Here is a 56160-nt window from a genome sequence, read left to right on the forward strand (position 1 = left end):
AACAGTACCTTTTCCGGCAACAGCGCTGCTAAGCAGGGCGGAGGAATGGTTGTCGCTAACAGAGATTCCTTTTCGACTAACATCGTCAATTCGACTTTTGCTAAGAATACCGCTGAATTTTCGGGAGGTATTGCTACTTTTAACGATCCTGTGAAATCGCCAATTACTGTCAAGAATTCGATTTTTGATAGGAATACTGCAAGTAACTCTTTTAAAACTAGGCAGCACACTGGACGGCAGCTAATCGATGGGGGAAACAATCTTCAATTTCCCGCTAAACTGACGACCGGAGATCCTAATGATAGTAATGTTACGGCAAGTATTACGATCGCCGATCCCTTACTCGGCCCGTTGGAAAATATTAACGGCGCTTTCGTGCTGCCACTGCTAGTAGGAAGTCCGGCAATTGATACTGGTACTGGTGCGGGCGCGCCGGCGGCAGATCAGCGCGGTGTGAGTCGCCCTCAAGATGGTGATAATAACGGAAGTGCGATCGTTGATATTGGTGCTTACGAATTTAATCCTACAGTCACGCCCACCCCAACTCCCACACCGACTCCGACGCCAACTCCCACTCCAACTCCCACTCCGACTCCCACACCGGAACCGACTCCGACTCCCACACCCGAACCGACTCCGACTCCCACACCCGAACCAACTCCCACGCCCACACCGGAACCGACACCAACTCCCACGCCAACTCCGGTATTAGATGATTGCCTACTCGATAGCCTCAACCCTCCGCAACTAGATCCGGCCACCATCACCCCCAACCCCGTCCAACAAACTATCAACGGCGGCGACACTACCGACTTCATCATGGGCGGTGTCATCAACGATTCAATTAACGGACTTACCGGCAACGATACTCTCTACGGCATGGGCGGCAATGACAACATTGACGGCGGCGCAGATAACGACTCAATCTTCGGTAATGAAGGCAGCGATTTCATCTCTGGCGACGCTGGCAACGATACCATCTACGCTGGCAAGGATAATGACACTGTTGTCGGTGGTGAGGGCGACGACTTGTTGAGGGGAGATTTAGGAAATGATACAGTTGCCGGCGGCTTTGGCAACGACAGCATTTTCGGCGGCAAAGATGACGATATCTTGCTGGGTGAAGATGGTGACGACTACATTTTAGGCAACTTAGGAAATGACACAATTAATGCCGGAAATGGCAACGATATTGCTTTTGGCAATGAAGGTGGAGACCTGATTTTTGGCAATTTTGGAAATGACACGCTTTACGGCGGCAAAGAAAACGACAGTCTCGATGGCGGTGAGGGCAACGACTTGCTGTTGGGCGGCAATGAAAACGATGTGATCTGTGGCGACATCGGTAACGATACCCTGTACGGGGGCAAAGGTAATGATATTCTCAGTGGTGGCAGCGGTGCAGATTTCCTTTCCGGGGATGTTGGGGACGATACATTGACGGGAGGTTCGGGAAATGATGTGTTTTTCCTCAATCAAAGTTCGGGTAGCGACATAATTAATGATTTCCGCAGGGGAGAGGATTTAATTGGGTTGAATTCTGATTTGAGTTTTAATCAACTCAGTATTACTTCCAGCAACAATCAAACTTTGATTACTGTGACGGATACCAATCAATTGTTGGCGAAGCTTAACAATATTACCCCCGGTATTCTCACCGCTAGCGATTTCATTACTCTGTAATTATTATACTAAATCCGGTTTGTCTATACCCTCGATCATTCTGCGTATCCTTCGGCGGTTAAAACCGCTACTAAACAAACGAAGTCTGAGTCCGCAGAGTGAGATAAAAGGAGTATTTAAGCCGGATTTAGTATTATATCATCTTCCAATAAAAAGTAGCCAAGTATGATAAATATCCTCTAATATTCTGATGCTATAGCCACACATACTAATCTCTTTTTCCTAATAAAGCGGACTTGATATTATTCCATTTTAATACGATCGCACAAATGTCTGTCCTCCTCCTTGACTTCAGCATTGGTTCGCAGATAATCCCCCACGCGATCGCATCCAGAGGCTAGTACCCGATCTAACTCTACACTCTGCTCTAAATTCCAGAGAATTACTGTTTTATCCTCAGAAGCAGAAGCAAGAGTTTTACCATCAGAACTAAAAGCCAAAGACCCAACTCGTGCGTTATGTCCAATTAAAGTGGTAATCTCATTGCCGTCACGTTGCCAAAGTTTAATCATACCGTCACTACCCCCTGTAGCGATCGTTTTATTGTCAGGACTAAAAGCCACACTCCAAATTCCTGAAATATGTCCCTTGAGAGTGTGTAGCAACTTACCATCACGACTCCAAAGTTTAGCCGTTTTGTCATCACTCGCCGAAACAATCACCTCACCATCAGGGCTAAAAGCTACACCAAAAACTAAACTACTGTGACCTTGAAGGGTCTTAATTAACCTACCATCAAGCCGCCAAAGCTTAACTGTCTTATCTCCACTTGTTGAAGCAATAACCTTCCCATCAGGACTAAAAGCTACCCCCCAAACCCCAGCTTTATGTCCTCTGAGGGTAGTCAATTTGGTTCCGTCTAACTGCCAAAGTTTTACTGTTCTATCCCCACTGGAAGAAGCTATAATTTGGCCGTCAGGACTAAAAACAACTCTCCTCATATCAACTCCTCCTAGGAGAGTCTTTAATAAAGTGCCATCAGCACTCCAAAGTTTAACTGATTTGTCTGCACTAGCGACAGCAATAATTTTGCTATCGGGACTGATAGCAACACCACTAAACGCAGAGTTTCGCCCCTCAAATCGCCTCAGCAACTTACCGTTTCTGTGCCAAAGGAAAACCTCGTTTCCACTTGATGAAACAACTAATCCTTGATTTTTGCTTAAAGCTACTCCCCAAACGCCAGCAGTATGTCTCCGTAGAATTGTCAGCAAGGAATTACTGAATTTCCATAGTTTAACAGTGCCATCAAAAGAAGTCGATGCGAGATATTCCCCATTGTGACTAAATGAAAGATCGCTAATTGCGCTGCCATGTGCTTTGATCGTGGTGAGTAATGTGCCGTCAATGTTCCAGAGTTTGAGTATTTGGTTATCAGAACCAGAGGCGATCGTTTCTCCATCGGGGCTAAAGGCTATTGCCTGAACTCCTGCCTCATGGGCGGCAATTGTTCTTAACAAAGTGCCGTCACGGTGCCAGAGTTTAATAGTACCGTCTCCAGTGCCCGCAGCGATCGCCTTACCATCAGGACTAAAGGTAATGGATAAAACAGGAGATTCATTTTGTGAAAGCGTTTTCAGCAAGGTGCCATCACGTCGCCAGATTTTCACAGTGCTATCTTCAGAAGCGGAGGCAATTAACTCTCCATCTGGGCTAAAAACTGCTTTCCTGACTACGCCAAGATGGCCTCTTAATGTCTTGAATAATGTGCCATTGCGCCGCCAAAGTTTCACCGTACTATCTTGGGAAGCTGAGACAATTAATTCTCCATCTTGGCTAAACTTGACGCTGTAAATTGGAGCTTTATGTCCTGTGAGAGTGTGTAAAGGTAGTGCTGCTTTATCTGTGCTACTGTTAAGCTGCCAGAGTTTAATTGTTAAGTCTCCACTCCCAGAAACGATAAGCTGACGATCGGGACTGATGGCAATTCCTAGAACGGGTGCTATATGTGCTTTGAAGGTGCGAATTAATCTGCCATCTTGATGCCAAATTTGCACCTCCCCGTCGCTTGTCCCCACAGCGATCATCTCCTCATCAGGACTAATGGCTAAGGCATTCATCCAACCACTATTGCCTGAAAAACGGTTATATTCAATTGCTCCATAAATTGCTCGACGTAGCGCCGATTCAACCATGTCATTTGTCGGGATATCTGTACCGTTTAATAGTTGTAGTTCTTTTCTGGCTTTGAGGGCTTCTATTAAGGCATCTAACCGCTTATCTAGGGCAAATAGGGCTTCGGAATACCGCGTTATGCTTTGAATTTTACCAATTTTTTCGTTGCGTTGGCTTTGAGTGGCTTGATGATATTGTGAAAAGGCGATCGCTCCCAATCCTAAAGCTAAGATTAATGCCATACTTAGTGTTACTATAAAGTGTTTTTGTCGTTGGGCGTTTTTTTTCTGCTCGAACAGTCGCGCTTCAACTTCTATTAGTCGTGCTGCTTCGAGTGCTTGTTGCACTTCGATTCGGTCTAATTCTTCACTTTGGGATAAAAACTGATAATCTAGGTCACTTAAACTTTTTCCTCGCGCCCAATTTTGAGCGTCTTGCAATGCTTGTCCCCGCAAGAGGCGGGATTTATCTTGTTGTTTTGCCGCCCACCACGCATCTAAGTTTTGCGAGTAAGGACGTAGTGATCCTAATTTTGTTTCGACCCATTCGCTGTCAAAAACTTTTTGATAAATTCGATTCTTTACTTTCAGCAAACCTTGTTTTTTTTCTACCAAGCCACTGAGTAGCAATTCTATTTGTTCTCGACTGTCATCGGTTGGCACTGGCACGCCTTGCCAAATTTTCAGGTAAATTCCCAGCCATCTACCCATGCGTTGCTCGTTTCGCAAGATGCGATCGCGAATTGTCTTTAAATGTTCAGGTTCATCTTGCGATTCCCAGTTATTGATGATGTTTTCTCTCACCACCGATTCCACAAAAAATTCCTCGGTTCCCGGTGGGATTTTTAAATCCCCGCTGTGGGATGCGCCCGCTATTCTTACCACTAATTCACATATTTTTTGAGTTAAAAATGGCTGCCCTCCAGTCCAATCTAAGATTTCTTTGAGAACTGCTTGCGGATGGGCTAGGACATTTTCTAACCCTTTCGCTAATGGTTGCGCTTCTTCTAAGCTAAATCCTGACAAATCGATCGCCACTCCGATATTAAAAGGTGTCCGATTTTTATCAGCGATTAAATCGCTGGGTGTAGCTACTCCGAAAATCGCGAAGGTAATCCGGTTGTATTCTGGATTAATTGCTCGTTGGTTGTAACAATAACGAATCAATGCGAAAAAGTCATCGACGGGAAAATCTAAACTTAAAATACTATCAATCTCATCGACAAATATAAAAATTCGCTCCTCCGGAAACCTCGCTAATAATACCTCTTCAATAAATTGACTCAATCTTTGCAGGAGAGAAACTTCTTCTTGTTCTTGCCACCAAGTTTTTAAATTAACTTTTCCTACCAGATTGAAACTGCGCCACAAATCCCCAACAATTCCTTTATACCACTGTAAAGGAGTAATGTTTTCGCTACCGATACGGGTCATGTCGATCGTGCTGCATTGAAATCCTTCGGCTTGCAGTCGATGGAAGGTGCGAACGAGAAGGGAAGATTTGCCCATTTGTCGCGAATTGAGAATGTAGCAAAACTCGCCTCGTTTTAAGGCTTGATAAAGTTCGATATCTGCTTGTCGTTCGACATAGGTAGGCGCATCAGTGGTGAGACTGCCACCAATGTGGTAAGAGTAATTTTTCATAATTGATAGTTAATTGTTTCGGATAATTTAGCGATCGCCCACTGCATCGCACAAATGTCTGTCCTCCTCTTTCACATCGGCATTTGTTCGCAAATAATCTCGCACCCAATTGCAACCAAACACCAGTGGATCTGTATTGAGAATTCGCTTCACATCCCACAAAATCGCCGTTTGGTCATGGCTGGCGGAGACAAGGAAAGTGCCGTCGGGACTAAAGGAAACTTTTGTCACCAAACCTCTATGTCCCGTGAGCGTCCTCAGCAAGATGCCATTTTTATTCCAGAGTTTCACCGTGTTATCCAGACTTGCCGTAGCGACGATTTCACCATCCGGGCTAAAGGAAACTCCCTGCACTCCCTGTGCGTGACCTTTAAGCGTTCTCCGTAGCTGTGAAGAGTGAGGAACTGAGGTGTCAATAAGAGTCGATAAGGCATCTAATTTCCAGAGTTTGGCGGTGCCATCTGTACTGGCTGAGGCGATCGTCTTGCCATCGGGACTGAAACTGACCCCCATAGTCATAGCCTGATGGGCATCAATCGCCTGCAACAAAGTGCCATCGGGCTTCCAGATCGCGAGAGTACCGCTGCTACCGACGGCGGCTAAAGCTTTTCCATCAGGGCTAAAGGCCACACTCCAGAAGGCGTTGCCATCTAGCTTCAGAGTTCGCACTAACACGCCGTCTGGCTGCCAGAGTTTCACCGTGCCGTCTGAGCTTGCGGAGGCAATAATTTTACCGTCCGGACTCCAAGTAATTCCGTAAACTACACCTTTGTGGGCGTTGATTTCTCTCAGAAATCTGCCATCCTTGTGCCAGAGTTTAACTGTTTTTTCACCCCCTGAAGCAATAAGTTTACCGTCAGGACTGAATGCCACATCCCAAAGCCCCCCTGTACCCTCCTTAAGCGTCTTCAGCAACGTGCCATCGACGCGCCAAAGTTTCACCGTGCCGTCTGTACTGGCAGTGGCGACGATTTTACCGTCAGGAGCGAAAGCAGCTCTATAAACAGCAGCGTCGTGACCTAGCAGGGGCAAGAAAAAAATGTTTTTCGGCTGCCAAAGTTTGACAGCATTTCCTATACCCAGGGAAGCAATGAAACTGCCGTCACGACTGAAAGCGATATTCCATAGCGCACTGCGATGTCCTGCAAAAGTTCTGAGATCTTTGCCGTCTTTGCTCCAAAATTTGATTGTGCGATCGCCGCTGGCTGTGGCGATAATCTCACCGTCAGGACTGAAATCTAGACTCTCAACGCCAGATGCGTGACCTTTAAGGGTTCGCAGGGGCTGTAACTCTTCGTCTGACGGGGCATGGGAGGGCCAAAGTTTAACAGTTTTATCCATGCTCGCGGAGGCAAATATCTCGCCGTCAGGACTGAACTCGACCTCCCAAATTGCAGCGCTATGTGCTTGAAACGTTCGCAGTAACTTTACTGCGTCCCAGAATGGGCCGTCTTTTTTCCACAATCGGATCGTACCCTCCGCACTTGCGCTAACGAGCATTTCCCCGTCGGGGCTAAAGCTCAGGCTCCTCACCGCATCGGTGCGATCGAGAATGGTTAATAAATTGCCGTTTTTGTCCCAGAGTTTAACGGTGTTATTCTCACCGGATGCAGCTAAAGTCTCGCCATCTGGGCTGAACGCCACACCGTTAAACTCCTTACTGTGTCCCTCAAGGGTGTGTAGGAGTTTGGGACCCGGCCAAGATGTTCCCTCTTGCTGCCAAACTTTAACTGTGCCATCTCCACTGGCGCAAGCGAGGAGTTTGCTATCGGGGCTAAAAGCCATCCTCCACACTATACCGTTGTGGGGAAGAGTCGCAATCAGGGTGCCATCTCGCTGCCAGAGTTTGACCTGGTTATCTGTACTTGCAGAGGCAATGGTCTGAGCGTCGGGACTGATTGCTAATCTATACAGTGTCGCCTGATGTCCTGATAAGCGGTTGAACTCGGAAGCTCCATAAACTGCCTGCTCTAGTAATAATTGCACGCGCTTTTCTAGTTCGGGATTTGCTCCACCCAGTTGTTGCAGTTTGCGCTTGGCTTTGATGGCGGCGATGAGGCTGTCTAATTTTTGCTCTAAGGTGAAGAGGGCTTCGGAGGAGGTGGCGATCGCTTCTACCTCACTCAATGTAGCTCGACGATATTGCCAAAAAGCTGCTGTTCCTAAACCGAGGGCGATCGCTAATGCTAAAGAGAGTGCAGCAATAAACCACTTTTGCCGTCTGGCATTTTTTTCGACTTCTTTTAACCTTTCTGCTTCTAAGGTCAGTTGCATTTCTTGTTTGTCGAGTTCGGCGCTAGCTGCTAAAAATTGATAGTCTAAATCGCTCAAACTTTTTCCCTGCATCCAGATTTGAGCATCTTTTAAGGCTTGTCCCCTCAAAAGGCGCGAATCATCTGTTTGTTTGGCAGCGACCCAAACATCGAAAGATTGGGAGTAAGGACGCAGTTGTCCTAATTTTTTTTCTACCCATTCTATATTAAATACTTCTTGATATATTCGGTTTTTTACCTGCAAATAGCCTGCATTCTTTACCACTAAACCCGATAGCAATAGTTCGATTTGTTCTCGGCTGTCATCGGTTGGTACCCCCCCTAGCCGCCCCTTAGTAAGGGGGGGAGCCGAAGGCGGGGGGGTCAGAATTTGCTGGTAAATGCTGAGCAATCTTCCGGCGCGTTGTTCGTTTCTCAGGATGCGATCGCCTATCGTTTTCAGATGCTCCGGTTCGTCTTGCGATTCCCATTTGTCGATGATTTGCGATCGTACCAAACTATCCACCCAAAATGCCTCTGTTCCCGGGGGAATATTTACTAATCCGCCTGCCGTTTCTCGGCTGGCTCTATACGCCAAATAGCAAATTTTATGGGTGAGGAATGGCTGTCCTGAAGTCCAAGCTAATATTTGTTTGAGAACGGCATGAGGATTACTGACGGCACTCTCTAATCCCTTAACTAATAGTTGGGCTTCGTGCAGCTCAAAACCATGCAAATCTATAGCATGACCGATATTAAAAGGAGTTCGCTTTTTGTCGGCAATTAAATCGCTTGGCGTCGCTACTCCAAAAATTGCAAAAGTAATGCGGTTATACTCTGGATTAATCGCTCGCTGATTGTAGCAAAACCGAATTAAGGCAAAAAAATCATCGACAGCGAAATCCAAACTGAGAATGCTATCGATTTCATCGATGAATATAAATATCCGCTCGTGAGGAAAATTGACCAGCACGATATCTTCAATAAAATGACTCAATCTTTGCGAAAATGAGACCTCTTCTTCGTCGCGCCACCAAGTTTTTAAATTAACTTTTCCTAACAAATTGAAGCTGCGCCACAAATCCCCAACGATTCCTTTATACCACTGTAAGGGAGTGATATTTTCGCTACCGATGCGGGTCAGGTCGATCGTGCTGCATTGAAATCCTTCGGCTTGCAGTCGGTGCAGGGTACGGACTAAGAGAGAAGATTTACCCATTTGCCGGGAGTTAAGGACGTAACAAAATTCGCCAGCTTTTAAGGCTTCATAAAGTTCGGAATCTGCTTGCCTCACTACGTATGTAGGCGCATCACTCGCGAGACTGCCCCCAATTTGGTATGTTACCTGGGTCATGCCGTTTATGGGTGGGTTTAAAGGTGAGTATGTAGTAAATTTATTTAGAGGTGAGGATGTGGTGCTGGAGCTTCATTATAATATAAATAATGCCCAATTTTGGTTAATTACCCCTTTTTTTAGTCCGGGTAGGCGGACTTTGTTTGTATAGCAGCGATTTCCAATCGCCAGGAAAAGTGGAGTTTTCAAGGCGGATATTGGATTACGAAAAGAAACTGTAAAGCCGACTCTAAATAAAGTTGTACGAACCAAAATAGAGGCGGTACAACTCGCAGCTTAGCGTACAGCGGTTGTTATCGATATTAATCAGTCCCATACTAAATAATTTAGAAGCCACTATCGGCTCTAATTCCACTCCGTGTTCCGATTTTACCACTTGTTTAAGTGCAACCGCAAGTTCGGGATACTCTTGGAATGTTGCCCAAAAACTCCGCAAGTAATCCTTATAAATTCCCGCTATTGTCGGAGCTTCTTGTAGTAGCTGATCTAGCGTTACACTGTTTTGACACAGGTGGTAAAGAGCTAGCCGCACCAGATAAGGATGTCCCCCCACCATTGCCATTAGTCGATCGCCATTGGGGCCATCTGTCCAATCCAGTCCGTGACGCTGGGCTAAAGCAAGTATCTGCTCTCCTGTAAAATAGGGCAATTGCAGGGGTAAACCGACATTAAAAGGCGATTCAGTGAGCTTTAAAGGAATATAAATTTCTGTGGAGTGAAGAACAATTAACCGCAGTTTTTCCAGGGTTTTAATCCGCTTTGCTTCTTCATGCCAGCTTCGCAGCAGCGGCAAAAATTCTCGGGCAATTTTTGGATACTCAAAAATTCTATTTACTTCATTTAAAGCTAACACAAGAGGGGTACTGATTTCTGCTAATACATATTGTTGCAAATATATGGTGCAGCTTACTTTGCTACCCATGTCTTCATCCCAATAATCATCTAATAGAGGTGGTAATTCTAGGTGACGGCTGATGTTGGCACAAAACCAGCGTAAAAATTTATCGAGGTTGTCTAAAACAGCTTCCTCGGCTTGCTGAAAATCTAAACTTACTGTTCGATAGTCAAGAGAACTTGCACGATCTAAAATCCTTAGCAGAAGGGAACTTTTTCCCATCTTCCTGGGAGCTTTAATCCGCAGCACACTTCCTGGTTTGGTAATCTCTCGATAGGCGAGTTCTTCAATTAGCGGGTGATGGATATAAAATGGCGAACCGAGGGGCACGGGAGAGCCGGGAAATTCTAAAGGTGTTGCGAGGCATTCGCTGCGGGTGAATTCTTCAATTAATTCTCGTTCCTCTGTGGTCAGGGAACGTGATTCTACACAAGAGCGAAAATTTGATTTGCTAATAGATGTCTGCAAGATTTGAGAGAGAGATTGCCACAAGGATGAGGCGATGTTTCTCAGGTAATGCTCTCCGTAATGAGAGGCAGATGCAATACTTGTATAAGTCTTTCCTTCCCAAACTTGGCGGAGTATGATTTCTTGTACTGGATATAAATCTTTTTGTAATCGCACACGAGTTAGCTGTAGTACCTCATCTATCGTCATATCTGGCAATCACCATATAAATGTATCGTTGATATTATCACTTATGATTGACTGTAAAGTTCAGAGCGATCGCCGATTGGATTTCGACACGATCCTGTCGCGACATTTTTCAGGGGGTAATTGGTCAAATCGGTTAAATATGCCCGAAGACTATCACTGTCAATAATCAAGAATTCCCTCGCGGGGTGGGGGCGGGTGTATTTGACCTGTCTGCACTTTTCAAGGGTACAAGAGTGAACGCACCTCTACAGGTTTTTGAGAATGGTTCTCTTCGTTAATTTAAATCCGTGACATCCGTTAAATCTGGTAATTACCCCGTTGCCTGACTGGTCACTCAGTGCTATAACCCAATTTTAATGGGCGCTGGCGCTCTTACTGGAAAAGAATCTGCGCTCAGTTTTTCTTGATCGTTGCCCAAAATGTCATGCCGGTGTCACAGTTGATAGTGAAAGCAGAATTACAAATGTGACAGTTGACCTTGCTAAAGCTTAGTCGATTGATGTTAATTTAATTACAAGTAGTTTCATATCGCTGCATTTACTCATCACAAGTGTTAAGTCCAAAAGCCTAATTTTTATTTTGGGGTCAGCAGTTTTTTAAATTTTCCTGTAACCACCTCTCAAAAAGATTAGCAAATAACCGAGTTAATTTGATGCAAATGGTTCATGAAATGTTTTCAAATTATTTTATTCCTCACGGTCATTGCTACTTGTGGAAGCCTGGATTAGTGGGGCTACACGTTTTGTCCGATGGCTTGATAGCCGTCGCTTATTTTTTGATACCGATCACGCTGATTTATATTGTCAAAAAGCGGCAGGACGTGCCTTTTGACTGGGTTTTCATGCTGTTTGGCTCTTTTATTATCTGCTGCGGGATTACCCATATTATGGAAATATGGACGCTGTGGCATCCTAATTATTGGTTCTCTGGTTTTCTTAAAGGGATTACCGCGCTGATTTCGCTATCTACAGCAGCGGTGCTGGTGGAACTAATCCCAAAAATCTTGGCTATCCCCAGTCCCGATCAATTGGCGGCGGCAAATGTAGCTTTACAAAATGAGATTGGCGATCGCAAACAAGCTCAAGAAGCACTCTCGGAATTAATGCTAGAATTGGAAAAACGGGTGATGGAGAGGACGATCGCTTTAGAAGTGGCTAATGAACTTTTGCAACAGGAAAATCGCGATCGCTCTTTGGCTGAAAATTCATTGCGGCACTCGGAAGCTAAACTGCGAGAACAAACTCAACAGTTAGAGAACGCTCTGCAACAACTTAAAGGCGCTCAAACTCAACTCGTGCAAACAGAAAAAATGTCGTCTTTGGGGCAAATGGTAGCTGGGGTTGCCCACGAAATAAATAACCCTGTTAACTTCATTTATGGCAATCTGATTCCGGCTGAGGAATACATTAAAGAGCTTTTGGAATTGATTAAGGCTTATCAAGTTTATTACCCCACTCCTGCACCGGAAATTGTAGACAAGATTAACAGAATTGATCTAGGTTTTATTTTAGAAGACCTGCAAAAAATTTTTCGTTCGATCAAAATTGGAGCAGAGCGAATTAGGGAAATTGTTAAATCTTTACGCACTTTCTCCCGCTTAGACGAAGCCGACATGAAAAAGGTAAATATCCATGAAGGAATCGATAGCACTTTAATGATTTTGCAGCACCGCTTGAAAGAACAACCAAACCGTCCGCCGATTCAAGTGATTAAAGAGTATGGAGATTTGCCACTATTGGAATGCTACGCGGGACAGCTTAATCAAGTATTTATGAACATTGTTTCTAATGCTATTGATGCTTTAGAACAGAGTGTAGCGCAGGGTGATTTCCCCAACGGCTATTGGGAAAATAATTTTTATGACAACTTACAAAACACCTATTGCCCACTCCTAAAAATTCGCATCCGCACGCTTTTAGTTGATGGCAAGTGGGTGCAGATTCACATTGCTGATAATGGCACTGGCATAGATTATGATGCGATCGCTAAAATTTACGATCCATTTTATACAACGAAACCTATTGGTGCTGGTACCGGGCTGGGTTTGGCGATTTCTTATCAGATTATTCAAGCCCATGAAGGTTATTTGCGCTGCACTTCCGAGGTTGGGAGAGGGACTGAGTTTATCATTGAAATTCCTTTGCGATCGCAATTGGGCGATCGCCACCTACTGCAGAAGCAAGCTGTTATGAACAAGCTGGCTTGAGGCGTTAATAAATAATGCTGAATCCAGCTACAATTTTCGGTTTCGTTTGTTGTTTTGCCTAACTGAGGCATCATCAAATCCATATTATCTGCAAATAACAAGTATTATGTGGGAAGCACTCAAAAATATCTTTTCCCCAACTCAGTATATGCCTCACGGTCATTGCTATCTTTGGCAAACGCCTTTAGTGTGGCTGCACGTAACTGGGGACTTTTTAATCGCGATCGCCTACTATTCAATTCCGGCGATGCTAATTTATTTTATCTTCAAGCGGCGCGATGTTCCTTTTTTAGGAATATTTGCTCTATTTGGTGCATTTATTATTCTCTGCGGCACGGGTCACTTGCTCGACATTTGGACGTTGTGGCATTCCGCTTATTGGCTGTCGGGGATTGAAAAAGGAATTACTGCACTGGTTTCCTGCTACACCGCCGCCTCGATGGTAACACTATTGCCCCAGTTTTTGTCTTTAAAAACCCCCCAAGAATTAGAAGCCATAAATCGCAAGTTGCAGAGTGAGATTGCGGTGCGTGAAGATGCAGAATTAGCGTTGCGCCACGCTTATGATGACTTAGAAATAAAAGTTCAAGAGCGCACCACCGAGTTGAGAGAAATTAATGGTTATTTAGAAGCAGAAATAAGAGAAAGAATAGCCGCTGAATCCGCTTTACGGGAACGAGAAACTAGGTTAACAGAACAACAAAATGGTTTGCTAGAATTAGCCAAAAATTCGAGTATTTACGAGGGAAATATCGGCGAGGCGTTGAGAGAGATTACACAAATGGCAACCCGTACTCTGAATGTCGATCGGGCAAGTATTTGGTTTTATCAGGAAGATAAATCCGCACTGTGCTGTGCGGATCTTTACGAACTGACTCCCAATCAACACAGCGCGGGTGCACCACTGAAAGTTGCTGACTATCCTAGCTATTTCCAAGCTTTGAATACAGAACAGGTACTCGCAGCGGTTGATGCCAAAACCGATCCGCGCACCCGAGAATTTAGCGAATCTTATTTGACGCCTTTAAACATTTCGTCGATGCTAGATGTTCCTATTACCCATCAAGGACAAATTGCGGGTGTAATTTGTTTAGAACATCAAGGAACGACGAGGCATTGGACGCTCGACGAACAAAGCTTCGCTAGCTATGTGGCGCAGATCGCAGCTTTAGCAATGGAAGCTCGCGATCGCAAGCAAGCCGAGTTAAACTTGCGTTCTGTCACCGAACGCTTGCAATATTTGCTGGCGACTACTCCGGCGGTGATTTTTAGCTGCAAATTAGGGGGAAATTATGACGTAACATTTGTTAGCGAGAACATTGTTTCAATGATTGGTTATGAAGCGCGAGAATTTCTTGATGGTTCCCTTGATTGGCATAGCCTGATTCACCCAGAAGATCAAGAACTTGTTGCTACTTCCTTCGCTCAGATATTGGAAAAAGAAGCGATTTCCTACGAATACCGCGAACGGCACAAAGACGGTAGTTATCGCTGGATATACGATGAGGTTAAGTTGGTCAAAAATGCTGCTGGCATACCTGTGGAGTGCGTTGGTTATGGAGTAGATATTACGGCTCGCAAACAGGCGGAAGCAGCTTTGCAGCAACAAGTAAAAAGGGAGCGGCTCGTGAATTCCATTCAAGAGCGAATTCGTTCCTCTCTTAACTTAGAAGAAGTGCTGACAATGGCTGTGGAAGAAATCCGGCAGTTTTTGTCAACTGATAGAACAGTTATTTACCGCTTTAACCCAGATTGGAGTGGATTTATAGCCGTCGAGTCTGTAGCCGTGGGTACGATGCCAATTTTGGGAATTGACATTAATGACCCTTGTTTTCGAGAACGCTACGTCTCTGTTTATGAGCAGGGACACCTGCGCGCGATCGACAATATTTATACGGCAGGTATTTCAGAGTGCCACGTTAATTTACTGAGCCAGTTTGAAATTAAAGCTAACCTCGTGGTTCCCATTTTGCAAGGTAAAAAACTATGGGGGCTACTCATTGCTCATCACTGCAGCAGTCAAAGACATTGGACTTCTTCGGAGATAGAATCTCTCCAGCAAATTTCCGTGCAGCTAGCAATTGCCATCCAGCAATCCACCCTTTTTGAACAAGCAAAAACAGAAATTGCCGATCGCAAATTAGCAGAAACAGCATTACAAAAAGCTGTTGTAGCTGCTGATACAGCTAACCGCGCCAAGAGCGAATTCCTTTCTTCTATGAGCCATGAATTGCGGACTCCCCTGAATGCCATTCTCGGATTTAGTCAGGTGATGGTGCGCGATTCATCTCTCAACAATCAACACCAACAGCACCTAGAAATTATTAATCGCGCCGGTGAACACTTGCTTGCCCTAATTAATGACATTTTGGAAATGTCCAAAATAGAAGCCGGCAGAAGTCAGCTTAATGAAAGCAGTTTTAATTTAATGCGCTTGCTAAAAACCTTAGAAGAAATGTTCCGATTAAAAGCTAAATCTAAGAAATTGCAGCTAAATTTGGAAGTGGGTGACGGCGTACCACACTTTGTTACGGGAGATGAAGGTAAATTGCGGCAAATTTTGATTAATCTTGTAGGAAATGCGATCAAGTTTACAGAGAGGGGTAGCGTTACTTTGCGAGTGAAAAAGAAGGTACAAGAAAGTTTGGGGGCTGAAACCGCAGAGTTTTCGGACACACAAACAAAACTTGTCGGCGCGGGTTCTGAACATTCCGAAAGCTTAGCGGTTGAAACCACAGCTATACAAAGGAAACCCGGATGGTGCACTGGTTTTAATGAGTCCGAAAGCTTGGCACACTGTGATTGTGTAGACGCGAATCACCTTTACCCGGAATTGTTACGCCTTCAGTTTGAAATTGAAGATACTGGCCTTGGCATTGCCACAGAAGAAATGAATAAGTTATTTGAACCATTTGAGCAAACAAAAACAGGTCAAAAGTCTCAACAGGGGACTGGATTAGGTTTACCAATTAGCCGCAAATTTGTACAAATGATGGGAGGAGATATTACAGTCAGCAGTACACCTCAGTTGGGAAGTAAGTTTGCATTTGATATTCAAATCAACCATGCCACTCCCACTGAAATTAAAATTCTTAAACCGCAGAAAAAAGTAATGGGTTTAGCACCGAATCAACCAGAATACCGGATTTTGGTTGTTGACGATCGCGCCGATAACTGCCTAGTCATAGAGAGATTATTGTCACCATTAGGCATCCTCGTCCGGGAAGCTAGAGATGGTCAAGAAGCTATTGCGGTATGGGAGGATTGGCAACCGCACCTGATCTGGATGGATATGCAGATGCCTGTCATGGATGGCTATGAAGCCACCAGAAAAATTAAAGCTCATCCTCTCGGAAAACAAACTGTAATAGTTGCTCTTACTGCGAGCGCTTTTGAAGAGGAACGACAAACTATTTTAGGAGCAGGATGCGATGATTTCATGCGTAAACCCTTCGAGGCAAAGATACTATTTGCGAAAATGGAAGAACTTTTAGGAGTACGTTACATTTACGAGGAATCTGTTGATGCACCACTAGAAAATGAAAACGAAATTAGCGGAGTGACTAGCAATCAATCTGTCGAGTCACAACTCGGTCAAATGCCTCTTGAGTGGGTAGAAAAGATATCTCATGCTGCTCATGAATGTTGCGACGATAAAATTGTTAAGTTGATTGAGGAAATGCCGAGCGAGTTTGCTTTTGCTGCAGAATACTTAACTACTTTGGTGCAGGATTTCCTATTTGACGATATTATAGAGATAGCGCAGTCAGCAGTTGCAACGAGGTAAAAATAACAGTTTTCAACTAATCTCAACTTGGGAGGCTATTTTATTTAAAAAAGACCTAAGATTACGCCCCAATACCGTCTCCTAGCCATCTATTTTTAGCAAGGTAAATCGGATTTTCTACCGTTGCGTTTTTTTGAGGTAAACTTCTTAAGTCTTAATATCTTTTATCTTGACCAACTACCGTGAGCGATCGCATGGACAGCCATCATTATCCTACAATTCAAGCCAACATTTTAGTAGTTGATGATAAGCCCGATAATGTGCGGCTTTTATCTACAATCTTGACCGAACAAGGGTATCAGGTTCGTAAAGCGCTGAACGGGCAAAGGGCGATCGCTACAGTGCAAGAGTTTCCGCCCACTCTAATTTTGCTGGACGTGATGATGCCAGATATGAATGGATATGAGGTATGTGCAAAGTTGAAAGCTTCACCAAAAACCAGTTCCATTCCCGTGATTTTCTTAAGCGCCTTAGATGATGTTTTAGATAAAGTGAAAGCTTTTGATGTGGGAGCAGTTGACTATATTACTAAACCTTTTCATGGTAAAGAAGTATTGGCACGAGTGGCAAATCAGTTAACTATTCAAAGTCAACAACAGTTACTTCAAGAGCAAACGAAGCAATTCAAAGAACTTGTCGAACGTTTGCAAAACGAAATTAAAGAGCGGCAGGGGGTGGAGGTAGCTTTACGGCTTGCTCAAACAAAGTCCGATCATTTATTGCTGAATATTTTACCAGCAGCGATTGTTGAAAATTTGAAAAAGGGCGAGGGTTCTCCTGCCCAGAGGTTTGATTCAGCAACAGTTCTTTTTGCCGATATTGTCGATTTTACGTCTATTGCTGCTAGAATGTTACCTCTAGAATTGGTAAATGTATTGAACCAAATTTTTTCAAGGTTTGACCAATTAACTGAAAAACACGGTTTGGAAAAAATTAAAACAATTGGAGATGCTTATATGGTAGCGGGGGGGTTGCCGGTGCCGAGGGCAGATCATGTAGAAGCGATCGCGAATATGGCCTTGGATATGCAGGAAGCGATCGCTGATTTTCAAACTGACAGAGGCGAACCATTTCAAATTCGGATTGGCATTCATACAGGACCAGTAGTTGCTGGCGTAATTGGCACTAAAAAATTTATCTATGACTTGTGGGGAGATACTGTTAATGTGGCTTCTCGGATGGAATGTCAAGGATTACCGGGATATATTCAAGTTACTACGGCTATTTACGAACTGTTAAAAGATGGGTATTTATTGGAGGAGAGAGGTGCGATCACGATTAAAGGAAAAGGAGAGATGAGCGTCTATTGGCTAAAAGGTAAAAAAGGTAATTCAGCGGTAGAAACCGCTTCTCGTCAAACGAATTCCTCTCCTAGCGAAGTAATAGAGTACCCAAATACCCCACTTCTTTAAGAAGTCGGGCATCTAACCTAAAAGCTACGGATGAACGTTGAACTAATCCTTAAAAAATGAAAATAATTTGCAATTGCAAATTAGTATTTTCCCGGAAGATTTCAATGCGATCGATAAATTCTCGAAAGTAAAACCTGCGTTCTGATTCTGATAAATCGAGCCAAAATTGCGGCAGGGAAACTGTTTGGGCAATTTCTCGCAAATTTACTGGGGGTAGTTGCGCTAATTTGCTTTGCAGTTCGGCAATTTCGGTGCGGATTTTGTAGGCTCTAAACTCGGCCGTTTCCGTGTCTAAAATGCCGCTTTCAATCAGGGCCGCAAGTTGCTCTATGATTTCTTGTTTCGATGCGATCGCCCTGACAATTCCTGCTTTAATTCCATTCATATTCGGCATTTGCAACCCAGCAACAGCATCGGGTAAATCCCGACAAATACCGGCGATGGTTAATTGCAATACTTCATCGTAGGAAAGGCCGCTACATTTAGGCTGTTTTGGACAGTTAATCGGTCGCAAATAAAGGTATTCTTTTTCTTGGCGGTAGGAGGTGACTTTGGCAACTGTCATGGGGGATTTGCATTCTGCACAAATTGCTAAACCTGCGAGGGAACGTGGGGCGCTAGCGCTGCGAGGAGAAAGGCAGCGGTTGCGGCGCAGTAACCTGTCTATTTGGGCGGCTTCTTCTCTGGAAATAATCGGGACGTGGGTGTTAGAAATTACTTGACCGTTTTGATATTCCAAATCACCTCGGTAGGCTGGATTTGTCAGCCAGCGGCGGCCGGTGCTTACAGAGATTTTTTTGTTGTATTTCTTGGCTAAATACCGCACGGAACCTCGCAAGGAACCGTAAATTAAAAAGTGTTCAAAAAAGTCTTTGACGGTGGGGGCGGTGGTTTTATCGATCGTATAACAATCTTTGCCCCGCCGGTAGCCGTAGGGAGCCTTACCCGGTGGAATCCGGGATTTGATGCGGTTGCGGGCGTGTCCTTTGCGAATACTCCGGCTGTGTTGGCTGCGCTGGATTTCTGCGAGGATTTGCAGCAAGTTTTGGCGGTTTCGCGGTTCTGTTTCTGCTTGTACGATGATTTCGACGCCGAGGTTTTCGAGTTGGGCGAGGTGCGAACACACTTGCTGTACGGTGTCGCCGAGTTCTTCAAACCGCTGAATTAATAAGTATTTGACTGGTTCTGTTTGGCAGTCTTTGAGGAGTTGTTGCAGTTGCTGCCGCCCTCCTAAGTCTTGATAGGTGCGATCGACTTCTTGGCCCCAAATTTCCGGTGCGGGTGCTGCTTCGAGTAGCGGTTCGGTGTAAGAATAAGCGATGATTTTCATCTGTTACTCGCTGAGTTCGATGATGTTGCCGTCGGGATCTTGGGTAAATAATGCCGATCGACCTGACGCGCTCATTTGAAACGGGCAATTGTGAGCGATTAACTGCTGTTTGGCTGCCTCTAAGTTGGCCACAGAAAATGCTAGATGTCGGTTGCGTCCCCATTTGGCATGGTCTACGGCATCTGGGATAATTGTTGCACCTAAAATTAGGTGGAGCTGGAAGTCGCCGATTTGATACCAGATTCCGGGAAATTTTAAGTCGCGATCGATTTTTTGCAGTCTTAGTACGGTGCTGTAAAAGTGTTGGGATTTTTCCAGGTTGGAGATGAGTAGGGCGGAGTGGAGGGATTGAGTAATTTGCATTGTTTGTTGGAATTTATTGTTTTATTTTAACCGCTGATGCAGGCAGATGAGCGCTAATGAACGCAGATTTTTTGATGTTGGTTGAGTTTTTGATATGATAACATTGTCCGTCGCTCTTAATATATCTATTATCAAGTCTTGTAACAAAAAACTGCCCCCTGGGAGTGTTTTTAACAATGGTTTCTCAAAAAAGTGCGATCGTCTCCAAAGCGGGCAAATTCCCTCTCCGCAATGTCTTGGTAGTTCCCTTTGTTCTCCAAATTTTGGCTGCTGTTGGCTGCGTTGGCTATCTCTCTTACAGAAACGGAGAGCAGATAGTCAACGATATTGTTAGTCAGTTGCGGCAGGAAGTGAGTGCGAGAGTTTACGAACGTGTTCAAACCTATCTGGAAGCTCCGCCACTGGTGAATCAGATTAATCAGGATGCTGTACCTTTGGGGGTGTTGAACTTTGACGATTTGGAGCAAGCTCGACCCTATTTTTGGAAACAAGTTCTGCAATTTAAGTCGATCGGTCACGCGGGAATTGCCAACGAAAAAGGTCAGTACCTGCGTGTGGGTTGGGTAAATCGGCTGGTTGGACTTGAACAACCTCAGCTTGCCCAGCAACTGATTCCGGGGGGCGGCGACTTGATATATTACAACCTTGACGATAATGGAAACCCGACAACAATCGACAAAAACACGCCCAATTATGACGTTCGCACGCGCCCTTTTTACAGAGTAGCTGTTGAGAAGAAACAGGCAGCTTGGAGTGAAGTTTATATTAATTTTGGCTACGGTACGCTGCAAATTAATGCGAGTGTACCCTATTACGATGCCGAAGGGAAACTAATTGGGGTGCTGACTTGCCAGATGGGACTAGATCAAATTCGCCACTTCCTGCAAACCTTAAGGGTGGGTAATTCCGGTCAAGTATTTATCATTGAACCCCAGGGTGAGTTAATAGCCACCTCGCTTAAAGAACAGCCTCTTTCGGTGGGAACAGGCAAAGATACAACGCGGCTAAAAGCACAAGAAAGCAGCAACCCGCTGATGCGTCAGAGTGTGGTTTATCTGCTCGAACGCTTCAAGCATTTGGAAGATATCGAGCAAACTGTTCAACTTGACTTTAAGCTGAACGGTGAGCGGCAATTTATCCAAGTTTCTCCGCTAACTGACAAGTACGGTCTCAATTGGCTGAGTGTAGTAGTAGTTCCTGAAGCGGACTTTATGGCGCAGATTTATGCTAACACTCGCTACACCATTTTACTGTGTATAGTGGCTCTCATTGTCTCTGTTGGAGTGGGTATTTTCACCGCTAGCTGGATTACTCGCCCCCTAAACCAAATTGCTCAAGCTTCAGAATATCTAGCAGGTGGTGCTCTTAACCAGAAAGTTGCTTCCAGTCAAATCTGGGAAATTGAAACCTTAAGAAATTCCTTTAACAGCATGGCGATACAACTGCAAGAATCCTTTGAAACACTAGAAGATAAAGTCAAAGAACGTACCTCTGAACTCGCCACAGCCACCAAACAAATTGCCACTCTCAACCAGCTCCTGAAAGCGGAAAACCTTCGCATGAGCTCCGAACTCGATATGCTCAAACAAATGCAGCAGTTGATTCTGCCAAAACCTGCTGAACTCGCAGCCATTCAAGATTTAGATATTGCCGGATTTATGGAGCCAGCCTCGGAATTAGGTGGTGATTACTACGACGTACTTTGTACTAACGGGGTTGTCACGATTTGCATTGGTGATGTCACCGGACACGGATTAGAAAGCGGCATTTTGATGGTGATGACTCAAGCTGCTGTCCGCACTCTTCAAGAAATGCAAGAATCCAACCCGGTGCGTTTTTTAGATACCCTCAACCGCACTATTTATAAAAATGTCCAGCGCATGAACTCCGACAAAAATATGACACTAGCTTTGCTAAACTATGCGGATCGCACAATTAGTATCAGCGGTCAACATGAGGAAACTCTTGTGGTCAGGAAAGGTGGTAAAATCCAGCGGATAGACACCATGAATTTAGGATTTCCGCTCGCCTTAGATGAGGATATTTCCGATTGGATTAGCCATGTTTTAGTAGACTTAGAGCCGGGGGACGGGGTGGTGCTTTACACTGACGGCATTCCCGAAGCTAGAAATATGCACAAAAAATTCTATGGTATTGAAAGACTCTGTGAAGTTGTTTCTCAAAACTGGCACTTGAGCGCCGAACAAATCAAGGAAGCCACCATCGCTGATTTGCGAAATTTTATTGGAAAACAAAAGGTTTTTGATGACATTACTTTGCTAGTATTGAAGCAACAGGGAAATATTGTGCATAATTTATGATTTACCGTCGTCAACCCGGTTTCTACCAGCGGTCTTGGATTTAGTGGTCAAGCATCGAAGCAGAAACAGGATTTCGAGTTCTGCGCCTGTAAGTTATAATAATTTACAGCGAGGAAGTCAAACAACTTTGCGCTTCCAGATTCGGAAGTATAAATTATGAAACCACAAATAAATTTAGCACCATCTAAATCTCCAGAAGAACTCCATAACCAGCTACAGGAGTTGAGCCAAAAACTTGAGGAAGTCGAGGATGAAAAAAACAGCTATGAAACTTTAGTAGAAATTGTTACACAACACTCCACAGATCTGGAAAACCAGATCCGTAATAAAAACCGAGAGATGCAGACTTACATCGAGCAGGTAAAAAAGGTTATAGATGCAGCTATTGCTGTAAAAAACAATAGCTTTCAACCCCAGATATTGTCAGATGTGGCAGCGCGCAGTGATGCACTGGGAGAACTGGCACAGGTATTCTCGCATATGGTCCAAACGGTGAAAGCGCGGGAACAAGAATTAGAGAAACTTTTGCAGGCTTACGGACGTTTTGTTCCCGATGAATTTCTCCAATTTCTCGGCAAGCAAAGCATGGTTGATTTCCAGCTTGGAGATCACGTGAGCAAAGAGATGGCAATTATGTTTTCCGATATGCGTTCCTTCACCACGATGGCGGAGCAAATGACTCCTCAAGAAAACTTTGACTTCATCAATAACTATTTACAGCAAATTAGTCCCGAAATTCGTAAGCACAATGGTTTTATTGTCAAGTATATTGGAGATGGAGTCATGGCAGTTTTTCCTGATGGCGTGGATGATGCTATTCAGGCAGGAATTGTGAAGTTGGAGCAGTTGCAGAAATACAATCAAAGCCGTAAAATAAATGGGGATATACCGCTGAAGATTGGCATTGGTATCCATGTGGGTGATACGATGGTTGGGATTATTGGAGATGCAAATCGGATGCAAGCAGATGCGATCTCAGATCATGTCAATCTCACAGCTCGTCTGGAAGGTTTGACTAAGTATTATGGCGTATCTTTATTAATTTCTGGAGATGTGGTACAACGTTTGAGTCAACGCGAAAAGTATCATATCCGTTTTTTGGATCGGGCTATTGTCAAAGGTAGACAAGAAGCCATTTCAGTTTGTGAGGTGTTAGATGTTGAAGTAGAACCAGTGCGATCGCTCAAAATTCAAACTTTGCCTATATTTGAGGAGGGACTCCAAGAATATTGTCAGGGAAATTTTGCTAAGGCCATAGTTTGTTTTGAACAGATAGTGGCGCTAAATCCAGATGACAAGCCCAGTCAACTTTACCTAAAACGCCTCCAATCGCTGTTAGAAAAGAGTCTTCCTGCTAACTGGAATGGCGTGTGGAAATTTACCCAGAAGTGACATTGATACATCAATTGGAGGCAGAAAAATCATGACATCTGGAAGCTTAAAAACAATGACACAAATCTTTGGAGAATTCATTGAAGAATTTCCTCCTGAACACGACTCCCTAGAACTTACATTTACCCCCAGTTCTCGCCCCATCAAACAGCGCTGGCGCAATAACAGGCTTTCAGCTCATTTTGTAGCCGATTATTTGTCTAGCTTTCTACCGGTGGATGAGGAGGATGCTAGCAGCGAGAAACGGATAAAAGAAAGCAAGGGAGCTGTGAGCTATGTGGCAAACGAACTCTTAGAAAATGCGATAAAATTTAATAACGATGATACCAATTACAAGGTCAGATTTGGTATACATTTTATTGGTGAAACAGAGGTGACGGCGATAATTTTTGCCAGTAATAGTGTCAAGCCAGAAAGGGCAAATAAATTGAAGGAGTTTATTGAAGAAATTCTGGCTTCCGATCCCAATGAACTTTATTTGCAGCAGCTTGAAAAGAATGCGGAATCGGAAAGTGACACATCGGGATTGGGATTGCTGACGATGATTAATGACTATTCAGCTAAGATAGGTTGGAAATTCGAGCGTAGACCAGAGAGTGATACCATCATTGTTACGACTGTGGTTCAAATTAGGGTCTAGTTGCTAGCATTTCAATATTTACTCTCTTGTGCGATCGCACTATTTTAGTCAGGAAACAAAATTACAATGGGTATTCAAGAAATTCAAGGTGAAGATTACAGCATTCAGTACGATCCAGAATCAGTCACAGTCACTTTCCAAGGCGAACTGAGCCTGAGCGGCCCCGCAGAGTATGCGCCAATAGTCGAATTGTTAGATGAGGTCGCCAATCCCGAACCGCCTACTATTACCTTGAACCTAAAAAATTTGGAATTTGTTAACAGTTCTGGTATCAGTATGCTGTCGAAGTTTGTCATTGCCGTTCGGAAAAAGAAAACGATTCAACTTTTGGTATTGGGTTCAAATGATGTTCCCTGGCAACAGAAATCTCTCAGAAATTTAGAAAAGCTGTTGCCAACTTTGAAGCTCGAATTAGCGTAGGATATGTGTAAATTTTAACTACAGTTAATACAGGCGGGACGCCCGTTCCACACACAGTTAACATAGGCGTGACGCCCGTGCCACACACAGTTAAAATACATAAATTTGGATGATTAGTAAATTGCTTAAGTTTGCTGGATCGGCAGTTCAATGATAAACTCGGTTCCCTTGCAGGGTTCAGACTCGCACCGAAGCGATCCTCGGTGATTTTCTACTAAGATTTTGTAGACAATAGACAATCCTAAACCGGTACCTTTACCAATTTCCTTGGTGGTGAAAAACTGCTCGAACATTCGCTCTTTTATCTCTGGTGTCATTCCGGTTCCCGTGTCAGCAATCCGCACTCTCACCCGATCGGGGCCAGCTAATTCTGTGCTGATCAAAATTTTTAGCGCAGCATGGGGCTGATTTTGTGATGCATCGTCCAAAGCATCGATCGCGTTGGTAATTAGATTCATAAATACTTGATTTAGCTGTCCTGAATAACACTCTACAGGAGGCAATTTTCCATAATTTTTAACTACTTGAATGTCGCGACGGTCTATTTGAGAATTGAGACGGTTTCGCAAAATTAACACGGTGCTGTCAATGCTGTCGTGCAAATCGCACATGGTCATGTTACTGTTATCGGTTCGCGAAAAGTTGCCCATAGATTTGACAATTTCGCGAATGCGATTGGAACCCATTTGCATGGAAGAGATAACTTTAGGCAAGTCTTCAACTAGAAAATCAAGATCTATCTCTTCGATTTTAGCTGTGATTTCGGGACAGGGATTGGGATAGCATTCTTGATAGAGACACAGCAGGTGCAACAAATCTTGAGTATAAATTGCGGCATGGCTCAAGTTGCCGTAAATAAAACTAACTGGGTTATTAATTTCGTGGACGATACTAGCCATTAGCGCCCCCAGCGAAGACATTTTTTCGCTGTGGAGGAGTTGAGCTTGAGTTTGTTTTAGTTCGCAAAGTGCGCGATCGAGCTGGGCGGCTTGAGCTTCCGCTTTCGAGGTAGCAGCACAACTTTCTTGATAAAGTTCAACCTGTTTAAGGTCGATTTCAAATTGTTCGATTTCGCTTTCTTGCTGGTATTGACTCACCACGGCATCGAAAGCTTCTAGCAAGTCGCCGCCCGCTGCTTCGACAATGTACAGCAGGTGGGGGTTTTCCAGCATGAGTTCGGCATCAGGAACTTGCACCAGTGCTTTTATTCGATCGATATATGCGCGCACTTGTTTGTCTAAATACAGTGGCGGCTCAAAATACATTGCCTTGAGGGCGGGTGAAGGGGGACTCACTAAGTTGACGCTGCTGCCAAGATTAATTAAGTCGCGGTGCGATTTTTCCATAAGCTCGATCGCCTCTAACAAATCCCGGCGCAGTTTTGCTCTTTCTACCCCATTCTGAGAGGAAACTAACCTCATGCAAAAAAAAGCCGTTCGTTGGGACAGCATTCGCTGGCGGCCGCTGATGTTAATTACCGCAGCACTAATTTTTCTGGCTGTCGTAATTTCTTCCAGATTAAAGTAGTTGCTCAGTGCTGCCATTGGTAATACCCCCGACTCCACTAAATGTCTGTAGCTCCTGCTGACACAAGATTTAAGAGCCATAAAAAAAATTGTACAAGACACTAATCAATATATTCTGTATTTCCTAATAAAGTAGTATACTAAAACACAATTATTTTCAATTGGTGGCTTATCACAATTTTTATAATTCGGCTTCTTGCACAGTTTTTCTTAATGATTCAAAAATTCACAAGTCAACTTCGCCATAATTTGAGCTTGAGTTTGCGGCAACCCGTGAGTAGCATTGGGAATAATTACTAACTCGGCCCCCGGTATCTCGTTAGCGTAGGTTTCACAGTGCCATAGAGGAATTGTTTCGTCGCTATCTGCTGCGATAACTAAGGTAGGAATTTGCAATTTGTGAATTTCTTTTTCTACTGTATCAACTGCGTCTTCCGGCCGCATCCGACTCATTAAAAATGACCTTGCTACTGGTTGAGACATTAACTCCCTGCGCCACCCGGAAATTTGCTGCAATTTCTCACTTTTTCCCGCTAAACTAGCAAAAGGTTTTGCCAACTGCAAAGCCCAATCAACGGCTGGGGTTTCCCACAACAGCGGCCGCAAAGCATCATATTGACCGCAAAAACTATCGTCCCGAATTCCCGCTGGGGCTGCTAATACTAAACTGCTGACAGAATTAGGATATTTTAGGGAATATGCAGATGCTACCCAACCGCCAAAAGAATGTCCGATGATGCAGCAGGGTTCGATATTTAGTTGTTCTACAACTTGCCGCACAAAAGCAACTTCTACAGCTACGTCGTAGCGGATTTCTGGTTTGCTGGATTCTCCAAAACCCAACATATCTAAACTGATGCACCGAAACTGAGATTGCAATAACTCAATGAACGGCAGCCAGCAAGTCTTTTCTCCTAAGAAACCGTGCAGCATCAATAAGGGTCTGCCGCACCCGATGTCGAGGTAGGCGGCTGTTTGGGTGGTGCTATTGACAAATGTAGTTAATGTGTGCGTTTGTCCTCGAAGTGCTTGAGACTGCATGGGTGATCGACTCCTAATAGGTAAGATACATTTGTAAAGGATTGTAACAAAAAAGCAGTTCAAACGTTAAACTTCATTACGGAGTACACAGTTAGAAATAGACCATGATATTGTCTATGATTATTAGAAAACACTACAAACCCAAAGCAGGAGAACACTTTGAACTCTACTTTAAAACAGTACCCGGCTTGCTCTCTTCGCGAAGATGTCAGTGAGTACGTAGCACACCTACAGCTTCACATGACGTTACAAGCTCGCAACTTGCTCCCTACCATTACCACCGCTAAGGATAGTCGCGAACAACTGTTGCAGCAGACTCAGGCTCATTTTGAGAAACGTGTTTCTCGACAAACTATTTAAACAAATTTAACGATCGCCCGCGGTCGATCGAACTTTCCCACATTTCAGCATCCCAGAAACCCGGTAGCCTCAACAATACCGGGTTTCTTTTCGGCTAATTATGCAGGGGCCCGGTTTTGGGTAATATGCGTTCGGTGTGTTTTAAATTTAATGTCTATGCGAATTCCGATTATTGCATTTTTGACTTTGGCTGCGCTGGCTGGCGGCGAATTGACGGCGCAGGCGATTGATCCGAGTGCCGCACCGACTGAGGCGGAGTTTAGAGAGGGAACCGCAGAGGCGCAGAGGGCGCAGAGGGAGGAGGATGAGGTCATCGGTGACAACTTAACGTCAAACCGACCATCTCTGTTGTTTGTAGCGAAGTCTAGATCCCCCCTAGCCAAGGGCGGGCACGGAGGCACCGCCCCTACTAAGGGGGGGACAAGAAATATGCTCAAAGTCCCTCTTATTAAGGGAGATTTAGGGGGATCTAGACTAGATGACAAGCGACATTTGTTATCGGTTCCAGTCTTAAATAGTCACCAATCGGATGAGGTGAACCCAACTGTGCGGGATTTGCCGGCATCCGATGAGCTCGCAGCTTCTGGAGAAGTACGCGCGGCGCAGCTATCCCCTAGGGAATCTCTCTCATATCGTTTCCGGTTGCATCAAAATAATAAAATCGAGTCAACAGTTAACACTCAACCATTCAGTTTTTCCACCCCGAGTCAACAGTCAACAGCCAACAGTCAACAGTCAACAATCATTCCGGTGCAACCGGAATTGATATCACTCAAGTCCAGCCACAATAAAGATTTTACATCTCTGTTAAAAACTCCGGCGACGATCGCGACACAAGCCGAAATCCCCGAAGCAGTAAACAGCAACGCCCGACAGCTAGGCGGTACTCTACAAATCAGTCAAGCGGGCAATGCTGAGGGCGTTTACGTTGCAGAGGTAAAAATTCGCTTTGTCAATTCCCGAGGTGAAGCTGTTGATAAAAAAGGGAATCCCATTGAGGGCAGAATTTCGGAAGATTTTATCCGAGGTGAGATCAAACTCAAGGCGGGGGATAACTACAGCCGGGAAGTTGTACGATCGGATTTACAGCAGTTGCAGCAATTGGGATTGTTTGACAAAGTGACGGTTTCGATTGAAGAAGTTGGCACGGATGTTAATGTAATCTACAACGTTCAAGAGCGATCGGCTCGTTCTTTTAGCGTGAGTGCCACTCTGAGTGATGATGTGGGCGTTGCTGTTCCTCTTTCGTATACCGATCGAACTTTCGGCACCAACCCCCAGCGGCTAGCGGTGGAACTTGAACCCAGCCTCCGAGGTATCCAGTACGATGTCGAGTTTGTCAGCCCTTACGTTGCCGCCGAAGACCGTTTGGGATACAGTGTGAGAGCTTTTGGCGATCGCAGAATATCGGAAATTTTCAACAAAGATATTGATTTGCCCAACGGGAACCGAGTTCGGGAAATTCGGGTGGGGGGAAATCTCAGGTTTACCAGACCTTTGGGCGATTGGCAATCGACTTTGGGACTGAATTATACAAACATCAGTACGCGCGATCGCAACTTAAATATCGCCCGCCGCGACGAACTCGGCAATCCTCTCACATTCAGCGGCAGCGGCGTTGACGAGTTATACACTGTTTCTTTCGGTGCGATGCTTGATCGGCGGGACAATCCCTTCAACCCCACCAGTGGCTCAATTCTCAGCCTCAGCACCGAGCAGTCGATACCTCTGGGGCGAGGTAACATTGTGAGTAATCGGCTGTTAGCAAATTATATACAGTATGTACCAGTAACTTTGCTCGGCATCAGCGAGTCCGAAGCCTTGCCCGAAATGCTGGCTTTTAACTTGCAAGCGGGGACGGTAATCGGGGATTTGCCACCAACGGAAGCTTTTCGCCTCGGCGGCCGCAATTCCGTGCGGGGTTACGACGGCGGGGATATTGGCAGCGGCCGGAGTTATTTTTTGGCTTCGGGTGAATATCGGTTTCCTGTGGGTCAAGATGTTGGCGGCGTGATATTTGTTGATTTTGCGTCGGATTTGGGAACGGGAGATAGTGTACTCGGAAAACCGGCTGTAGTTAGGGACAAACCGGGGACTGGGGCGGGTGTTGGGGTGGGTGTGAGGGTGCGATCGTCCTTTGGATTAATTCGCTTAGATATGGCTGTTAGCGACTCCGGCGACCTCAAATTTATACTCGGTACAAAGCAACGGTTTTAACAATAGTGCAACAGATCATATCAATTCCGGTTGCACTCCTTCGGAATTGTTGACTGTTGACTGTTAACGGGCGGGTCGAAAAACTGAATGGTTGAGTGTTAACTGTTGACTCGATTTTATTATTCCGATGCAACGGGAAACGATATTAGTTAACCCACAGTGTGAAACAGATTTTGGGCGACTCAATTGCCGCCAAAGCCTTTGGTCGGACATCATCAAACCTATCGGCCTCGGCTGGCGGGGTGTCGGTAATTTCTGCGAAGGATAGGGTAAATTGTCGATCGAATAATTGAGTTTGATTTCTTTCCTCAGCCCAACCTCCAAAGTTTGTAGTAGTAATCGAAATTGAGTGAAATACAGCACCTCGGTAAGGACACAACAATGTTGTATCCCTACTGTGTCGTAGGCAATTGACAATTGCTATATAGCAGTTCTCAATCTTGGTGAGGTATGCCCTATGCCCTATGCCCCATGCCCTATGCCCCATGCCCTATGCCCGCTTATCAAGCGTGCACCTCATGTTACTGAGAAAGGCTATATTTATTTATGCTCGTAAATGCTTAACGCTTTGGTTTCTTCACATCAACAGTTTTCGGCTTAGCCGCCGGAGTGCGCGGATAAAACTTAAACTTATTGAGCGCAGCACTTGCCGATTTAGCCACACCGCTATCTATATCTCGCAAAGCTTTTTGTAGCAGCGGAATCACTTTTTCAGACTTAATCATTGCTAGTGCTTCCACAGCAGCTTCGCGCACCTCCGGGTGAAGATCTTGAGCTAATTTTCCCAAGGTTTCTATTGCTCGCTGACCTTCGGATCTCAGAGCATTAGCAGCAGCCATTTTACCTAAAGCAGACGCTGCAAACTTGCGGGTTTCTTTGTCCTGACTTTGAACACATCCCATCAACTGCGGTAGGGAATAGCTTGGTGCTTGTCTGGTAATTGGAAGCTGTTGTTCGACTGCTGGTTGATGTAAATCAATTGGTTGGGGTTCCGAAAAATCTGTGTAATTTAACTCTTCTTCAACTTCTGTTTGATTTAACTCACTTGACAGTTCCTGCCAAACTTCTTCTTGTGATAAACCTTCGGAAAATTCTGTTGAATTTAACTGACTGAACTGCTGCTCCGGGACTTCTTGTTGTACATTACTCTCGTACTGCTCTTGCAAAGACCTGATAGTAGCTTGCATCTGAGCTTCGTGCTCTCTCAACTGCTCGTGAGCCGCTTGCAACTGACTCTCGTATTGCTCTTGCAAAGCCTCCATATTTAACTGCAGCTCAACCTCGCGGTTCTCATATTCCTCGGCAATTTGCCTCAAGCGAATTTCGTGTTCATTTTGCAAGTTTTGCAAATGTTGCTCCATCTGAGCTTGATAATTTATATGCAATTCGTCAGCAACTCTAAGTAAATGATGTTCGTGTTCTGCTTGCAAAGATTGGATATTTTGCTGCATCCTAGCATTGTTAGCGGCTTCTAATTCCTCGCTGATTTGTCGTCGCAGCTCGTACTCGTCTACGCTGGCAAATGGTTGGGGCTGACTGTCGCGTTCTGCCAAAACTTGTTGGAGCTGACTGTCGCGTTCTGCCCGAACTTGTTGGAGCTGATTTTCATATTGAGCCGCAACTTGTTTGAGCTGGTTTTCGTATTGGGTAGTAACTTGTCTGAGTAAATTTTCGTGTTCGATAGTAGCTTTTCTAAGCTGATTTTCCCGTTCTCCTTGCTGAGATTCGACAGCTTGTTGCACCCGAGACATCTGAGCTAATTCTATTTCCTCAGTAATTCTGCGAGTTTGCTGCAAGTATTCTTGCTTTTGCTTCTTTAAGCGCTTTTCCACTAACCAGTAAGCAACTGCTACCCCTGCCAAAAAACCTACGATCGCTCCTATGATACCCACAACTGAGATCCTCCCGACAAAATAGTGATGCTGGACTTTTTACATTTAACCATAGAGCCTCCTGTAACCGCCCAGTAGCAACAGCCAGGCTGTCACTGCCAGCCAGTGAACTGCCACCGCAGGCCAGATAGAACCGCTTTGCAGGTAGGCGATGGAGCACGCAACTCCCAAAATTGCCGCCAGTAGCAAAAATACTGGATTCATAAAGGTCGATCGACCAACCGGGTAAAAAGTCAGCGCGTTCAGCGGGTGGTACACTACAAAAACCGCCAAACTCGCGCATCCCCAAAACCACAGCATTAAGCCAGAAGCCTTCTCGAACGGGTGTGGCAGCATTAACACCCGGAACAATAATTCCTCGGTGATGCCGGGACTTAAGAAACAGCCAAGAAGCACTCCCACAATTGTACGCCGAGAGGTTTGCACGTCTACTTTTAGAAATCCTGACCAAAAACCAATGGAAAGAGCGATCGAAGTGTAAACCAGCGCGAGCATAGCTGCAACCAGCCAATCAGTGAAATCGGGAATAGTTGAAAAAGCTAGGGTGACGCGGCGTAGCAGCAATCCCAGCAGCGCCATCGCACTAAAATTTAACATAATCAAACTGATCCTTAAAATTTTCAAACAGATGTTAGCAGTAAGTTGAGCCGTTTATTATGCAAAACCAATCATTGCTACCCGTCAGAGTCCACGTTTTTGTTTCGGGATTAGTTCAAGGAGTAGGATACCGATATTCAACGAGGAATCAAGCAAAGTATTTCGGCCTGGGCGGCTGGGTAAGAAATCTCCCCGATGGGCGCGTCGAGGCTGTCTTTGAAGGCTCCAAAAAAGCTGTGGAAGGAATGATTAGTTGGTGCCGCCGCGGCCCCAGCGGTGCTACGGTTAGTGAGTTGATTTTGGAATACGAAGACCCGGAGGGCGATTCCCTTGGCGATAGCTCCGCTTCACGCACTTTTGAGATCCGCCGATAAAACAATAAAGGAAATAAACTGCGGTTGAAACCGCTACTATACAAACGAAGTCTGCCTAGTCTACGGCAGGCTTCGCCCAAACAGACTAAAGAATAAATTCGATAAAAAGCGCGAATTTGGTATTGCCAATTTATCAATGATGAGCAAGTTGAGTTAAATTAGCAAACAACTGAGCAACTTTGGTCAAATCTTTATCTCCTGGCGCTATTTCTACGCCGCTCGAAAGGTCAACACCGCTGAAGTTATTGCCGATCGCGCTATCAATTGCATTTAAAATATTATCGGGTGTTAAACCGCCCGCCAGCAGCCAACGACACTGCGGTCTAAACTCTGATAACATCATCCAGTCGATCGTTTTACCAGTACCGCCCAATTGCCCTGGATGGTAAGCATCCAGCAGTAAAGTATCGACACGAACAGCATAAACAGCAGCGGTGGCTAAAGTTTCAGGAGTCTTAACTCTCAGGGCTTTGATAATTTCAATTCCCGGCAAAAACTCCCGCAGTCGCTCGCAATATTCCGCTGTTTCATCTCCATGCAACTGCACCCCGCTTAAATTTGACTCTGCCGCTACTTGACAGATATTTTCTATTGTGGTGTTGGCAAAAACGCCGATGCGATCGACATTTTCCGGCAACTGCTCGACAATCAGGCGAATTGTTGCTGGGCTGACATAGCGCGGGGAAGCCGGCACGCAGATAAACCCCAAAGCTTGGGCTCCCAAGCGGGCGATCGCAATTCCTTGGTCTAATTTAGTGATTCCGCAAATTTTAACCCGCACTCTTCCTCCTCGGTTCCGCAGTTGTATCAAAATATCAACGAATTGTTAACTATTAAAACAAATCTTAGTTTAATGCAAACCGCTTTTTATAATCTTGGAAATCAATTTATCTGTGAAATCAGGAAATAAGAACATGATCACCTCATCTTTGCTGTTAGCCGTACAATCTACCGCTCCCTCAACACCGGAGTGGTCGCCACTGGTAGGACTGACAATGATTTTATGCAATTTGCTGGCGATCACGATCGGCTACTACGGCATCTCCAAGCAAAACCGAGGCAAGGGCCCAGCTTTACCCGTTGCACTCCCTGGAATGTTCAAAGGCTTCGGCGTACCAGAATTGCTGGCAACAGCCAGCTTCGGTCACTTGCTCGGAGCCGGAGTAATCTTGGGCTTGGGTAACGCCGGAGTTCTGTAAAAATCAGGGGAAAGGCAAAGGCAAGGGGTAGAAAAGATATAATAGAAACTCTTTCTTGCTCTCCTTTCCCAGGAAATTTCATGCAGACAGGTTGGCGAATCGGCTCTTTATTTGGCATCCCCCTAGTTATAGATTATTCGTGGTTTATAATTTTAGCCTTAGCAACCCGCGAATACGCCAGCAGTTACCGCCTGTGGGGGCCTGCGCTCTCCTGGAGTGCGGGGTTAGCAATAGCTCTGCTACTGTTTGCTTCCGTGCTCTTGCACGAACTCGGACACAGCTTGGCGGCGATATCGCAAGGCATTAAAGTTAATTCTATTACCTTATTCTTATTTGGCGGAGTAGCTTCGATCGACTCGGAATCAAAAACTCCCGGTCAAGCTTTTCAAGTAGCTATTGCCGGCCCTCTCGTCAGCTTTGCGTTGTTTTTAATCCTCGGTTTGGGTTCTCAAGTTCTTCCCCCGAAAAGTTTGTTAGCAATTGTCACCGAAAGGGTAGCACTAATCAATCTCGTTTTGGGATTATTTAACTTAATTCCCGGTCTACCTTTGGATGGAGGACAAGTTTTAAAAGCAGCAATTTGGAAAATCACTGGCTCTCGATTTGCCGGCGTTCGCTGGGCGGCAAAAACCGGACAAGTTTTAGGTTGGCTGGCTGTTGCTTTGGGTCTGAGTTTATGCTTTTTAGCGCGCGAGTACGGCGGCTTGTGGATTGCGCTGATCGGCTGGTTTGGCATTCGCAATGCCACGGCTTATAGCCAAGTTACTTCGCTGCAAGAAGCCCTACTCAAAATTAAAGCCAGCGATGCGATGAGCCGCGAGTTTCGAGTTGTAGATGCAGATTTGACTCTGCGAGAATTTGCCGATCGATATTTGTTAGAAGTCAATCCGTTTCCATTTTACATTGCTGCGACCAATGGCCGGGATTTGGGCTTAGTGTCGATCGACGATATCCGCTTCACAGAACGCAGTCAATGGCCAATTCAGACTTTGCACAACATTTTGAAACCCCTGGGAAAAACCCCCACAGTCTCGGAAAAAGCATCCCTCGCAGAAGTAATTAACAGCATGGAAGCCCGTCAACTCCCCCGAATCATCGTCCTCTCGCCGATTGGTTCAGTAGCGGGGACGATCGATCGGGGCGACGTGGTTAAAGTTTTGGCAAAATACCTCAAGCCCCAGATTTCAATGGCCGACATCAAGCGCAGCAAAGAAGAAAACAGCTATCCCCAAGGATTGCAGTTAAGTGCGATCGCCAAAACCGCACAAGAAAACTAAAATTTTGGCATCAGTAAGGGGCATTTACGAGCACGCCAATGTTAGATTGTTGAAACCAACAATTATTAATATGCCCAAATTCTTTCATCAATTTCATCGTCAGTTGAAGGAGAGAGAGTGGAGTTGGAAAAACTTAACTTATTCCTTCCCCTTCGCTGACTTGCAACCTCTTGCTATTATCTGGATTCTCGTGACCGGAACTCTATTGGGGGTGAGGCATTTAGGTGGGTTGCAGCCACTAGAATTAAATGCTTACGACCTCATGGTGCAGTTGCGACCAGATCTAGGCCCTGACCCCAGGTTGCTGATAGTTGAAGTCACAGAGCAGGATATTAATACTATTGAAAAATGGCCAATTTCCGATCGCACTTTAGCAAAAGCGATCGCAGAAATAGCACGTCTTGAACCCACAGCTATTGGCATCGATATAATTCGCGACATTCCCTACGAGCCGGGGAATGCAGAATTAGCAACTCAATTGAAAAATCCCAAAGTATTTCCGATTACCTTCCTTGGCCAATCAAAGTACCAGCAAGTGCCACCCAATCCTAACATACCAGAAAAGCGGGTAGGATTTAACGATTTAGTCTTCGATCCAGACGGTATAGTGCGTCGCAATTTGATGTTTGCCAAGAATGGTAAAACAACAATGACTTCATTATCAATGCGGCTAGCTTTTGCTTATTTAGATAGCAAAAAAATAGATTCTAAATTGACAGAAAAACAAGAAATTCAGGCAAATAAAATAGTATTTTCAAAATTGCGATCGGACTCAGGAGGTTATCAAAACATTAATGCCCAAGGCTATCAAGTTCTACTCAATTACCGCTCTGCTGAAAAAATAGCAAACAGCGTGACACTAACTCAAGTTTTGGAGCGAAAACTTGAGCCTAAATTGGTGAAGGGTAAAATAGTCTTAATGGGCGTTACCGCCCCAACTGTAAAAGATATTTTTTCTACCCCTTACAGCGCTACTAAAAATGGTAATATCCCGACGCCTGGGGTATTAATTCATGCAACTGCCACCAGCCAAATTCTCAGTGCAGTTTTAGACGGCCAAGGGCTATTTTGGTATTGGGACGAATGGCAAGAAATTCTCTGGATCGCTGTTTGGGGCGCCGTCGGCGGCTGTTTAGCTTGGCGGCTAGAAAAATCCCTAAATTTGATGGGAAGTGCGATCGTAGCTTGCGGCTCATTATTCGGATTCACCTTTTTCCTCTTCATGCAACAGGGGTGGATACCTCTAATTTCCCCTGCTATGGCCCTTTTAATCACCGCAGGAGTCGCAGTTACCTATAAATACGAGCAGTCGAGGCAACAGCAAGGGATTGTGATGAAGTTATTAGGACAACAAACATCACCTGCGATCGCAAATGCCTTGTGGAAAGAGCGCGTCCATCTGCTCGAATCAGGGTTATTGCCAGGGCAAAAAGTTACTGCTACCATCATTCTCACCGACGTGCAGGGTTTTAGTACAATCTCCGAAAAACTACCGCCAGAAGTAGTCATGAGTTGGTTAAATGAGTATTTATCAGCAATGGCCCAAGAAGTTCAAGAGCATCAAGGCGTGATTAATAAATTTACCGGAGATGGAATGCTGGCAGTATTTGGCGTACCCATTCCCCGCACCACTCCAGAAGAAATTGCCGAAGATGCTCGCCTCGCCGTATCTTGCGCTCTAGCCATCAGTTCCCGCTTGCCAGAAATGAATCAAAATTGGCTCACACGCGGTTTACCGACTGTAAAAATGCGAGTAGGCATCTTTACAGGGCCTGTGATGGTGGGTAGTCTGGGAGGCGCAACCCGTTTAGAATATGGAGTGATCGGCGACAGCGTAAATATTGCCTCTCGCCTGGAAAGCTGCGAAAAGGATCGGCAAGAGGACACTTGCCGGATATTGATTGCAGAAGAAACCTTTCTGTATCTGGCGGACAAATTTGAGGTAGAATCTTGGGGACCTTTACCGTTAAGAGGCAGGGAACAAAAAGTTAATGTCTACCGGATTTTGGGAAGGAAAAAGAAATAAAAAGAGAGAATCTATCCCTAAAAATTCATGGAGTTAATATGAAAACAATTACTAAGTTTCTCATCAATCTGATATCAGTTGGCTCAATAGTATTGATAGCCACACTTAACATTTCTCAATTTGCAGTTGTGGGACAGCCGACTCCAGAAGTAGATGGCAAGCCACCCACTGTACCGGGAGGGCCGCGCTTCATTCAGCCTACTGAAGATATAGATAATTGGCCCCCCACTCAACCGAGACGCCCTGTGCGCGGTGGCTGCGCGAGCATTAGTCAGCTAGGTCTCACAGCTTTAATGCCTAAAAATAAGATCGGACGGACTGTTTCCGACTATCCAACGTTCTTTTTCTACTTGCCTCAAACAGAGGCGCAATCAGCCGAATTTATCCTACAAGATCAAAGCGGCAACCAGATTTATAAACAGGATGTCACAATTAGCAATTTATCAGGGGTGATCGGCGTTAGTATCCCTGCTGACAAAAATGTGCCACCCTTGGAAGTAGGCAAAAGTTACACTTGGAATTTGACAGTGATTTGCGACTCTCAAGACCGATCGGCAGATCAGATCGAAATCGGTACTGTACGGCGAGTTGAACTCAGTGAAGATATCCGCCGTCAATTAGATCAGGCTGATCCGCGCCAGAAAACCGTTATTTATGCTGAAAATGGGATTTGGCAAGATGCCCTCAGCACCCTAGCTGCCGCTCGCCGTGATCAGCCTAATGATACAACGTTCAAGGCTGACTGGGAAAGCTTGCTGGATTCTGTGAAATTGGGCGAAATTGCCCAAGAGCCGATCGTTCAAATTCCGCCACAGCCATAAGCTCTACTGCATTTTAATTTAACTTTTTTGGTGGCGTTAGAGCAACGGGCCAGAAAACTTTTAATAAAAAGAAGTGTACAAGTTTTTCACTTGTATCAGTAATAGCCAAGATGGCTGTTATACAATAAAATTTCTTTGTTGTGGAACGGCCATCTTTGCTGTTCCCAAAAGGCGGTATACCCCACAATAATTATCCCAGAAATATGTGGAACGGCCATCTTGGCTGTTCCCAAAAGGTGGCAGGAAAGCCCGCCCCCAAATATGCAGGTTAAAAAATGTGAAACAGCTTATTACTTGTTAATTCCCCAATATCCTGCCATTCCTGATCCGAAAGCGGCTGCACCTCCAAATCAATTTCAAAACAGCGACAAGCCACCGCACTCAAAACATCAATTACAGTGGCTATCAAATCATCTCCCCCTTCAGATAGAGGTAATTGCACAGGAATTAATTCCTCCCCAAACACTTGAGAAAACAATTTAACATCCGGCTGCAAACGCATCGAACCGTGCTGCAAAATAGCATCACCCCGTCGCAATTGTGCGCTACCAATTAACTTGCAACCATCAGCGGTAACTAAATCCGCACCCGTCGCAGTACCAAAACAATTCGGATTGTGAATATAACCCCTTCCCGCTTCCCCGTATTGCAAATCCAAACCCATCGCCCTCCAACCCTCAATCAAAAACTCGCAAATAGTCTGATAAGCTTTCATACGGCTGCTTCCAAATCCCGACGCCACAACTGCATAAGTTAAATCCCCTTGGTGCAGCACTGCGCGCCCGCCGCTGGGCCTCCTCACCAACTCCACAGGCATTCCCTGCCAAGACAACTGCTGCCAAAACTCCGGCCATCGGCGCTGGTGGTAGCCCAAGGAAATCGCCGCCGGTTGCCAAGTGTAAAATCGCAGAGTTGGCGGATGTTTGCCCGCTAGATGCTGTTCCAGTAGCCATTGGTCGATCGCCATCTGCACGCTACCAGACGCCGACAACAGTGGAATTAAACGCCATACAGAATTAGCCATCCGTCCCCAGTCCTGAGTTTGCACTCAATAATTCACAGAATGTTTTAAAATTAGTAACAGTTTTTTGGGCCTGTCTTCTAAGTTGATGCAAGTTTCACGCCCGCCGGTGCTTTAGAAATAAATAGAAAAAATAATCGCAGAACCATGAGCAACAGTGTAATTGTCATTAACGACGAAAAATTTGAAACAGAAGTCCTGAAAGCTGAGCAACCAGTGCTTGCCTATTTTTGGGCTACTTGGTGCGGGCCTTGCAAACTGATCGCGCCTTCGATAGACTGGGTGGCGGCCAACTACAGCGATCGGCTGAAAGTGGTTAAAATGGAAATTGACCCCAATCCTAATACTGTCAAGCAGTATAAAGTAGAAGGAGTCCCAGCTCTCAGGCTGTTTAAAAATGCCGAAGTAGTGCTTTCTCACGAGGGAGCCATTACTAAACAAACTTTGGTCGGTTTGCTGGACGCTCACTTATAAAGTTTGGAAATGATTCGGGAGTTTCCAACTCCCAACTCACAACTATAGCAATCGAAAAGATTTTTTAATATCTCTCTTTTCTCCTCGATATTCCTCTCTGAATCTGCGCCCTCTGCGCTCTCTGGGGTTATAAAAAAAATTTACAAAGCAGCACATAAAAATGAAAAAAAAATAATTCAGCCATGTAAGAAATATTAATATGCCCCAAAAGTTAGAAAAAATATGCAATTTGCTAAACGTTTAGAGCCACTGCAATTTAATGTATTTGCCGATATGGATCGGGCAAAAGCTCAAGCTAGAGCAGCGGGACAAAATGTGATTGACTTGTCTCTGGGTTCTTCGGATTTGCCGGCGGCGGCTCATATTACAGATGCGATCGCACATTCTCTGTCAGACACCAGCACCCACGGCTATTTGCTATTTAACGGCACAAGAGATTTTCGGGAAGCAGCAGCTATTTGGTACGAGCAAAAATTTGGAATTGCAGTCAATCCAGAAACAGAAGTGCTGCCGTTAATTGGTTCCCAAGAAGGCACGGCGCATATGCCTTTAGCTGTACTCAACCCTGGAGATTTTGCTTTGTTGCTCGATCCCGGCTATCCTTCCCACGCGGGCGGTGTGCATTTAGCAGGCGGTCAAATTTATCCGATGCCCATATTAGCAGAAAATGCGTTTTTGCCGATATTTGAAGATATTCCGACAGCAGTGCTGGCTGAGTCGAAGATGATGGTTTTGAGCTATCCTCACAATCCTACAACTGCGATCGCCCCGGTTGCTTTTTTTGAGAAAGCTGTGGCTTTTTGTCGGCAACATCAACTTGTTTTAGTTCACGATTTCCCTTATGTGGATTTGGTGTTTGACGATTCTGTAGGGGCGGTGCCCCCGTGCCCGCCCTCTGGTAACGAGGAAGAATATCGAAAATTGATGGCGCCGTCAATCTTTCAGGCGGATCGAGATAAGAGTGTGGCGATCGAGTTTTTTACACTATCCAAATCCTACAGTATGGGAGGTTTTCGAGTCGGATATGCGATCGGCAATTCCGAACTAATTGCAGCGCTGCGACAGGTAAAAGCCGCAGTGGACTTCAACCAATATCGAGGGATTTTAAACGGAGCGATCTCCGCATTAACAGGCCCTCAAGATACCGTCAGAAGCAGCGTAGAAACCTTCAGAAAACGGCGGGATGCCTTTGTAAACGCGCTACAGGGCATCGGCTGGCAAGTACCCGTACCCCCTGCCACCATGTACGTTTGGGCGAAACTGCCGGAACCTTGGGCCAACGATTCCGTGAAATTTTGCACTCAGCTAGTACAGAGTACAGGAGTCGCAGCTTCCCCCGGTGCCGGTTTCGGGAAATCAGGAGAAGGCTACGTGCGATTTGCCTTAGTCGAGTCGCCAGCAATTTTGGAAACAGCAGTTAGAAAAATTGCTGAGTTTCTAAATTGAGCGATGTAATCTGTCTCAACTTAACCCGAAACACCCTCGTGATATCGTTTCCGGTTGCATCGGAATAATAAAATCTAGTCAACAGTTAACACTCAACCATTCAGTTTTTCGACCCGCCCGTCAACAGTCAACAGTCAACAATAATTCCGGTGCAACCGGAATTGATATGAGACTTAAGCCCACCCGACGTGAGCTTTTAGGCAGGGGTTAAAACCCCTGCCGGACTGGGTTTTGACGTTTTTGGACACAGGAAGAAGGGCACGGCGTCTAAGTGCTTACCCGCAGCTCAAGATGGATGCAATTGCTAAAATAGTGTGATTTATACCTAAAGGAATAGATATTTGCACGCAGTATCTGTCACAATTTTTTTTAAGAAATGTTAACGTGAGACATCTTGGGAATTACCAGTTCCGCTCACCCACTCTAAAAATCCTTGCAGTGAATTCTGTCGGAGTAGCGATTGTTCCGTAGCGGCGAGCGCACACCCGAAAAAGACCACACTGCCCAAAATTGCAATCAGCGGCAAAGGCTTGCCCAGCCCAAAGTCCCGCTGAAGGCGAGCTAACGGTCTGCTCTCGCGCCTGAGCATCTTTCCCACCGTCAGTTGTTTGAGACTAAAAGGATCGCGCACAAAATGACCGCTCCAGCTAATTACCATATGAGAATGACAGTGGGGACAAGTGAATAGTCCACTGACCATCCCGACTGGGCCTACGACGCTGGAACGGTTGCAGATCGGGCAAGTGACAGAATGAGTGTTATAGGTAGGAGCGTTCATAACTGTTTTTCTTGAGTAAAAAAAACTAACAAGTAATTGGGAGCCTGTGTTAACGCCAAAGGTATAGACCTTGAGAGGCACTTTTCCTTAATTCCTAGTTTACCGCTCCGATCGGGTCGATCGGAGCTCACTGCTTGGGAAAACCTTCAACTTGCCAATCCCGCAACGAGTGCAAGTCTGGAGCACAGGTGAGATTATATTGCAAAGGAGTTACGGTTATTCTGTTGTCGCGAATAGCTTGTACGTCTGTAGGAATATCATGCGGCACCGCCGAATCGGCGATTTCTTCTACATCTTCTAACAATTCCCCAGCCAGCCAATAATAAGTTTTGCCGCGCGGATCGGTGCGCTTTTGAAATATGTCGAAATAGCGGCGAATGCCTTGACGGGCGATCGCAACTCCGGTAATTTCTGCTTGTGTGACTGCTGGTATGTTGACATTCAACAGCATCGGTTTCGCCATTGGCTGTTTTTCCAACTGTGCCAGCAAGCTGACAGCGAAATCCACCGCCGGCCCAAATTCCTGCGAAGTAAAGCTGGCGAGGCTGAAAGCAATGCTGGGAATCCCTTCCATAATTCCTTCCATTGCGGCCGAAACCGTACCCGAACAGATGATATCCGTGCCTAAATTGGGCCCGTGGTTGATACCGGAAAGAACAAAATCCGGCGGTTTGTCAAGTAAAGCCCACAAAGCAAGTTTCACGCAGTCGGCGGGAGTGCCCGAACAGGCCCAAGCTTGGACTGCGGGATCAAAAATAGATTCGACAATTTCGGCGCGGATGGGTTGGTGCAGAGTAAGGCCGTGGCCGGTAGCAGAACGCTCTCTGTCGGGACAAACTACGCTCACGTCGTGGCCAGCGTCGGCGAGAGCGTTGGCGAGGCTGCGGATGCCTTGTGCAAAGATGCCGTCGTCGTTGCTAATTAAAAGTTTCATTGAAATTTTTATAAGCCTTATAACAATACTAAACTAGATTCAACTAGCGCGATCGCTCTAACATCGAATTCCCTATTACAAATTATCCGTAACTGCCGAAAATCTAAAATCTAAAATCTAAAATCTAAAATCAACAAGCTGTAGAGCCAAAATTGCGCTAAACTCAACTTGGTCCAAAACTGCCATCAATCTAAAATCTAAAATCTAAAATCTAAAATCAAAATGACTGTCCAGCTTAGCGACATTGAAACTCAACTAGAAACCCTCGGCCAAGAGTCCAAAAGTGCGATCGCCACTGCCAATACCCTCGAACAACTCGAACAGTTGCGCGTCGGCTACCTCGGCAAAAAAGGCCAACTCTCTCAAATTTTAGGCATGATGGGCAAACTGTCGCCAGACCAACGGCCCAAAGTAGGTGCGATCGCCAATACAGTCAAAGAAGCCCTGCAAGCCGATTTAGAAGACAAGCGCGCCGCCCTCCAAACCGCCCAAATCCAAGCAAAATTAGCCTCAGAAACCATCGATGTCACCATGCCGGGGATTTTTCGCCCCCACGGCCGCGTGCACCCATTAAACGCAGTCATAGACCGCGCTCTCGATATCTTTGTCGGCCTCGGCTACACCGTCGCCAACGGGCCCGAAATGGAAACAGATTATTACAACTTCGAGGCGCTGAACACACCGCCAGACCACCCAGCGCGGGATATGCAAGATACATTTTACCTACCAGGCGGCAACTTGCTGCGGACTCAGACATCATCAGTGCAAATTCGCTACATGGAACAGCACAAACCGCCGATTCGGATTGTCTCTCCCGGCCGCGTTTACCGCCGCGATACTGTTGATGCTACTCACGCCGCAGTTTTCCACCAAATTGAACTTTTAGCAATTGATGAAGGTCTGACATTTACTGACTTGAAAGGCACAATTAAAGAGTTTTTGCGACAAATGTTCGGGCAAGATTTGCCGATTCGTTTCCGCACGAGTTACTTTCCGTTTACCGAACCTTCCGCCGAAGTTGATTTGCAGTGGAACGGCAAATGGCTGGAAGTTTTGGGGTGCGGAACAGTCGATCCTAACGTTCTTAAAGGAGTCGGTTTAGACCCAGAAAAATATACTGGGTTTGCGGCCGGTTTTGGAGTCGAGCGGTTCGCAATGGTACTTTATGAAATCGACGACATTCGCCGGGTTTATGGTAGCGATTTGCGTTTTTTGCGGCAATTTTAAAGCATGGTTTGGGGTCGGTTCTACAAACCCTCTAGAGATTTTGCTTAAGCTACATCAATTTTTCAGTTTCAAGTAAGTAAGTACAAATAAACATTACTGGGGGAGAGGGCGGGTTCTGCAACGAGGACTCGCCCTTACTGTAGATAAGCGCTAAAGCTGCGCCTACAAGCCCCCGCAATATATTATTGTTTTTTTGCGCTTACCTACTTATTTATTGTCTACTTCCCAAAAACACCCTTGATGCTGTCAACAGCGCTCTCGACAGCATTCTTGGTATTATCTACTGCTTTCTGAGTCCGAGCTGAATCTTCCGATGCTCTTTTCTCAATTGTGGCCGCATCTTTCTTAGCTTTGCGCTCTACTACACTACCATCCTCCGATGATCGATCGACTTTAGCAGCATTTGTCTTGGCAGTTTCCTTAACTTTATCTTCTGTATCTCGGATGAAGTTCTTGGCTCGTCCAGCATCTTTGCTGGCTTTTTCTTGAACCGCATCGCCCGCATCTGCTGCTGCGATCAAGTTTACAGCAGGAGAGGCCATTGCTGCGGTGTTGGAGAAGAACGCACCAGACCAGACGAAAGCCATCGCTGACACGCAAAGCACAGTTGCAGCGATCGAGCGCCCTAAAGTCGAAAGCCGTTTCGTAAAATAATTCAGTTTCATAGAATACAAAGCAAGATATGACATTCTATTTTTACTCGATTTTAGCGATCGGCGTAACCGTTCTCTAGATAGAGGTTATCCGTCGGCCATCGGTTAAAAAAGTTCAGTCTTTTGATAGATTCAACCAAGGAATGTCACTCACTTTTAGATTTTAGATTTTAGATTTTAGAGTTGACTCCCCAGCCGCCATTTGGAAGCTTGAACTTTGGTGAGTCGATTAAAGATTAAAGATTAAACAATTGACTCCACAGCCGGAGCGCTGATCCGCGCGCTTAAGTAGGTAGGCGGAAAAAATTATGTTTATGTAAAGAAACATTAACTAGCGTAATTCAAGTTAAATTTAACACATTGTTTACGGTCAGTAAGTAGGTGCACATAAACTTTAGTATGTCACCGACTATCAAGCTATCATCAATCGGGCGATTGTTTTCATAAAATATCGCTGCTAAGGAGCGTTTCACCGAGTGACTATCGCTTTGGACTACATAGATATTTTGCCGCTCATCTACTTATTTAGGAATAGGTTGTTCCCGAAATTGTGCGTGGGATATCAACATATAATACTTATAATGACTAATCACAATTTAGTAAAAAAGTCAATACCGTTTCATCAATTCCCTTTAGTTTCAAAGGCTTATATTTAACAATGCGATTTTCCTCAACATAATCTGCCACCGCCGCCGAAATTAGCACCGTGTTTGGTTCCGTCACCTCTTGCAAGCGGGCGGCAATATTCACGCTCGGCCCGATCGCAGTATAATCCGATCGATCAGGACCGCCAAACATCCCCACCACCGCAGTACCCTGGTGAATTCCGCAGCGAAACCGCACCGGAGGCACGCCATTTTCCCCAACAATTCCCTGCTCCAACCAGCCCTTGTTAAGCTCCTTCAGAGCTCGCAGCATTTGGTCAGCAGCAGCCACAGCGCGGCGTACTTGCTCATTAGGCGTTAGTTCCTCCGGCGCGCCAAAGAAAGCCATTACCGCATCTCCAACAAACTTGTCCACCGTACCGCCACTGTCAAAAATAGCCTTAGTCATTGCCGCCAAATATTCATTCAACAGCTCAGCTACCCGGCGCGAGCGCAGCGTATTTGCCATTTGAGTAAAACCGACAATATCGCTAAACAAAATAGTAATCAATCGCGGTTCCGGGCGCAAATCCAAGGCCAAATCTCCAGCCGCTGCAGCCTTCACCATCGCCGGCGGCAAAAATCGGCGCAGCACCGACTCAGTTAAATAACTGTTCAACTGCTGCACTCGGCGCTCGTTTTGTTTGAGGGCGATCAAATTCCGCACTTCCGCCAACAATTCTCGATCGTTAAAAGGCTTGGACAAATAAGCATCCGCACCCCGTTCTACTCCTTCAATTCGAGTATCTTCATCGGCTTTAGCAGTCAGTAAAATTGCCGGAGTTCCCTGCAATTCCTCATCCTCTCGAATCATCTTAATCAAATCCAAGCCCGAAATCAAAGGCATCATCAAATCAGTTATAATTAAATTAGGGCGACGTTTTTTAGCCACGGCAAATCCTTCTTCTCCGTTGCGGGCGAGCAAAACTGCAAAGCCGGAATCTCGCAGAATTGCCGACACATAAAAGCGCAAATCAGGATTGTCGTCAACCACCAAAACCGTTCCCACTGCTGTTTCTGATTTGATCGGTTGGAGCGCATCAAAGTTATGATTTTCTGCCTCATTTTCCGATAAATCCGCTTCCACATCAGCCAGTTCCACCGCTGCTTTGGATGAGTGAAACTCCGCAGGTATTTCTAGTACCTGTTCCGGGGGCAAGTGAGTCGAACCGAAGTGCAGCCAAACGGTAAAAGTAGTACCTTCGCCGTAAACTGATTCAACAGAAATTTGACCGCCGTGGAGTTCGACTAATTCTTTGACAAGTGCCAAACCTAATCCGCTGCCTTCGTAGGAACGGCTAGCTGAGCCTTCGGCTTGGTGAAACCGCTCGAATAAATAGGGAATTTGTTCGGTGCGAATGCCGATACCGGTGTCTTTTACTTGCAACAAGCAGTGAGCGCCGGCCGATTCAACTTTCAGGGTGATAGTTCCGCCTTCTGGGGTGAATTTAACAGCATTTGATAGCAGGTTGTAAATAACTTTGTCAAATCTTTCCAAGTCCAAATAAAGTAAAGGACATTCTTGCAGTTGGGTAATTAAGTGCAGTCCTTTTTTCTCGCAGTAGGCGCGGAACGACTCTGCGGTAGAGTAACAGAAACCGACTAAATCGCAGGGGCGAAAACTTGGCTGCATCCTTCCAGCATCGAGTCGCTGCAAGTCCAGCAGTTGATTTACCAAGCGCAGGAGGCGGCGGGAATTACGCAAAGCGATTACGGCTTGTTCGTAGGGTAAGTCTTCTTTGCGCCTACAAGCTGACTCTAGAGGGCCGATAGTTAGAGTTAGAGGTGTGCGGAACTCGTGGGAGATATTTTGGAAAAATTCGGTTTTGAGCCGATCGGCTTCCAGAAGCCGTTCTGCCTGCTGTCTGGTAGTCTGGTAGAGGCGCGACTGCTGCACGGCCAGAGCAGCTTGAGTTGCGACTATTTGAGCCAGGTCAATGTCTGAGATGTTCCAGCGGCGGATGCTGTGATTTTGGCGCAGGGAAATGCTGCCGATGATTTTGCCTTCTGAGAGTAAGGGAACGACTAACAGGGCGCGGGCTGGCGATCGAACTTGCAGTTCTGTAACATTTAACTCGGGGTGTTCGTCGAGATCTTCGATCGCCACCGGCTCTTTTGATACCATAACTTGCAACAACAGCGGATTGCCTCGAATCGGCACCAAAGACTGTGGCAAAGAAGGATGGGCAAAAACCCAGGCGCGAGTGTTCTCAGCAGCATCGCCAGAAGCCGTCTCGTAGCCCAGAGAGTTCACAACTACTTCTGGATTGTCAATAAAACCCTGTTCTACAGCCACGGTATCCCTATCTGTGTCGTATAGCCCCACGCATTGGACGTATTCATCATCTTCAGTCCACAGAGATAGGGCGCAGCCGTCAACTTGCAAAGCTTGGCCGAGTTGTTGAGTAATGGCTGCAAAAATATTTTGGGGATCGAGACTCGATCGAATTGCCGTAGTAATAGTATTGACTAAGGCCTCGCGCTTGGCCAGCGCCCGCACCTGTTCGTAAGCCCGGGCTTGAGAAAGCGCCAAAGCCGCTTGGTCTGCCACCGTAATTACCAACTGTACCTCGTGGTCTTGCCACTGGCGCGGTTCCTCAAACTGGTGCAGCGCCAAGACTGCCATCAGTTCGATTTTGTAAAACAGCGGTACAATCAAGCTCGATCGAATATTCGCAGCTTCGTAAGCCTGTTGTCGTTGCGGATTATCCCAGTTTAAAACTCGATCGTCAGTTTGGGCATCTTGAATCACCTCCACATCCAGAGTTTCCCAAACCAAATCCGGCAGCAAATCGGGCGAGAGTTCGGCAGCAGAAGCATCACCGGGCATTGCTTCCTCATCGCCCCGCAACCCTTTAGTTTCTGCCTTTTGGTAAACGAACCACTCATCGGCCACCCGGCCGTCTTGGAACGGCCGCAGCAGACAGCAACTCACCTCAAACATCTGCCCGACAGTTTCCACAATTCTTTGCAGCATTTGCTGGTAATTGGGAGCCGATCGGATAGTATTGGTAACGGCATAAAGCAGCGATTCTTGGCTCAAAGCACGGCGCAGTTCATTGGTGCGCGTTTTCAGAAGATTGTGAGTCTCAACAGCTTGACTGACAAGATTGATCAGCTCTTGAGCATCCCAAGGCTTGGTAACGTATTTAAATACTTTGCCAGCGTTAATAGCTTCAACTAAATCTTCAACATCCGTATAGCCAGTTAAAATAATTCGGATCACGTCGGGGTACTGAGCCGCCGTCAGGCTGAGAAACTCCGTACCGCTCATTTTTGGCATTCGCTGGTCGGAGATAATCACCGCAACTTCTCCCTCTTTGGCCAAAATTTCGAGCGCAGCGGGGCCTGATTCGGCTCTGAGCACTTTGTAGTCTCGATGAAAGGTGCGGTAAAGCAAGTCGAGGTTATCCGGTTCGTCATCGACGATCAGAATTTTTAGCTTAGGATTTTCTTGGGAATTCATGCACCGTTCTCCTGTGCCCCGGGGCTGTTCGATTTAATAAGTCTGATTAAAGGAAGAATTCGCCGATTTAAATTGCTGAAGTCATACCATTTTCGATTTTCGATTTTCGATTTTCGATTGCGAATGACTGATGACATAAGGGTTGGGATTTTGCCTAGAGTGCCATTATTTTGGGAAAAAGGTATCACAATAATTCGTCTATATGAAGTTGTTGTGAGTGTGCGAGGCAAGCATCAACCTTGATTTTTGATGTCTGGGTTTTCAATTCGGAATTCTTCTGAGCCACAGTTATCTGTCGTGCACCCCAATTTTATTATTTAATGATATTCACATAAACTCGTCTCCCGATAATTTTCCTTCACCCCTTACCTTTATGCAGCCGGAGAGCAAACACAAATCTGGCTATTTTAACTGCCGTCTGGATTTCTCAGAATACATAGGAATAACCGTCCTGATTGTGAGTTGATTTGCCAAATTTATGTTTGCTCCTGGCTCCTGGGACTATTTTATTTGGTATGTGAAAGCTGCCCGCAGCAAGATAGAATAGACAACCAACATCTTCGCCTGTGTTTTTTCCCACAAGTAATAGCAACTTTAACAGTCAGCCAAGGATACCGACCACAATCCGGCGCCGAGCCCCTGACTGATATTCGGGGGTGGCTGACAGACCACAGAGGTGTCTGTGGGAGTGACGCAATTGCTGTACCATTTTAGTTAGACTTGCATTTTTTTCCCCGATCTCGGCATTTTTTGTGCGTCCTGCAGATTAACGCCCAAGCCAATTACTGCGGCGAAACACCGCAAGCTAGAGCATCCATCTGTTAATCTTAGCTAGGGATGTACTCTGTGGAAACCGATCAGTCGATTTTAGATTTTAGGTTTTAGATTTTAGATTTACTCCACAGATGAATCGGGGAGCTTGAACTAGGGTCTAAAATTTTGATCAGTCCCCGACGAGTGTCGGTGGCTTGTATCGGTTTTTGGGCAGGGTCAATCAGCTCGATCGAGGTTTTTAAGGTCTCATCGCGCGCAGCAGAGTATCGAACCGACGGGGAAAACCCCTGCTGACTGTTTCCAGGCATCCAAATTTAAATTGGAAGTTGGGAAAGTACCCCCTAGCTCAACAGGTAAGGCCGGTTCCATGGGGGACGGGCGATGGATAGCCCAGAACTGCTGAAAACTAGGGTGCCAAGCCGGGGGGGCGGCGGCGAACATCCGACGCGCGATCGTACCCGGTGTTAGTATGGTAAGTCGTGGAGTTTTTCTACTACCGCTGGACGGATAAATTATATTCGATCGGGTATTTCCGTAAGCAGAGATCGGTAGGATTCCGGGAACCTGACGTTAAAACCTTTGTGATTGTTTTTAATACCTTGCCCGCTAAGCTGTCGCGCATTTAATTTGTAAGCTACTGTTTACTTAAACTCTTCTGATGCCGGCCGAAAGCCAGGGATCAAGCTTCAATTTAAAGGCAAAATAGCTTATCCACAAATCTAGTATTAGGGGATGAGTTTTATTTTTTCATAACTAGAGTATTAAATGCTAAAAATTTTCCATTTACCTCAAATGGTACTTAAAGTCAAGCACCAAAAAATATAATTTAATCTGGCTAATAAACTATGCCTATAAGTTACGTTATAAGATCAGTATAACATCAGTGAATTTTCTAAGAGGGTAGCTTAGAAACCCGCGTAAAAAAAATTAATATAGTGGCCTGGCATTGTGAATCCTTCATTTTTTTCCTCACCATCTCACCAACAACAAACTCCCGGACTTTCTGGTTTTTCGATCCGGGTCGCTGTGCCCAACGACTTAACGCAGCTAGCTGATATTTTAGCCATGAGCTTTCACTCCCGCGAGGGGTTGGTAGAATGGGTGTATCCAGTGTTGCGTTTGGGCATTTACGAAGATTTAAAAAATCGACTGCGTTCTAAGGCAGAACATTACATTTGTCTGGTTGCTGAGCTAGTCTCGCGCGAGGAGGGAACACAGAATTATCGATCGCACCGAGCTCAGCGTATGGCAGGAACAGTAGAAATGGCTTTGCGTTCTCGCTTTCCTTGGCAAATCCCTAGTTCTGACTATCCTTATTTGTCGAATTTAGCCGTTCACCCGGATTATCGGCGCCAGGGAGTTGCTCAACAATTGCTCAGCAACTGCGAGGAGACCGCCAAAGAATGGGGATTTTCTGAGATTTACCTCCACGTTCTGGAAAATAATCACCCGGCGCGACAGTTGTACTATCAGGCCGGCTATCGCTTGCAACAGGTGGATTGGAATTGGACTGGTTGGCTGTTCGGCCAGCCGCGCCGCCTGTTTTTACGCAAGCAGATTTCGCTATCCTAAGCTAACTATTTGAATTGATCATGGGGAATTGGGGCTTCGCCAAGAAAAAGGAAAAAATAGCTATCCGTGTATCTTTTACTTCCGAATTGTGAATCAATGGAATGGGAATGGGGAATTAGTGATAAATTTTAGTTTGCTCTTAAGCCCGAGCGCACAACACACTACAATTAGTTGGTAGTAAACACTTGAGCTACCAAGCCTTGTGTACCTTGGAACGCCTGAAAAACCCCATACAAAGTTATATCAACTCCCGTATCCTCGTCAGACGTAAAAACCCGTCAAAAATCACGGAAGTTGCAACAGTAATCAATATAATTAATCTGTGTTTATCTGCCTGTATCTGCGGTTAAAAAAAGATAATTCCTTAACCGTAGATGACAAGGAATTGACGCTAATTCAAGCCTATCAAGATAATAGATTCATGAATAATCCCGCTGCTAAAAAAAATGATATTATACCAAATCCGGGTTGAACACACCTTTATTTTTTAGCATTTTAGAGAGGGACAAAAGGCAACTGTAAGAGCGATGTCAAGGGCCGAGTGCAACACAGTTTCTAACCCGGATTGAGTAGGGTGAGGAACGCCACAGAAGTTCTGATCTGCTGTGGCGTTTTGTTCGTCGGAACAGGAGACTTTCGCCGCCAATTCTAGAGTTCAGAGAGATTTGGTAGGAAATCCGAGGAGCCGATCGCCCCGTTAACCCCAACCAGATTCGCTAAAACCCGATCGGTTCCTGCTACTCGCAGCAACGTACCGTTCGGAGTGGCGCTAAATTGCAACTGCTGGAAACTCAGCCCGTCGGTCAAAACAAACTTATCGACGCCTACCTCGAAGTTAATGACAGTATCAGTGCCGCCCTCACCATTCAACACAAATTGATCGCTCCCAATACCTCCAATTAAAGTATCTTCGCCCAAGTCGCCAAACAGCCAGTCATCTCCAGCGCCCCCATTGAGAAGGTCGTTATCTTTACCACCAATCAAGGTATCGCTGCCAGCATCTCCGTTGATAGTATCTTGGCCTTCGTTGCCGTAAAGCAAGTCATCGCCCTCACCGCCATTGATGCAGTCTTGCTGGTCGTTTGCTGCCACCGAGACACCCCGGTTATCAGCACGATCGCCATAGATGGTATCGTTGCCCTCGTCACCGCAGATCTCATCGCTGCCGTCACCGCCGTAAATCAATTCTTCGCCCTGATCTCCGTGTATGAGGTCGTTAGCTTTGCCGCCGTAAATCAAGTCGTTGTCTTGACCGCCACTGATGGTATCGTCACCCTCATCGCCGAACAGCACATCAGCACCGATGCCACCAAAGAGCAAGTCCTGGCCACCAACATCTTGAACTCGACTTCGAGCACCGCCGTACATGGTGTCGTCGCCGCTGTCGCCGACAAGGGTATCAGAGCCAATTTCGCCCCAAATCAGGTCATGATCTTTGCCACCCCAAACACAATCATTGCCTTTACCTGCTTGCACGGTATCATTACCGTGGCCGCCGCCGATGATGTCGTTGCCACCGTCGGCAAAGATTAAGTCTTGTTCCCCGATATCCCCGATTGACTGGGAACTGCCACTGTCGCCGAGCAGAGTATCGGCTCCTTGGCCGCCGTAGAGGGTATCAGAGCCTAATTGACCGTAGATGATGTCATTGCCTTTACCTCCGTAAGCGCGATCGTTATCTTTGCCTGCAACGATGGTATCGTTGCCTTGTTGGCCGTGGAGGAAGTCGTTACCGAAGCCTCCGTACAGCAAGTCGCGTCCCTGGGAGTCGCTGGCTCTTTGGTCGCGGATGCCCCCAAACAAGCTGTCAGAGCCGATGCCACCAAACAAGGTATCAGAGCCGAGTTCGCCCCAAATTAAGTCATTTTCTTTACCTCCAAGGGCAATATCGTCACCTTTGCCGGTATGGATGGTATCCTCGCCCTCGTTGCCGTTAATCAGGTCTGCACCGTTGCCTCCGAAGATCAAATCGCCATTGTTCTGAGCACTGCTGGAGTTATCGTTGCCGTTGTCTCCCAAAATCGTATCGGCACCTAGATCTCCAAACAGGCTGTCAGAGCCTAAGTCGCCGGCAATCCAGTCGTTCTGTTTGCCTGCAAATACGATATCGTTGCCCTCGTCTCCGTAAACAATATCGGTGTCAATGCCCCCAAAAATCGTGTCATTGTCTTCGTTTCCGTAAATTTCGTCCGCACCGTCTTCACCTAAAAGCAGATCGTTGCCTTCAAAACCGACGATTTTTTGGTTGCCTTTGGTGTCTACGATCAAGTCATCGCCGTCGGTTCCTTTGGTGGTTTGTCCCTCTGAAAATTGTGAAATCGGCCCGACAAATCCAACTGCGGGTGGTTGCTGCGGAGGCGCAAAGTTAATTCCCGGTTTTTCAATAATGGGCGAACATTGACAGTCGGTATCTGTTTCGGCGATCGGATTTGAGACGATCGGCGATGCCGGCGTTGGTGTGGGTGTAGGTATGAGTGGGGGAACAGTTCCAACTGGCCTCAAGATAGCAGCAACAGTAGCGCTAGCGGGGCTGACTTTGCCGAGGTTGTCCGTGGCGGTGTAGCTGAAAGTTGCTCCGTTAAAGTCAACTGTGGCTACGAAAAATAGTTGTCCTATTTGTGCCGGAGTCAAAACTTGACCGACTGTCACGGGTATGTCGCCGTTGACTGAATCTGATAGGAACAGGACTCCTTGGTTGGCTGGGGGGACTCTGGTGATGGTGTAAGAGACGATCGACCCATCGGGGTCACTTCCTCCCAATCCCAACACCTGCACGATGCCGTTAGTCGGAACCGTGAAGTTAACATTGTTAATCGATGGCGGTTGGTTGGAAGTCGGGGAGATAGCGGCAACTGTAGCAGTGGCGGGACTGGTAGCGCCGCTGTTATCTGTGGCGCTGTAGCTGAAATTGGCACCAGTAAAGTCGCCGGTGGATTGGAAAAATAGTTGTCCTATTTGTTCCGGTGTCAAAACTTGACCTGGTGTCACGGCTACTCCGCCGTTGGCTGGATCTCCTAAAAACAGGATTCCTTGGGCCGCTGGCGGCAGGGTGTTGATGGTGTAAGAGGCGATCGACCCATCGGGGTCACTTCCTCCCAATCCCGGCACCCGCGCGCTGCTGTTGGGGTCTACCGTGAAATTAGCATTGTTGGTTACTGGCGGTAAGTTTAGGGGATTTGGTGTGGGAGTTGCTCCTGTGGAACCGAGAGTAGCGGTAGCCAGGGAACTGGTAGCGCCGTTGCTATCTGTGGCGCTGTAGCTGAAAGTTGCTCCGGTAAAGCTACCTGTGGATTGGAAAAATAGTTGTCCTAGCTGTTCCGGTGTCAGGATTTGACCTGGTGTCACGGGTACGCCGCCGTTGGCTGGATCTCCTAAAAACAGGACTCCTTGGGCCGCTGGGGGCAGGGTGTTGATGGTGTAAGAGGTGATCGACCCGTCGGGGTCGGGGTCGCTTCCTCCCAATCCTGTCACTAACTGGCTGCTGTTGGGCCCGAGGCTGGAGTTAGCATTGTTGGCAACTGGCGGTTGGTTGTCAGTTGTGCTGGGAGTTGGTGTGGGTCCTATCAGTCCCGCCACACTAGCGGTAGCGACTGGACTGATAGCACCGCTGTTGTCTGTAGCGGTGTAGGTGAAATTGGCTCCTGTAAAGTTGCCCGTCGTGAAGAAATATAGTTGCTGCAACTGTTCAGGAGTCAGGACTTGACCTTGTGTCACTGGTACACCGCCGTTGGCTGGATCTCCTAAAAACAGGACGGCTTGGTCTGGTGAGGGCAGGGTGTTGATGGTGTAAGAGACGATCGACCCGTCGGGGTCGCGATCCCTTCCTCCCAATCCCGTGACTAACCTGCTGCTGTTGGGTCCGAGGCGGGAGTTGGCATTGTTGGCTAATGGCGGCTGGTTGTCAGTTGGAGTTGGAGTTGGTGTGGGAATTGGCGAAACAGGCCGCAAGATAGCCGCCACAGTAGCGACAGCGGGACTGGAGGCGCCGCTGTTGTCTGTGGCGCTGTAGGTGAAATTGGCTCCTGTAAAGTTGCCCGTCGTTTGGAAAAATAGTTGCTGTAACTGTTGAGGCGTCAGGACTTGACCTGCTGTGACTGGTTGGCCGCCGTTGGCTGGATCTCCTAAAAACAGGACTGCTTGGTCTGGTGAGGGCAGGGTGTTGATCGTGTAAGAGGCGATCGACCCGTCGGGGTCGCTTCCTCCCAATCCTGTCACTAACTGGCTGCTGTTGGGTCCGAGGCTGGAGTTGGCATTGTTGGCTAATGGCGGTTGGTTGTTAGTTGGAAGTATGGCCGCGACAGTAGCGGTAGCGGGACTGGTGGCGCCGCTGTTGTCTGTGGCGCTGTAGGTGAAATTTGCTCCTGTAAAGTTGCCCGTCGTTTGGAAAAATAGTTGCTGCAACTGTGCTGGAGTCAAGACTTGGCCTGCTGTGACTGGTTGGCCGCCGTTGGCTGGATCTCCTAAAAACAGGACTGCTTGGTCTGGTGAGGGCAGGGTGTTGATCGTGTAAGAGGCGATCGACCCGTCGGGGTCGCTTCCTCCCAATCCTGTCACTAACTGGCTGCTGTTGGGTCCGAGGCTGGAGTTGGCATTGTTGGCTAATGGCGGTTGGTTGTTAGTTGGAGTTGGTGTTGGTGTGGGAGTTGGCGCCACTGGGCGCAAGATAGCCGCCACAGTAGCGACAGCGGGACTGGAGGCGCCGCTGTTGTCTGTGGCGCTGTAGGTGAAATTGGCTCCTGTAAAGTTGCCCTTCGTTTGGAAAAATAGTTGCTGTAACTGTTGAGGCGTCAGGACTTGACCTGCTGTGACTGGTTGGCCGCCGTTGGCTGGATCTCCTAAAAACAGGACTGCTTGGTCTGGTGAGGGCAGGGTGTTGATCGTGTAAGAGGCGATCGACCCGTCGGGGTCGCTTCCTCCCAATCCTGTCACTAACTGGCTGCTGTTGGGCCCGAGGCTGGAGTTGGCATTGTTGGCAACTGGCGGTTGGTTGTTAGTTGGAAGTATGGCCGCGACAGTAGCGGTAGCGGGACTGGTGGCGCCGCTGTTGTCTGTGGCGCTGTAGGTGAAATTTGCTCCTGTAAAGTTGCCCGTCGTTTGGAAAAATAGTTGCTGCAACTGTGCTGGAGTCAAGACTTGGCCTGCTGTGACTGGTTGGCCGCCGTTGGCTGGATCTCCTAAAAACAGGACTGCTTGGTCTGGTGAGGGCAGGGTGTTGATCGTGTAAGAGGCGATCGGCCCGTCGGGGTCGCTTCCTCCCAATCCTGTCACTAACTGGCTGCTGTTGGGCGCGAGGCTGGAGTTGGCATTCTTGGCAACTGGCGGTTGGTTGTCAGTTGGAGTTGTGGGAGTTGGTGTGGGAGTTGGTGTTGTG

Annotated in this window: 36 protein-coding genes; 19 read left to right on the forward strand and 17 right to left on the reverse strand. The window is 46.2% G+C overall.

The window, feature by feature from the left end; genetic code table 11:
* A partial coding sequence (locus QUA07_RS06400) for a calcium-binding protein (RefSeq protein WP_333323484.1) occupies positions 1-1683 on the forward strand: 1683 nt, incomplete at its 5' end.
* A 242-nt stretch (positions 1684-1925) separates the two neighbouring features.
* Here the strand turns inward: QUA07_RS06400 and QUA07_RS06405 are convergent.
* The 3 genes from QUA07_RS06405 to QUA07_RS06415 form a co-directional block, all read right to left on the reverse strand.
* The gene (locus QUA07_RS06405) at positions 1926-5441 is read right to left on the reverse strand and encodes a WD40 domain-containing protein (RefSeq protein WP_333323486.1); all 3516 of its coding nucleotides are present in this window, start codon (positions 5439-5441) and stop codon (positions 1926-1928) included.
* A 27-nt stretch (positions 5442-5468) separates the two neighbouring features.
* Entirely contained in the window at positions 5469-9047 is a 3579-nt protein-coding gene (locus QUA07_RS06410; protein WP_333323488.1) for an AAA-like domain-containing protein, read from the reverse strand.
* Positions 9048-9276: 229 nt separating this feature from the next.
* Positions 9277-10599: an AAA-like domain-containing protein gene (locus tag QUA07_RS06415; RefSeq protein ID WP_333323490.1), complete on the reverse strand. Its 1323-nt coding sequence runs from the start codon at positions 10597-10599 to the stop codon at positions 9277-9279.
* A gap of 652 nt (positions 10600-11251) precedes the next feature.
* On the opposite strand from QUA07_RS06415, the gene QUA07_RS06420 reads away from it, so the two are divergent.
* The 3 genes from QUA07_RS06420 (at position 11252) to QUA07_RS06430 (ending at position 18004) form a co-directional block, all read left to right on the forward strand.
* Positions 11252-12805, forward strand: a complete 1554-nt coding sequence (locus QUA07_RS06420) for an ATP-binding protein (RefSeq protein ID WP_333323492.1) — start codon at positions 11252-11254, stop codon at positions 12803-12805.
* A gap of 106 nt (positions 12806-12911) precedes the next feature.
* Positions 12912-16592: a GAF domain-containing protein gene (locus QUA07_RS06425; protein ID WP_333323494.1), complete on the forward strand. Its 3681-nt coding sequence runs from the start codon at positions 12912-12914 to the stop codon at positions 16590-16592.
* 194 nt (positions 16593-16786) lie between these two features.
* Complete coding sequence (locus QUA07_RS06430) at positions 16787-18004, forward strand: adenylate/guanylate cyclase domain-containing protein (protein WP_333323646.1); 1218 nt, start codon at positions 16787-16789, stop codon at positions 18002-18004.
* 49 nt (positions 18005-18053) lie between these two features.
* Here QUA07_RS06430 and QUA07_RS06435 read toward each other — a convergent pair whose 3' ends face one another.
* On the reverse strand, positions 18054-19334 hold the full coding sequence (locus QUA07_RS06435; protein ID WP_333323496.1) for a recombinase family protein: 1281 nt from the start codon (positions 19332-19334) through the stop codon (positions 18054-18056).
* Between the two features lie 3 nt (positions 19335-19337).
* Complete coding sequence (locus tag QUA07_RS06440; RefSeq protein ID WP_190663367.1) at positions 19338-19697, reverse strand: VOC family protein; 360 nt, start codon at positions 19695-19697, stop codon at positions 19338-19340.
* 176 nt (positions 19698-19873) lie between these two features.
* Between QUA07_RS06440 and QUA07_RS06445 the strand changes: the two genes are divergently transcribed.
* The 4 genes from QUA07_RS06445 (at position 19874) to QUA07_RS06460 (ending at position 24470) form a co-directional block, all read left to right on the forward strand.
* A complete protein-coding gene (locus QUA07_RS06445) occupies positions 19874-22018 on the forward strand; it encodes a SpoIIE family protein phosphatase (RefSeq protein WP_333323499.1) in 2145 nt (714 codons plus the stop codon).
* Positions 22019-22174: 156 nt separating this feature from the next.
* On the forward strand, positions 22175-23410 hold the full coding sequence (locus QUA07_RS06450) for an adenylate/guanylate cyclase domain-containing protein (protein WP_333323501.1): 1236 nt from the start codon (positions 22175-22177) through the stop codon (positions 23408-23410).
* A 31-nt stretch (positions 23411-23441) separates the two neighbouring features.
* Positions 23442-24050: a DUF6272 family protein gene (locus QUA07_RS06455; protein ID WP_333323503.1), complete on the forward strand. Its 609-nt coding sequence runs from the start codon at positions 23442-23444 to the stop codon at positions 24048-24050.
* A 66-nt stretch (positions 24051-24116) separates the two neighbouring features.
* On the forward strand, positions 24117-24470 hold the full coding sequence (locus QUA07_RS06460; RefSeq protein ID WP_333081064.1) for a slr1659 superfamily regulator: 354 nt from the start codon (positions 24117-24119) through the stop codon (positions 24468-24470).
* 125 nt (positions 24471-24595) lie between these two features.
* Here the strand turns inward: QUA07_RS06460 and QUA07_RS06465 are convergent, their stop codons facing one another.
* Positions 24596-26077, reverse strand: a complete 1482-nt coding sequence (locus tag QUA07_RS06465; protein WP_333323504.1) for an ATP-binding protein — start codon at positions 26075-26077, stop codon at positions 24596-24598.
* 129 nt (positions 26078-26206) lie between these two features.
* Positions 26207-27037 carry an alpha/beta hydrolase gene (locus QUA07_RS06470; RefSeq protein ID WP_333323505.1) on the reverse strand — a complete coding sequence of 277 codons (831 nt, stop codon included), beginning with the start codon at positions 27035-27037 and terminating at the stop codon, positions 26207-26209.
* Between the two features lie 159 nt (positions 27038-27196).
* On the opposite strand from QUA07_RS06470, the gene QUA07_RS06475 reads away from it, so the two are divergent.
* The gene (locus QUA07_RS06475) at positions 27197-27397 is read left to right on the forward strand and encodes a hypothetical protein (protein WP_333081061.1); all 201 of its coding nucleotides are present in this window, start codon (positions 27197-27199) and stop codon (positions 27395-27397) included.
* Between the two features lie 150 nt (positions 27398-27547).
* Complete coding sequence (locus QUA07_RS06480) at positions 27548-29614, forward strand: BamA/TamA family outer membrane protein (protein WP_333323507.1); 2067 nt, start codon at positions 27548-27550, stop codon at positions 29612-29614.
* A 145-nt stretch (positions 29615-29759) separates the two neighbouring features.
* Here QUA07_RS06480 and QUA07_RS06485 read toward each other — a convergent pair whose 3' ends face one another.
* From QUA07_RS06485 to QUA07_RS06495, 3 genes are all read right to left on the reverse strand, one after another.
* A complete protein-coding gene (locus QUA07_RS06485) occupies positions 29760-29996 on the reverse strand; it encodes a hypothetical protein (protein WP_333323509.1) in 237 nt (78 codons plus the stop codon).
* A 178-nt stretch (positions 29997-30174) separates the two neighbouring features.
* Positions 30175-31506 carry a HEAT repeat domain-containing protein gene (locus QUA07_RS06490; RefSeq protein ID WP_333323511.1) on the reverse strand — a complete coding sequence of 444 codons (1332 nt, stop codon included), beginning with the start codon at positions 31504-31506 and terminating at the stop codon, positions 30175-30177.
* A gap of 45 nt (positions 31507-31551) precedes the next feature.
* Positions 31552-32103: a CPBP family glutamic-type intramembrane protease gene (locus QUA07_RS06495; protein WP_333323513.1), complete on the reverse strand. Its 552-nt coding sequence runs from the start codon at positions 32101-32103 to the stop codon at positions 31552-31554.
* Between the two features lie 59 nt (positions 32104-32162).
* On the opposite strand from QUA07_RS06495, the gene QUA07_RS06500 reads away from it, so the two are divergent.
* Positions 32163-32477: an acylphosphatase gene (locus QUA07_RS06500; RefSeq protein ID WP_333323515.1), complete on the forward strand. Its 315-nt coding sequence runs from the start codon at positions 32163-32165 to the stop codon at positions 32475-32477.
* Positions 32478-32610: 133 nt separating this feature from the next.
* On the opposite strand, the gene QUA07_RS06505 is transcribed toward QUA07_RS06500, so the two are convergent.
* Complete coding sequence (locus QUA07_RS06505) at positions 32611-33258, reverse strand: phosphoribosylanthranilate isomerase (protein ID WP_333323647.1); 648 nt, start codon at positions 33256-33258, stop codon at positions 32611-32613.
* Between the two features lie 133 nt (positions 33259-33391).
* Here QUA07_RS06505 and psaK point away from each other — a divergent pair, with 133 nt between their 5' ends.
* From psaK to QUA07_RS06525, 4 genes are all read left to right on the forward strand, one after another.
* Positions 33392-33676: a photosystem I reaction center subunit PsaK gene (gene psaK / locus QUA07_RS06510; RefSeq protein ID WP_333040629.1), complete on the forward strand. Its 285-nt coding sequence runs from the start codon at positions 33392-33394 to the stop codon at positions 33674-33676.
* A gap of 80 nt (positions 33677-33756) precedes the next feature.
* A complete protein-coding gene (locus QUA07_RS06515) occupies positions 33757-34953 on the forward strand; it encodes a site-2 protease family protein (protein WP_333323516.1) in 1197 nt (398 codons plus the stop codon).
* Between the two features lie 70 nt (positions 34954-35023).
* Positions 35024-36979, forward strand: coding sequence for an adenylate/guanylate cyclase domain-containing protein (locus QUA07_RS06520; RefSeq protein ID WP_333323518.1), 1956 nt, complete (start codon positions 35024-35026; stop codon positions 36977-36979).
* Positions 36980-37017: 38 nt separating this feature from the next.
* Positions 37018-37800: a DUF928 domain-containing protein gene (locus QUA07_RS06525; RefSeq protein WP_333323519.1), complete on the forward strand. Its 783-nt coding sequence runs from the start codon at positions 37018-37020 to the stop codon at positions 37798-37800.
* Between the two features lie 268 nt (positions 37801-38068).
* On the opposite strand, the gene QUA07_RS06530 is transcribed toward QUA07_RS06525, so the two are convergent.
* The gene (locus QUA07_RS06530) at positions 38069-38824 is read right to left on the reverse strand and encodes a biotin/lipoate A/B protein ligase family protein (RefSeq protein WP_333323521.1); all 756 of its coding nucleotides are present in this window, start codon (positions 38822-38824) and stop codon (positions 38069-38071) included.
* A gap of 144 nt (positions 38825-38968) precedes the next feature.
* Here QUA07_RS06530 and QUA07_RS06535 point away from each other — a divergent pair, with 144 nt between their 5' ends.
* Complete coding sequence (locus QUA07_RS06535; protein ID WP_190740071.1) at positions 38969-39295, forward strand: thioredoxin domain-containing protein; 327 nt, start codon at positions 38969-38971, stop codon at positions 39293-39295.
* 222 nt (positions 39296-39517) lie between these two features.
* Positions 39518-40741 carry an LL-diaminopimelate aminotransferase gene (locus QUA07_RS06540; protein ID WP_333323522.1) on the forward strand — a complete coding sequence of 408 codons (1224 nt, stop codon included), beginning with the start codon at positions 39518-39520 and terminating at the stop codon, positions 40739-40741.
* A gap of 379 nt (positions 40742-41120) precedes the next feature.
* On the opposite strand, the gene QUA07_RS06545 is transcribed toward QUA07_RS06540, so the two are convergent.
* A complete protein-coding gene (locus tag QUA07_RS06545; protein ID WP_333215869.1) occupies positions 41121-41519 on the reverse strand; it encodes a hypothetical protein in 399 nt (132 codons plus the stop codon).
* Between the two features lie 127 nt (positions 41520-41646).
* The gene (surE, locus tag QUA07_RS06550) at positions 41647-42453 is read right to left on the reverse strand and encodes a 5'/3'-nucleotidase SurE (protein ID WP_333323524.1); all 807 of its coding nucleotides are present in this window, start codon (positions 42451-42453) and stop codon (positions 41647-41649) included.
* A 222-nt stretch (positions 42454-42675) separates the two neighbouring features.
* Between surE and pheS the strand changes: the two genes are divergently transcribed.
* A complete protein-coding gene (gene pheS / locus QUA07_RS06555) occupies positions 42676-43680 on the forward strand; it encodes a phenylalanine--tRNA ligase subunit alpha (RefSeq protein WP_333323526.1) in 1005 nt (334 codons plus the stop codon).
* Positions 43681-43898: 218 nt separating this feature from the next.
* Here pheS and QUA07_RS06560 read toward each other — a convergent pair whose 3' ends face one another.
* Together QUA07_RS06560 and QUA07_RS06565 are read right to left on the reverse strand one after the other, a co-directional pair.
* A complete protein-coding gene (locus QUA07_RS06560; RefSeq protein WP_333323528.1) occupies positions 43899-44345 on the reverse strand; it encodes a hypothetical protein in 447 nt (148 codons plus the stop codon).
* 573 nt (positions 44346-44918) lie between these two features.
* Positions 44919-48443 carry a response regulator gene (locus QUA07_RS06565; RefSeq protein WP_333323530.1) on the reverse strand — a complete coding sequence of 1175 codons (3525 nt, stop codon included), beginning with the start codon at positions 48441-48443 and terminating at the stop codon, positions 44919-44921.
* A gap of 1722 nt (positions 48444-50165) precedes the next feature.
* Between QUA07_RS06565 and QUA07_RS06570 the strand changes: the two genes are divergently transcribed.
* Complete coding sequence (locus QUA07_RS06570; RefSeq protein ID WP_333085179.1) at positions 50166-50789, forward strand: GNAT family N-acetyltransferase; 624 nt, start codon at positions 50166-50168, stop codon at positions 50787-50789.
* A 648-nt stretch (positions 50790-51437) separates the two neighbouring features.
* Here the strand turns inward: QUA07_RS06570 and QUA07_RS06575 are convergent.
* Positions 51438-56160 (reverse strand): Ig-like domain-containing protein (locus QUA07_RS06575; RefSeq protein ID WP_445305872.1); only part of this gene is annotated, 4723 nt, incomplete at its 5' end.

It is taken from the genome of Microcoleus sp. T3_A4 (assembly GCF_036700465.1).
Lineage (GTDB): Bacteria > Cyanobacteriota > Cyanobacteriia > Cyanobacteriales > Microcoleaceae > Microcoleus.

Coding starts and splice junctions, on each gene's coding strand:
- surE (WP_333323524.1), bottom strand. CDS start 42,453: ATGAAACTTTTAATTAGCAACGACGACGGCATCTTTGCACAAGGCATC.
- QUA07_RS06455 (WP_333323503.1), top strand. CDS start 23,442: ATGACATCTGGAAGCTTAAAAACAATGACACAAATCTTTGGAGAATTC.
- QUA07_RS06430 (WP_333323646.1), top strand. CDS start 16,787: ATGGACAGCCATCATTATCCTACAATTCAAGCCAACATTTTAGTAGTT.
- QUA07_RS06540 (WP_333323522.1), top strand. CDS start 39,518: ATGCAATTTGCTAAACGTTTAGAGCCACTGCAATTTAATGTATTTGCC.
- QUA07_RS06495 (WP_333323513.1), bottom strand. CDS start 32,103: ATGTTAAATTTTAGTGCGATGGCGCTGCTGGGATTGCTGCTACGCCGC.
- QUA07_RS06520 (WP_333323518.1), top strand. CDS start 35,024: ATGCCCAAATTCTTTCATCAATTTCATCGTCAGTTGAAGGAGAGAGAG.
- QUA07_RS06535 (WP_190740071.1), top strand. CDS start 38,969: ATGAGCAACAGTGTAATTGTCATTAACGACGAAAAATTTGAAACAGAA.
- QUA07_RS06525 (WP_333323519.1), top strand. CDS start 37,018: ATGAAAACAATTACTAAGTTTCTCATCAATCTGATATCAGTTGGCTCA.
- QUA07_RS06415 (WP_333323490.1), bottom strand. CDS start 10,599: ATGACGATAGATGAGGTACTACAGCTAACTCGTGTGCGATTACAAAAA.
- pheS (WP_333323526.1), top strand. CDS start 42,676: ATGACTGTCCAGCTTAGCGACATTGAAACTCAACTAGAAACCCTCGGC.
- QUA07_RS06450 (WP_333323501.1), top strand. CDS start 22,175: ATGAAACCACAAATAAATTTAGCACCATCTAAATCTCCAGAAGAACTC.
- QUA07_RS06410 (WP_333323488.1), bottom strand. CDS start 9,047: ATGACCCAGGTAACATACCAAATTGGGGGCAGTCTCGCGAGTGATGCG.
- QUA07_RS06470 (WP_333323505.1), bottom strand. CDS start 27,037: ATGCAGTCTCAAGCACTTCGAGGACAAACGCACACATTAACTACATTT.
- QUA07_RS06425 (WP_333323494.1), top strand. CDS start 12,912: ATGTGGGAAGCACTCAAAAATATCTTTTCCCCAACTCAGTATATGCCT.
- QUA07_RS06440 (WP_190663367.1), bottom strand. CDS start 19,697: ATGCAAATTACTCAATCCCTCCACTCCGCCCTACTCATCTCCAACCTG.
- QUA07_RS06480 (WP_333323507.1), top strand. CDS start 27,548: ATGTCTATGCGAATTCCGATTATTGCATTTTTGACTTTGGCTGCGCTG.
- QUA07_RS06465 (WP_333323504.1), bottom strand. CDS start 26,077: ATGGCTCTTAAATCTTGTGTCAGCAGGAGCTACAGACATTTAGTGGAG.
- QUA07_RS06515 (WP_333323516.1), top strand. CDS start 33,757: ATGCAGACAGGTTGGCGAATCGGCTCTTTATTTGGCATCCCCCTAGTT.
- QUA07_RS06565 (WP_333323530.1), bottom strand. CDS start 48,443: ATGAATTCCCAAGAAAATCCTAAGCTAAAAATTCTGATCGTCGATGAC.
- psaK (WP_333040629.1), top strand. CDS start 33,392: ATGATCACCTCATCTTTGCTGTTAGCCGTACAATCTACCGCTCCCTCA.
- QUA07_RS06530 (WP_333323521.1), bottom strand. CDS start 38,824: ATGGCTAATTCTGTATGGCGTTTAATTCCACTGTTGTCGGCGTCTGGT.
- QUA07_RS06445 (WP_333323499.1), top strand. CDS start 19,874: ATGGTTTCTCAAAAAAGTGCGATCGTCTCCAAAGCGGGCAAATTCCCT.
- QUA07_RS06460 (WP_333081064.1), top strand. CDS start 24,117: ATGGGTATTCAAGAAATTCAAGGTGAAGATTACAGCATTCAGTACGAT.
- QUA07_RS06405 (WP_333323486.1), bottom strand. CDS start 5,441: ATGAAAAATTACTCTTACCACATTGGTGGCAGTCTCACCACTGATGCG.
- QUA07_RS06560 (WP_333323528.1), bottom strand. CDS start 44,345: ATGAAACTGAATTATTTTACGAAACGGCTTTCGACTTTAGGGCGCTCG.
- QUA07_RS06545 (WP_333215869.1), bottom strand. CDS start 41,519: ATGAACGCTCCTACCTATAACACTCATTCTGTCACTTGCCCGATCTGC.
- QUA07_RS06500 (WP_333323515.1), top strand. CDS start 32,163: ATGCAAAACCAATCATTGCTACCCGTCAGAGTCCACGTTTTTGTTTCG.
- QUA07_RS06420 (WP_333323492.1), top strand. CDS start 11,252: ATGCAAATGGTTCATGAAATGTTTTCAAATTATTTTATTCCTCACGGT.
- QUA07_RS06435 (WP_333323496.1), bottom strand. CDS start 19,334: ATGAAAATCATCGCTTATTCTTACACCGAACCGCTACTCGAAGCAGCA.